Raw genomic sequence first — 57,671 nt, 5'->3', positions numbered from 1 at the left:
TCGCGCTCATGATCGTCACCGGCCTCGTGCGCACCATCTTCGGCGACGCACCGGTGGCCGAGTCGGCGGCATACGGAGTGCAGGCCGAGCAGTTGACGCAGGCCGCCGTCATCCTGCTACTTCTTCGTTCCTTCGCCAGCGGATGCAGCGCGCTCACCGGCGTCGAGGCGATCTCGAACGGGGTGCCGGCCTTCCGGCTGCCGAAGGTCAAGAACGCCCAGCGCACCCTGGTGCTGATGGGCGGCATCGCCATCGTGCTGTTCGCCGGACTCACCGCGCTGGCGCTGATCTCGCAGGTGCACTACGCCGAAGACGCCTGCCACCTGATCGGCTTCGCCGACTGCGAGACGCAACCGCAGCGCAGCCTGATCGCCCAGGTGGCCGCCGCCACCTTCGGCAACAACTCGATCCTGTTCTTCGTGATCCAGGCGGCGACAGCGCTCGTGCTGTTGCTCGCGGCCAACACCGCGTTCAACGGCTTCCCGCTTCTCGGATCCGTGCTCGCCAAGGACGGCTACGCACCGAAGTCGCTGAGCACGCGCGGCGACCGCCTGATCTACTCGAACGGCGTGCTGCTGCTCGCGCTGGCCGCCGTACTGATCCTCGCCGTGTTCCAGGCCAACCTCACCGTGTTGATCCAGCTCTACATCATCGGTGTCTTCGTCTCCTTCACGCTCGGCCAGACCGGCATGGTCGTGCACTGGCTACGCGAGCTGAAGAAGCCGGGCTCCGACCGTGGAGCCATCTGGCGGGGTCTCACCATCAACGCGATCGGCGCGGCCATGACGGCCGTCGTTCTGCTGGTCGTCACGATCACGAAGTTCACCCACGGCGCCTGGCTCGTCTTCCTGATGATGCCGATCCTGTTCCTGTTGATGCTCGGCGTGAACCGGTACTACCGCGATGTCGCGAAGGAGATCGAGGTCGATCCGGTCACGACCTTCGGTTCACAGGGCGACCACGCCATCGTGCTCGTCGGCAACATGCAGAAGCCGGTGCTCAAGGCCCTCGACTACGCCATCGCGGCCCGCCACGAATCGCTGGAAGCCGTGCACGTGTCGCTCGACGACGCGCAGACGAAGCAGCTGAAGAAGGACTGGGTGCGCATGAACATCCAGGTGCCGCTGCGTGTGCTGAGCTCGCCATACCGCGACCTCAGCCACCCGCTGATCCAGTACGTGAAGTCGCGTCGCGAGGAGCACGGCTCCGAGGTGACCACCATCTACATGCCGCAGTACATCGTCGGGCACTGGTGGGAGGGCCTGCTGCACAACCACAAGGCCCGCCGCGTGCGCCAGAAGCTGATGCTGGTCCACGGTGTGACGATCGCGCTCGTGCCCTGGCTGCTGGACTCCAGCGAGCTGATCTACGGACGCCGCTCGCGCCCCGTGCCCGGCCAGGACCGCCGCGGCGAGCCGGTGCGCCCGGTGCCGCGCAAGCCGATCGCACCCGCGACGGTGGCCGACGGGCGGCCGCAGCCGCGCGCGGGCTCGACGGCCACGGCCGTGCAACCGGGCACGGCACCGACCACCTCGCGTCCATCGGCGTCACGCCGCAAGAAGCGCAAGTAGTTTAGGCGCGAAGCGCCGAAACCACTTGCGAAAGGCGGCGGCCCCAACTTAGGCAACCTCGACAACCGTCACCGATGCCTGTGCGGTTTCGGGCAGCAAATCAGGCAGCACGGCGGGCGTTCGCAGCAATCCCTGCGGGTACGGCGACGGGAAGTGCGGCGCGGGCCGAATTGCCTGAGTTGCCAACGGGACCAGTGGTGCTTCGACCAGCTCAACGCGCGCGGCAGCTGTCTCCGCGGACACGCTCAGGGCTTCGCGTGTCAGCGCGACGCGAAGCGTCGCGAAAGGCGGCAGCCCTCACTCAGGCAACCTCGACGACCGTCACCGATGCTGGTGCGGTTTCGCGTGCGGTTTCCGCGGCAGATGCTTCCGCGCACGCGCTCAGGGCTTCGCCAAGGCAAACTCAGAAGCCGCAACCGCTGCTGGTCGGGTTCCGACAGGCTCAAACTGCGCGGGCTAGAGCAGCGCCATGATCTGGCGGGCGATCGTGCGCCCCGCCCTGCTCGCCCCGATGGTGGATGCCTGCGGCCCGTAGCCGGCGAGGAAGATGCGCGGGTCGGTCCACGACGCACCGGAGGCCACCGTGACACCGCCTGCCTGCTCGCGCAGCTTGAGCGGGGCGAGGTGGCGCAGTTCCGGACGGAAGCCCGTCGCCCAGATGATGGCATCCGCGGGAGCGAAGCTGCCGTCGGCCCAGCGGGCACCGTCGGCCTCGAGCCTGGCGAACATCGGCTTGGCCACGAGGAGCCCCCGGTTGATGCCGGCGGCGATGCGGCGGGTCTTCGGCACTCCGGTCCCGCTCACGATGCTCGGCAGCGCCTGGCCCGCTCGCGCCGCCTTGTCTTGCTGGGCGACAGCGGCGGTCGCATCCTCGACGTCGAGCTGTTCGCCGTCGAGCCAGTCGATCGGGCGGCGTGCCACCCAGGTGAGGCCGGATGCGATGCCCTCCAGCTCGAGCATGAAGCCGATCGCCGAGGTGCCACCGCCGACCACGATCACGTTCTTGTCGCGGAACTCCTCGGCGGAGACGAAGTCGGCCGTGTGCAGGTGCCGCCCGGCGAAGCCGGGCGTTCCAGGGTAGTGCGGGATGAACGGAGCGCCCCACGTGCCCGTCGCGTTCACGACGAAACGGGTCTCGATCGCGCCGCGGTCGGTCTGCACCAACAGGTCGGCGCCGCGGTTGGCGACGGAGCGCACGGTGACCGGGCGCTCGACGCCGAGCTCGAAGTGCTGCTCGTAGCGCCGGTAGTAGTCACCGACGACCTCGCGGGCAGGCACGTCCCGCTCCGCGGTGTCGAAGCTCAGACCGAGTTCGGCCATGCCGGGCAGATCGTGCACGCGATGGGCGGAGCCGAGCCGCAGACTCTGCCACCGGTGCTGCCAGGCGCCGCCGGCATCCGGGCCCCGATCGAGCACGACGAAGTCCTGTCCGGCCACGAGTTCGAAGCGCCTCAGATAGTAGGCGACCGCGAGTCCAGCCTGCCCGGCGCCGATGACGACGACCGGTACAAAACGGTCGGAATCCATCACACCTCATCTCAGATCTGGGCCTGCGAAGCAGCCACCGGCACAGCGCACCCTACATGCTAAACTGGCGGTTAGTTTTCATACTTTTTATCGGTAAATCCCGGGTGCATCATCGGCACCCGGCCTGTCATCGTAAGGGGGTCTCGCATGGGGCGCGGCCGTCAAAAAGCAAAGCACACCAAGGTTGCCCGTGAGCTGAAGTATTTCAGCCCCGACACCAACTATGGTGCACTCGAGCGCGAACTCACCCACAGCGGCGATGTTCGCGCCGGTGAGGACCGTCTCGACGAGGATCTCGCCAAGTGGCCTGAGTACGAGTCCACGCAGTACGAGGACACCTACGCCACCGAGGACGAGCAGAAGCGCGCCTAGCGTTCATTCTGATTCGGATGCCGTGAGCTCAGCGTTTCGACGCTGAGCTCACGGCTTTTCGTGCGCGACGCGAAGCGTCGCGAAAGGCGGCAGCCCATTCTCAGGCAAACTCGACAACCGCCAGCGATGCTGGCGCGGCGCGCAGCGCCGCGAAAGGCGGCAGCCCTAACTCAGGCAAACTCGAGAACCGCCAGCGATGCTGGTGCGATCTAGACAACCTCAATGAGACCCGGTTTCGCGCGACAAACCGGGTCTCGATACGGCCCTGGCGGGCCTACTCGACCGACGGATCAGGGGCGAGCGGGAGCTAGCTCGCGTAGCTGCCGACGAGGCGCACGGCGCCGCCGTCGACGCCCTTTGCACCCTGCTCGAAACCGGTGAAGTCGCGGGGGGCGGTCGAGACGCGACCGGCGACCCAGGAGTGGATACCCTCGGCCTCGAGCTTGGCGACGACGCTCGACGCGGCATCCGCTGCCACGACGGCGAACATGCCGATGCCGAGGTTCCAGGTGCCCTCCGCGCTCTCGAGGCTGGTGCCGGCGAGGTCGCTGAGCACGCGGAAGACGCTGTTAGGCGACCAGCTGGCGCGGTCGAGCTCGACCCAGGAGCCGACGGGCAGCACGCGCGCGAGGTTCGCCGCGATGCCACCGCCGGTGACGTGGCTGAGCGAGTGCACGCTGCCGCCGACCGCGGGGTCTTCGAGCAGACGCACGAGCGGGCCGGTGTAGAGGCGGGTCGGCTCGAGCAGCACCTCGCCGACGACGCCGCCGAACTCGTTGGAGTGGTCGGTGTAGCCGATGTTGTTGCTGGAGAGGATGTGACGCACCAGGGAGAAGCCGTTGGAGTGGATGCCGGAGGAGGCCATCGCCACGACAACGTCGCCGTGCTGCACGCGCTCGGCTCCGAGCACGGCGTCGCCCTCGACGACACCGACGGCCGCACCGGCCACGTCGTAGTCATCGACACCGAGCAGACCGGGGTGTTCGGCGGTCTCGCCGCCGACGAGGGCGGTGCCCGTCTCGGAGCAGGCCTTAGCGATGCCCTCGACGATGGAGGCGATGCGCGCGGGAACGACCTTGCCGCACGCGATGTAGTCGGTCATGAAGATGGGCTTTGCGCCCACGACGATGATGTCGTCGACGACCATGCCGACGAGGTCCTGGCCGATGGTGTCGTGCTTGTCGAGGGCCTGCGCGATGGCGACCTTGGTGCCGACGCCGTCGGTCGACGTCGCCAGCAGCGGGCGCTTGTAGGCCGTCAGGAAGGACACGTCGAAGAGGCCGGCGAAACCGCCGACACCCCCCAGAACGTTGGGGCCGTGCGTCTTGGAGACGGCCGCCTTCATGAGTTCGACCGCGAGGTCACCGGCTACTGTGTCGACGCCTGCAGCGGCGTAAGAATTCTCGGTCACCCTAATAGGGTACCGGGCCGCGAACGGCTGCCAGACTCCCCGGCGGCGCACGCCGCTCCGATGGCGAATATTTCTCGAAAACTCCCGGTCCGCGCTACCGGGCCGAGGGATACACTGGCGCTATGTGGGGCTCCGGCGCAGCATGGTGGTCGGTTCGCGAGGATGCGAGTCGTCAGGTGCTGCTCGCCCTCTACCTTCGTGACCGCCTCGGTATCGAGGCCCCGGTAGAGCTCCCACGACTGCTCGGCGTGAACGGCGTTCCGGATGCCGCGGCGCTCCGTGAGCTGCGGCACTCGCAGCACCACCTCATGCCGAGGCACGGAGGCCAGCACCGCCAGGGCGACGGTCAGCCTGAGCCGGTGACCGCCCCGCTGCCATTCGAGCTGATGCCGGAACCGCAGCGCAGCGCACTCGAGACGCAGTGGCTGGCGTGGTGGCGCAGCGCCGTCGAACCGGAGCGCAACACCTCGCCCGTTCCGCTCGACCTGGTGCCGGCGTTCGGCGATCTGATCGCCCTGCCCGAGAGCGGGGCCGAGCTGTTGATCGAGATGATCACACCGTTTGCCGACCCGGCGGTTGCCTGGTCGGATGCCGCCGCGCGCCGGTTCAGCGAGTACCAGCACGAGCCGCGCGGCTCGCTGAAGCTCGGCTACGCCGGCCTGATCGCCGAGAACGAACGGGAGCACGGCCGGCGGGCGCGCGTGTTCGAGCTCACCGTGCAACTGCTGCCGCTTGCGGCATCCGGCGCGTGGTGGATCGGGCACACGACGATCGCGATGACCGACACGCTGCGGAGCGACCCGGCCGGCTTCGCCGACGCGCTGCGCCCGATCATCGCCGAGCTCGCCTGATCCCTGACACCGCACCAGCATCGCTTGCGGTTATCGAGGTTTCCTTGGGCTTTGCTACCGCCTTGAATAGCGCTGGCGCGTTATTCCTGTCGCCCCGGATCGCCGATCACGACGGGCATGTTCGTCTCGAGCACGCTCTCGAACTCGGCATCCGGCCCGGGGTCGCAGCCGTTGGAGGCGGCTGGGCGCTCGAGCAGGTTCTTGCCGAGGTGCTGCGACTCCGGCAGCGGAATCGGGTACTTGCCGGTGAAGCAGGCCGTGCACAGGCGCTCGCGCGGCTGCTCGGTGGCCTCGATCATGCCGTCTTCCGAGAGGTAGCCGAGCGAGTCGGCACCGATCGACTGGCGGACCTCGTCGATCGCGAGGCCGGTGGCGACGAGCTCGGCCCGGGTGGCGAAGTCGATGCCGTAGAAGCAGGGCCACGTGATGGGCGGGCTCGAGATGCGAACGTGCACCTCGGCGGCGCCGGCCTCGCGCAGCATCGACACGAGGGCGCGCTGCGTGTTGCCGCGCACGATCGAGTCGTCGACGACGATCAGGCGCTTGCCCTTGATGACCTCTTTGAGCGGGTTCAGCTTGAGCTTGATACCGCGCTGGCGGATGGTCTGCGACGGCTGGATGAACGTACGGCCGACGTAGGAGTTCTTGACGAGGCCCTGGCCGAACGGGATGCCGCTGGCCTGGGCGTAGCCGATGGCGGCCGGGGTTCCGGACTCCGGGGTCGGGATGACGAGGTCGGCCTCGACGGCGTGCTCCGCCGCGAGACGACGGCCCATCTCGACGCGCGCCTCGTGCACACCGCGACCGGCGATCGTGGTGTCTGGACGGGCCAGGTAGACGTACTCGAAGACGCAACCGGCCGGCTTGGACTCGGCGAAGCGCTGCGTGCGCAGGCCGTCTTCGTCGATCGTGATGAGCTCACCCGGCTCGACCTCGCGGACGAAGGCGGCACCGACGATGTCGAGTGCCGCGGTCTCGGATGCCACAACCCAGCCGCGGTCGAGGCGACCGAGCACCAGCGGGCGGACGCCCTGCGGGTCACGGGCGGCGTAGAGGGTGTGCTCGTCCATGAAGACGAGGCAGTAGGCGCCGCGGAGGCGGGGCAGCACCTCGAGGGCGGTCTGCTCGAGCGTGTGCTCGCGGTCACCCGTCAGCAGCGCCGTGACGACGGCGGTGTCGGTGGTGTTGCCACGACGGAGTTCGCCGTCGGTCTCCGGGTAGCGCTCGTGCACGAGCTCGAGCAGCTCGGCCGTGTTGGTGAGGTTGCCGTTGTGCCCGAGGGCCACGGTGCCGGTGGAGGTGCGTCCGAGCGTCGGCTGCGCGTTCTGCCAGCTCGAGGCACCGGTGGTCGAGTAGCGCGTGTGGCCGACGGCGATGTGGCCGGTCAGCGTGTTGAGCGCGGTCTCGTTGAAGACCTGCGACACAAGGCCCATGTCCTTGTAGATGAGGATCTTGTCGCCGTCGCTCGTTGCGATGCCGGCAGACTCCTGGCCGCGGTGCTGCAGCGCATAGAGGCCGAAGTAGCTGAGCTTGGCGACCTCTTCGCCCGGTGCCCAGACCCCGAAGACGCCACAGGCGTCCTGCGGCCCCTTCTCGCCCTGAAGAAGATCGTGATTGAGAAGTCCGTCGCCTCTGGCCAAGCCGAGACCCCTTACTGTGAGTTGTCGCTCGAATGCGCGTCAATTCTATCCGCCACAACGGTGACGGCTCGACGCGCGGCGCGACGGTCGATGATCAGGGCGACGAGCGCGCCGAGTCCGAGGCCGATCGCGCCCAGGAACAGCAGCAGGAAGCCGAACACCTGACCGCGGTCGTAGTCCTCGTTCTCGGGGAAGATCAGGGTGAGGATCAGGGCCGCGACGATTCCGACGCCGGCGCCGAGCGCGAGGAAGCGCATGTAGCGCGGCGAACGGCGCACCGTCAGCGTCTCGTGTGCGACGACGGTCTCCACCGGCTCGCCGGGGGTGTGCGGTGCGGGGTCTGGTGCGGCGGTTTCACTCACCCCTCTATTCTCGCGCACCATCCTGAGTGCTCGACACGCAGCGTCGAGAAGGGCGGCAGCCTCAAGGCACCACGACAACCGCCATTGCTGCTCACAGCTTTCCGGCGCACAGACGAACAGGGCCCCCACCGTATTCGGTGGGGGCCCTGCGTCGTGGCATCGCCGTGTTACTCGGCCGAGGCGCCAGCCCCCGCTCGACGCCGCTTGACGAGCAGCACGACGATGACAGCTGCGGCGGCGGCGAGAGCCGCGGCCAGAATCCAGACGACCCAGTCGACGCCCTGCTCGGCGGTGTCCGCGCTGGTCGCAGTCGCCTCCGTGTCGCCGGCCCCGGTCTCGGCCGCAACGGCCTCCTCCGTCACGACGGCGCAGTCGGTGGTCGGCAGCGTGAAGCTGACCGGGTCGAGGGCGTCGCCGGCGGGGTAGGTGCCGAAGGCTGCCGCGCCGGCATCCGTCAGCTCGGCGGCGATGTCGGTGCCGGTGATGCCGTCGGCGGTCACCTGCAGGCTGCCATCGCCGAGGGCGAGGCTGCCGAAGCGCACGGCCTGGGCCGCGATCGGCTCACCCTGCTGGGTGGTGCCGGTCACATCGAGCACGAGGTAGCCCTCCGTGGCACTGACGAGCTCGATGCGCGGGTTCGCGATCGTGGTGTCGAGGGCGCCGTCGTGGCCGGTGAAGCGGATGCCGCCGGTGTAGTTCACGAGGCCGGAGCCGGTCTCGGCGTCGATGCTGCCCGAGCCGTCTGCCCAGTGGAACAGGCCGTCGGCCTCGGTGGTGCCGCCGGAGAGCTCCCAGCCGCCGCTGGCGATGCCGCTGCTGATGTAGGCGAGGAAGCTCGTCTTGAATCCCCAGTCGAGCGTTGCGCCGGAGACCGCGCACGAGCCGGCGACCGTGCGCTCGGGGATCGTGAGGACGACACCCTTGCTGATCGACCCCTGAACGGTCAGCGTGTGCTGGCCGGTGAGGGTGGCCGGAAGGGTTCCGCTCCAGCGCACGACGCCGTTGGCGTCGGCGGTGAGGTTCTGCGCCAGCACGGTCGGGGTCGAGTAGATCACGACGCGGATGCCGGTCTCGTTCGGCTCGAAGCCGTCGACCTCGAAGGAGATCTGGCCGCCGGCCTGGAGTCCGGCGAGCACGGCCGGGGCGAGCGTAATGCCCGTCGTGGCCGGCGGGGTCGCCGGGATGTCGCTCGCTGCCGCGGTGCGCACGGATGCCGTCGACACCGTTCCGGTCGAGCCGGCCGGCGCCGCAGCCGCGGCACCGATCGTGACGGTGAGCGGGTCCAGGCTCTGCCCCGCGGGGTAGTAGCCCTGGAACGCGCTCGATCCCGAAGCGGTCAGGGTGACCGGAGCGCCGCTGAACACGGTGGCGCCGTTGAGCGTCGACCGTGAGGCCGCACCCAAGTCGACCGTGGCGAAGTCGACGCGGCCGCCGTTGACGGAGAGCGAGAGGCTCGCACTGGACGGACCGGTCACCGAAAGACTCGGGTTGGCGAAGGTCAGGTCGAGGATCCCGCCGTGGCCGGTGAAGCGCACGTTCCCGGAGTAATCGGCCGTTCCCGTTCCGCTGGCCTGGTTGAAGCTGCCACCGCTCTGGCCGAACTGGAAGACACCGCTCGCCGAGGTTGCACCACCGCTGACGCTGATCGAGCCCTTGGCGATGGGCCCGGTGACGTAGTTGCGGAAGACGCTTCCGACACCCCAGCTGAGCGATCCGCCCTGCACCGTCGGTGCGACGGGCGGCACGACCGCGCTCGTCACCGCGACGGTACTGGCCGGAGAGGTGCTCGCCGCGAAGCCGGCATCCGGGACGAAGCGCGCAGTCAGCGCGGCCTTCCCCACGGTGTGCAGCACCGCCTGCGCAGATGCGGCACCGCCGGAGAGGCGCACGGGGGAACCGGCTGGTGCGCCGTTGACGGCAAAGACGATGCTGCCCTGGGCGGTTGCCGGCGTGACAGCGGCAGTGAGTGCGACGGTGCTGCCGGCGACGACGGACGTCCGGTCAAGGCTCAGCGTCGTCGTGGTGGCCACGTCGCCCGGGGTGCTGGGGAACAGCGCACTCCACTGGCCGCCCGTCGGGGTGACGGCTGCACGGGCGTAGATCGTGTCGGCGGTCGGGGCGGTGTGGCCCTTCCAAACGATGACCTCGTACTGCTTGGTGCGGTCGAGGGCGGTCGTCGGGGCGACCAGGGTCTTGTCGAATGCGCCGCCGACGATGGCGCCTGGCGTCATCCAGAAGCCGAACGCTGCGTAGCCGCCCGATGCGTCGACGTTCGCCTCCGTGCCCTTCTCGATCAGGGCGGCGTATGCGCCGGTCGTCGTGCCGAAGCTCGAACCGACGACGCGCACGGTGAGCCCGGATTCCGCCGTTGCCGAGTCAACGGATGCCGCGATCGTCGGCGTGACGGCCTTCGGGGCGAAGGTGATCGGGGTGAACGTCTCGAACTGGGCCGCCTTCGCGCCGCTGCCCGAGTAGGTGTAGATGCCGTAGTTGCCCGTGCCGGGGTTCTTCGCGAACTCCTCGGTCACCGTCAACGTCGCCTTGAACGTGCCATCGGCCTTCAGCTCGATCGCACCTGCGTTCGCACCGCCGATCGTGGCCATGTCGGCGGCCGGAACGGCCCACTTCTGATCGGCGACGACACGGGCAGTCGACGGAGCCGTCTCGGACGGCTTCCACGCATCCGCGAAACGACCGAACACGACGTAGGAGCCGCCGAACTTGCCGGCCAGGGGCGGGCGAGTACCCGAGGTGCCGTCACCGGGAACGAAACCGGTGCCCGTCACCGTGACGGTCTCGCCGGCCGGGTTCAGACCCTCCGTCTTCGACACCGACACCGTCGGGGTGACGGCCTTCGGGGCGAAGGTGATCGGGGTGAACGTCTCGAACTGGGCCGCCTTCGCGCCGCTGCCCGAGTAGGTGTAGATGCCGTAGTTGCCCGTGCCGGGGTTCTTCGCGAACTCCTCGGTCACCGTCAACGTCGCCTTGAACGTGCCATCGGCCTTCAGCTCGATCGCACCTGCGTTCGCACCGCCGATCGTGGCCATGTCGGCGGCCGGAACGGCCCACTTCTGATCGGCGACGACACGGGCAGTCGACGGAGCCGTCTCGGACGGCTTCCACGCATCCGCGAAACGACCGAACACGACGTAGGAGCCGCCGAACTTGCCGGCCAGGGGCGGGCGAGTACCCGAGGTGCCGTCACCGGGAACGAAACCGGTGCCCGTCACCGTGACGGTCTCGCCGGCCGGGTTCAGACCCTCCGTCTTCGACACCGACACCGTCGGGGCGACGGCGGGCGGGAACAGCGCGTCCCACTGCTCGGTCGTCGGCGCGACGTCGGCGCGGGCGTAGATCGTGTCGGCGTTGGGGGCCGAGTGGCCCTGCCACACGATGACCTCGTACAGCTTGGTGCGGTCGAGGGCAGTGGTCGCGGCGACGAGAGACTTGTCGAACGCGCCGTCTACGATGGCGCCCGGCGTCATCCAGTAGCCGAAGGCGGTGTAGCCGCCTGAGGCGCCGACGGCGGCCTCCGTGCCCTTCTCGATCAGCGCACCGTATGCACCTGTCGTCGCGCCGAATCCGGTTCCGACGACGCGGACGGAGAGCCCAGCCTCCTCGGATGCCGAGTCCACCGTGACCGCGAGCGCAGCGGCGCCGGCGACGAGCGGTGCTGCGGCCGGCGGTGCGGCCTCGGGGGCCGGAGCGACCGTTGCTTGTTCCGGCGCGCCCGCGGCGGGCTCCCCGGCTGCGTCATCCGCCGCCGGCTCGTCCGCTGCGTCGGCCGGGGCTGTGTCGGCGGGCGCGGCCTCGTCGACCGGCGTCCGCTCAGGCTGCTCGAGGGGCTCGACAACGGGCGGCGCCTCGCTGGCGAACGCGGGCGCGGCGGTGGCCAGCGGAGCGCCGAGCGCCAGGAGCGCGATCGTGAGAGTGGCTATCCATCTCTGTGGGCGGGCACGGTGCTGCTGCAGTGTCTTCACGACGCGGCTTCTCCAGGCAAGAAGGAGCCCACGCGGGAACGGTCATCGTTCACGTGGGCTGGATTGGGATTTGACGCCACAGCATGGTTAGCTAAGGCTTACCTAACCGTTGCAGATTCACAGCGAACTGTCAATTCTTAGCTTAGGCTATCCTTACTAATCATGATCTCTTCTGCTCCCCGCTCCCCCTTGCGCCGCGCACTGCGGGCCGGAGCTCCCCTGGCTTTGGCCGCCGCGCTGCTCGCCCTGACAGGCTGTGCCGGCACCACGGTCGCGGCGGAACCGCAGCGGGAGTGCGTGGCATCCGAGGTCCCCCTCGCTGAGCTGGACGTGCTGGATGCGCCGCGTGACTGGGTCGGCCCGTCAACGGCCTGCCTGGCCGACGCCGGCATCACGGCCATCGACGACGCGGCCGAGCCGCAGCTGCCCGTGACCGTCGTCGACGACAAGGGCACAGAGGTGACGGTGACCGACGCGTCGCGCATTCTCGCGCTCGACGTCTCGGGCTCGCTCGCCGCAACCGTCTTCGGCCTCGGCCTCGGCGAGCAGGTCGTTGGCCGCGACAGCTCCACCGGATTCGCCGAGGCGGCCGCACTGCCGGTCGTGACGATGGGCGGCCACCAGCTCTCCGCCGAGCCGATCCTCGAGCTTGCACCGACCGTGATCCTGACCGACACCACGCTCGGCCCGCCCGCCGTGCTCGCCCAGCTGCGCGATGCCGGCATCCCCGTCGTCATCACCACCTCCGAGCGCAGCATCGACACCATCGGCACCGTGATCGAACAGGTCGCGGCGGCCCTCGGCGTTCCGGATGCCGGCACCGAACTCACCGAGCGTGTGCATGCAGAGCTCACCGCCGTCACTGCCGACATCGAGGCCATCGCCCCCGCGGACACCGCCGACCGGCCGCGCATGCTCTTCCTCTACGTGCGTGGAAGCGCCGGCGTGTACTACCTCTTCGGCGAGGAGTCGGCCGCCGACGCCCTGATCACGAGCATCGGCGGCGTCGACGTCGCCGGCGAGATCGGCTGGCAGGGCATGCGCCCGGTCACCGCCGAGGCACTCGTCGAAGCCGCGCCCGACCTCGTGCTCGTGATGAGCAAGGGGCTGGAGTCGGTCAACGGCGTGGACGGCCTGCTCGAGAGCATCCCGGCCCTGGCGAGCACACCGGCCGGGGAGAACCGCCGCATCGTCGACATGAGCGACACCGAGATCCTGAGCTTCGGCCCGCGCACCCCGCAGGTGCTGGAGGCGCTGGCCCGCGCGGTCTACGCGCCGGAGCAGTCCGGCCCGCTCGCGGCGCAGGCCCAGTGATGGCGGACAGCACCACGGCGACGGCGACTCCTGACGCGGTTTCGACGAGCTCAACCGACGGGGCCCCGCCGATTGGGCCAACACCATCGCTGATTGAGCCTGTCGAAATCCGGCGGCTCCGCCGTCGGCGCACCGTGTTGTTCGGCACGCTCAGCGTCGCGCTCGTGCTGGTCTGCCTCATCTCGGCCGGCAGCGGCCAGCTGACGATCGCGCCGAGCGAGGTCGTCGGCTCCGTGCTGCGGGCGCTCGGCCTCGACGTTGGCCCGGCCGCCAATCCCACCGCCGATGTCGCGCTCTGGACGATCCGCTTCCCGCGCATCGTGCTCGCCCTGCTGATCGGTGCGGCCCTGGCGGCATCCGGAACCCTCATGCAGGCCGTGTTCTCGAACCCGCTGGCCGAGCCGAGCGTCGTCGGCGTCTCCTCCGGCGCGGCGCTCGGAGCGGCCACCGCCATCGTCTTCGGCTGGACCTTCCTCGGCGAGTGGAGCGTGGCCCTGGCCGCGTTCATCGCCGGCCTGGCGACGACCCTCTTCGTCTACTTCGCCAGCCGCACGCGCGGCAAGACCGAGGTCGTGACCCTTGTGCTCACGGGCATCGCGATCAATGCCTTCGCGGGTGCGGCGCTGGCCCTGCTCACCTTCCTCGGCGACAGCGCGTCGCGCGAGCAGATCATCTTCTGGCAGCTCGGCAGCCTGAACGGCGCGCGCTGGCAGCAGGTCGCGATCATTGCGCCGCTCGTGTTGATCGGCCTGATCGTCGCGTTCAGCCTGGCCCGCACCCTCGACCTGTTCTCGCTCGGCGAGCGTGGGGCACGCCACCTCGGGGTGAACGTCGAGCTCGTGCGCATCGTCGTGATCGTCGTCGTGGCGGTGCTGGTCTCCGCCGCCGTCGCCTTCGCCGGAATCATCGCCTTCGTCGGCCTCGTCGTTCCCCACCTCATGCGCATGGCGCTCGGCCCGGCCCACCGCCCGCTGCTGATCGCGAGCGTGCTGGGCGGCGCGCTGCTGATGGCCAGCGCCGACCTCGTCGCGCGCACCGCCGTCCCGATGGCCGATCTGCCGATCGGCATGCTCACCTCCCTCGTCGGCGGACCGTTCTTCTTCTGGCTGCTCCGCCGCACGCGCCGCCGCTCCGGAGGATGGGGATGAGCGCCACCGATTCACTGACCGGGGCGTCGGATGCCGCTGCGCCCGCCCTGCAGGGCCCCGCCGGCGCCGGTCCGAGCCTGGTCGCCGCCGGACTCACCGTCGCCATCGACGGCGCCCGGCTGCTCGACGGCGTCGACTTCGAGGCGCGCCCCGGCGAGCTGCACGCCCTGCTCGGCCCGAACGGTGCAGGCAAGTCCACGCTGCTCGGCGCCCTCGCCGGTGACGTCACGCCGACTGCCGGCACCGTGACCCTGGACGGGCGCCCGCTCGCCGCGTGGAAGCTGCGCGAGCTCGCCCGTGTGCGCGCGGTGCTGCTGCAGCAACACGAGGTGTTCTTCCCGTTCACCGTGCGCGAGGTCGTCGAGATGGGGCGAGCCCCGTGGCGCGGAACCGACGCGGAGGATGACGACGAGCGGATGATCGCCGAGGCGATGGCACTGACCGACGTCACGGCGCTCGCCTCCCGCGCGGTGCCGTCGCTCTCCGGCGGCGAGCGTGCCAGAGCCGCGCTCGCGCGCGTGCTGGCGCAGGGAGCGTCGACGCTGATGCTCGACGAGCCGACGGCCGCCCTCGACCTGAAGCACCAGGAGGACGTGATGCGCCTGGCCCGGGAGCGGGCGGCATCCGGCGACACCGTGATCGTCGTGCTGCACGACCTCAACGTGGCCGCAGCGTACGCCGACCGGGTCACGCTGCTGCAGCGTGGTCGCGTCGTCGCCAGCGGCAAGCCGCGCGCGGTGCTGACCGCCGAGCGCATCGGCACGGTCTACGGCCAGGACGTCGAGGTGCTCGAGCACCCGCGCACGGGGACACCGCTGATCCTGCCGCTCCGCTGACGCCCGTCGGCTCCGTCAGGAACTCAGGCAGCCTGCCGCATGATGCACCCGATCGGCCGGTTTCGGCGCCGGACCGCCCGTGCTGCCTGAGTTGCCAACGGTGGCTGGCGGCAGGTCCGGCAGACGGAGCCGGAGCCGGAGCCGGAGCCGGAGCCGGAGCCGGAGCAATTACAGCAGCGGGAGCTGCGCGGCGAGGTCGGCGCGCTGCCCGGAGGCGTGCACGGCGCCGGAGCCCAGCGCCTCGGCCCACGGCAGCTCGCCGGCGGCGAGCGCCAGCCAGGTGGCGGCATCTGTCTCGATCACGTTCGGCGGGGTGCCGCGGGTGTGCCGCGGCCCCTCGATGCACTGCACGGCGCCGAACGGCGGGACGCGCACCTCGAGGGTGTTGCCCGGAGCCAGCTCGGCAAGCAGCTGCAGGGTGTAGCGCACGGCCAGGGCCCGGATGTCGCGGCCGGCGCCCTCGGCATCCGCCCGCCAGGCGGCGACGGCCGCCCGCCCCTGTGCGTCATCGATGCGTGCCCGTGCCATGCCCACCACGCTACCCGCCCCGGGTTTCGACAACCTCAACCGACGGGGCAGGGTTTCGACAACCTCAACCAACGGGGCCCGGTTTCGACAAGCTCAACCGACGGAACGGGCTCAACCGACGGGGCGGGCTCAACCGACGGGGCGCGCGGGCGGGAGCACGCGGCATCCGGTAGCCTGAACCGGTGAGAATTCTGGTCCTCGGTTCCGGTGCCCGCGAGCACGCCATCATCACCGCCCTCCTTGCAGAGGAGCAGCGTGGCGGCGACGCCCACGAGATCATCTCCGCGCCCGGCAATGCCGGCATCGCGGCGGATGCCGGCGCAGAACGCGCCGGCTCGATCAGCACCGTCGCCCTCGACGCCAACGACCCCGTCGCCGTGGCCGACTACGCGATGGACAACAACGTCCAGCTCGTCGTGATCGGCCCGGAGGCCCCGCTCGTCGCCGGCGTCGCCGACGCGCTCCGCACCCGCGGCATCCCCGTGTTCGGGCCGGCCCAGGCCGCCGCCCAGCTCGAGGGCTCGAAGACCTTCGCCAAGCGCATCATGGACGAGGCCGGCGTCCCCACCGGCCGTGCCGTGCGCGCAGGCAGCCTCGCCGAGGCCACCGCCGCCATCGACGAGTTCGGTGCGCCGTACGTGGTCAAGGCCGACGGCCTCGCCGCGGGCAAGGGCGTGCTCGTGACCGAGTCGCGCGACGCCGCCATCGGCCACGCCAGCCACTGGCTGCAGCACGGCAGCGTGCTGATCGAGGAGTTCCTCGACGGCCAGGAGGTCTCCCTCTTCTTCCTCAGCGACGGCCACAACGTGCTGCCGCTCTCCCCCGCGCAGGACTACAAGCGCCTCGCCGACGGCGACGCCGGCCCCAACACCGGCGGCATGGGCGCCTACTCGCCGCTGCCGTGGCTCGACGCCGAGTTCGGCAGCGAGGCCGCCTTCGTCGACGAGGTGCAGCGAACGATCGCGCTGCCGACCGTGCGCCGGCTCGCGACAGAGCAGACGCCGTTCATCGGCCTGCTCTACTGCGGCCTGATCCTGACCAAGCGCGGCATCCGCGTGATCGAGTTCAACGCCCGCTTCGGTGACCCGGAGACGCAGGTTGTGCTCCCCCGCCTCGTCACCCCGCTCTCCGGCCTGCTCTTCGACGCCGCAACCGGTGCACTCGGCGAGCGCGCGAACCCCGAGTTCTCGGCCGACGCCTGCGTCACCGTTGTGCTCGCCAGCGAGAACTACCCGGAGACGCCGGTGACCGGTCGCCCGATCACCGGGCTGGATGCCGCGGCAGCCGTTGATGGCGTGCACATCGCCCACGCCGCGACCGCCAGCCGCGACGGCGGTCTCGTCTCGACCGGCGGCCGCGTGCTGAACGTCGTCGCGACCGCACCGGACTTCGCCGGGGCTCGCGCCCGCGCCTACGAGGCGCTCGGCAACATCCAGCTCGATGGCGCGCAGTTCCGCAGCGACATCGCCGCCCGCGTCGCGGAGTAGCCCGCCCAGCGACAGATTGATGGCCGGGTCACCGTGTGGTGACCCGGCCATCACTGTTCTCGCTGGGCGGTGCTCCCCCGAGCGATGACCGGGCTCCGCTCCCCCGAGCGAAGCCCGAGCTGCGCTCAGGCGGGGCGGGACGCCGAAGCGCCCAGCCCCGACCCGATCACACCAGCGGCTTGCAGAGCAGCGCGCTCGGCACGCCGCCGTTGTTCCAGCGGTAGGTGTATGCAACGCCGGCGATGTACTCGGTGTTGGCGCACTGCCCCTTGAACTTGCCGGGAGCCCAGTCGCTTGCGGTGGATCCACCGCCGGCCGGGCGGTTGTCGCCCTGGTCGAACCAGAGCGTGCGGCCCTGGCTCGTCGGCAACGGGGTGGTGCTCTGCGAGCAGAGCAGCTTCGACATCGCCCACTTGTTCGTGACTCCAGGGTTGACGCTGAAGCCCGTCGCGATCTGGCCGGCCGGGCACTGCAGCTTGCTGTAGCCGCCCGCCCAGTCGTGCGTCACCGTGGACTCGTTGCTGACCGCCGTGTACGCGGTGCCCGTCGCCGGCTGCGCGTTGTTCGTGCACAGCGCTCGGTTCGAGCTGCGGGAGAGACCGATCAGGCGCTCGGAGTCGGCGCAGTTGCCCTTCCACTTGCCCGAATCCCAGTCCGTGCCCTGCAAGCGCAGCGAGGAGTTGTTGTCTGGCGAGATGCTGCCGCTGCCGAGCATGTTCCAGCGCGGCTCGACGGCGACGGGTCCGCTCTTGCCCGGCGCGGTGACGAGCTTGGACCAGGCCGGGTAGCGCCAGTCATCCGCGATGCTGAACTTGGTGCCGCTCGGCGAGTAGCCGATCAGGGCGAACTTGTCGCTGAACACACCCGCTTCGGTGGCCTGGGTCACCAGCGGCCAGACGGCGAAGTCGGTGTCGTTGGCGACGAACACGTCAATGAGGTTGCCCCACCAGGCGATCTCCTTGGGGTTGTCCTGGCCTGCGCCGGTGGTGCCGAACTCGCTCACCCAGACCGGGGCCGTGTAGTGCTGACCCGCGGTCGTCACGAACAGAGACTCCGCCGTCAGCGCCGCGGCGAGCTCGGTGGCGGTCATGTCGCGGTAGCGCGGGTCGTGCGTCTCGCCGAGGCCGGTTGCGCCGGTGTGGTTCGGGCCCGTGAAGCCGTAGACGTGCGAGGAGTAGACGAGCTTGTCCGGGTAGAGGATCGTGTTCGACGTCGTCGCGACCGGCCGCAGGTTGGGCCGCTCGTGGAAGAAGCCGTCGATCGGGATGCCCTGCCAGTTGATGCCCTCCATCACGATCAGCGTGTTCGGGTTCACCTTCTGGATGGCGACCGCGGCCAGCTGGTACGCCTTGTAGAGGTCGTTGGCGTCGCCCATGCCCCAGTTGGGGTCGTCCGTGATGTCGCGACGCACCTCGTTGCGCAGGTCCATGCCGACCACGCGGGGGTTGTTGACGTAGCGCGCGGCCAGGAACGCCCAGTCGCTGACGAACTTGTCGAGGGTCTGGCTGCTGTGCGGCTTGGAGTTGCCGTCGTTCTCGCCACAGCACCAGCGCGAGGTCGTGCTGTGGTTGTTCAGGATGACGGCGAAGCCGTCGGCGGTGAGCGCGGCGACCACGTTGTCGAAGATCTGCAGCGGCGTCTTGCCCTTCAGCTGCGGGTTCGCCAGCACGGCGGCATCCGGGACCGGCGCCGTCATGCCCAGGAGCTCGTTGGAGAACGGCAGGCGGATGCTGTTGATGCCCACCTGGTGGAAGTCGGCCATGAGCGTGGCCATCGGCACGCGGTCGAGCCCCATCGGGATGTCATAGCTCACCCCGCTGTTGTAGTTGGCTGGATCGCTCTTCGGCTGCGTGCCGTTCCAGTGCCCCTGGGCGCCATCCCAGTTCGCCGACTTCAGCTTGAACCGGTTCCCGTTGGCGTCGACGACGTACCGGCCCCGCGTGCTGAGCGGGGCCGCCCAGGAGGCGGAGAGCTCGGCCCCGGTGAGAACTGGAATCGGTGGCGGCGGGGTGGGGGTGGCTGCATAAACGGGGGTGGCGATCGACACGGCCAAGGCGGCCGTCGTGATCGCGACGATGAGCCGCGTGGTGCGACGTTGCATGCTACGAACCTCTCTGTTCGTCTTTCGCGCACCACCGAGCGTCGAGAGACAACGCCGGTTCGGGTGCCTGACACCGCCATGTTAGGCGTGGATTCGCACAAATGTCAACGTAAACAGTTAGCGTAAACATTGCGGCCAGATGAACGCTGCGTGGCGGCCGGGGCCGAGTCACGGGCGCCACTGCAGCGCCGCGCGCGCGACCGTGGCGCCCGTAGACTGGTGCGGTGACTGCAGAACTCTCCGGCTGGACCCACGTGTACTCGGGCAAGGTGCGCGACCTCTACGTGCCGAGCGCGACGATGACCGACGACGACACCTGGACCGGCGACCCGCTCGCCACCAGCCCGGAGGTGCTCGTCGTGGCCAGCGACCGGGTGAGCGCGTTCGACCACGTCCTCGAGCCCGGCATCCCGGGCAAGGGCGAGCTGCTCACCACCCTCAGCCTCTGGTGGTTCGACCAGCTGCAGGTGCCCAACCACCTCATCGCCGACCACGGACTCGACGGCGCCAGCCGCATCCCGGCCGCCGTCGCCGGGCGCAGCATGCTCGTGCGCACGCTGGACATGTACCCGGTCGAGTGCGTCGTGCGCGGTTACCTCACCGGCAGCGGCTGGAAGGAATACCAGGCATCGCAGACCGTGTGCGGCATCCCGTTGCCAGCCGGCCTGCAGAACGGCGACCGCCTGCCTGAGCCGATCTACACCCCGGCGTGGAAGGCCCCGCTCGGCGAGCACGACGAGAACATCAGCTACGAGCGCACCGTCGAACTGGTCGGCGCGGATGTCGCGGCCGAGCTCCGCGCGCTCTCGCTGCAGATCTTCACCGACGCCTCCGCCATCGCCGAGGCGCACGGCCTGATCCTCGCCGACACCAAGTTCGAGTTCGGCGCCGACCGCGAGACCGGCGTCACCCGGCTCGGCGACGAGGTGCTCACGAGCGACTCCAGCCGCTACTGGGATGCCGCGGCGTACGCCGTCGGCAGCACGCCGGAGGCGCGCATGGCGAGCTTCGACAAGCAGATCGTGCGCGACTGGCTGGCCGCCAACTGGGACCAGCAGGGCACGCCGCCCGAGCTGCCCGCCGAGATCGTCGAGCAGACCGCCGCCCGCTACCGCGAGCTGCTGGGGCGCCTGACCGCGCTGTAGGCCGTCCTCTGCTCGTGGAGCAGCACGGCGACGCCGGCGTTTTCGCCACTCTCTGCACACGCGCGGTTAACCGTGCGGGCGATGCCTTGCTCGCGCGCGGCACCTGACTCCATGCAGTCATCCCCGTGGGTGCCAGGCGCCTATTCGTCGACCCCGGAGAATGTCTCTCTCTGCGCCCGACGGCGGTCTGCCGATGTGCATTAGTCATGATGTGCATTAGTCATATTGACTTGACATAGTTCATCCGACCCATTTGTATGTTCCTTGGCAGGCCTCCCGGCCTACGCAGCTCGCGAGGCACCACGGCACCGATGGACGTTCTGCCCACCGGAACGCAGCGGCGGCTCGTCCCCCTGCATGGCCCGGCTGCATCACGGAATCGCCATCGCGCTCAGGCGCGTGTCATTGAGAGGGTAGTTGTGCACAACACTGACAGAAAAGCCCCGAACGTCGTCGTGATCTATGCGGACGATCTCGGCTATGGCGACATCTCGGCATTCGGAAGCGGCGACATCCGAACACCCCATTTGGATGCGCTGGCCGCTCGCGGGCTCCGACTCACCAATTGGTACTCCAACTCCCCGGTGTGCTCCCCCAGTCGCGCGTCGCTTCTCACGGGAAAGTATCCGACCAGAGCGGGGGTCGAGGAGATTCTCGGCGGCCACCGGGGCATGGCGGGCATGCCGGCACAACAGACCATGGCCGACCACCTGCAGGCGGCCGGATACCGCACGGGGATCTTCGGGAAGTGGCATCTCGGCACCGATGTCGGCTTTCGCCCCGCCGACCGCGGGTTCACCGAGCATTACGGGTTCCTCGCGGGCTGCGTCGACTACTACTCACACATCTTCTACTGGGCCGAGGACCGGAATCCGATTCACGATCTGTGGCAAGACGGACAGCACATTTTCAACAACGGACGGTACCTGACCGAAGTGCTCGCGGAGGAGGCCAGCGCCTTCATCGAACGGTCAGCCGATGCCCCGTTCTTCTGCTACGTCCCGTTCAACGCCCCGCACTATCCCATGCATGCGCCGCGCGAGTATGTCGATCGATTCCCCGAACTACCTGAAGGACGCCGGATCATCGCGGCGATGATCTCGGCGATGGATGACGGCATCGGGCGCATTGTCGACACGCTGCGCACACAAGGAATACTCGACGACACCATCATCTTCTTCAGTTCGGACAACGGCCCGTCCGCGGAATCCAGGAACTGGCTCGACGGCGAGGAAATCTCGTACACGGGTGGCAGCACCGGCGGTCTTCGCGGCCACAAAGGCTCGGTCTTCGAAGGCGGCATTCGCGTTCCGTCACTGCTCTCCTGGCCAAACGGCCTTCCACAGGGAGCAGATTTCACGGACCCTGCGGCCATGATGGACGTCCTTCCAACACTCCTCGACGCCATCAATCCGGACGCCGCGGCGGGAACGCTCGCGGTCGACCACATCGACGGCAAGAGCCTGCTGGCCGCCCTGAGGGGCAGCGAGCAGGCGGAGGAGCCGCGCGAGCTCTTCTGGGAGTACGAAGGTCAGTCGGCGGTGCGCAGCGGCCGGTGGAAGCTGGTCCGCAATCCCAGCGAGCGGCTGGGCGAAGAAACGACACCGGGAGAGAGTCTGTACGACCTTGACACCGACCCGATCGAGTCGCAGGACCTCGGTGACCGGAATCCGGAGGTGCGTGCAGTGCTCGGTGCATCACTCGATGACTGGCTTGCCCAGATGGCGGCCACTCGAGAGCTGACTCCGGATCTCGTTTGAACTGAGCGCCGCCCAGCGCGTTCGGATGCGAGCAACACCTCATATGTCAGGACAAACGCACAAATGTCGTGTAAGGTGAGTCTCACTATCCACTGGGAAGAGAGCGATACAGCGCAGTATGACCGACCTCACCACCGCCACACCCCTCGATCTACTCACCATCGGTCGGGTCGGTGTCGACATCTATCCGCTTCAGGGCGGCGTCGGCCTCGAGGACGTCGAGACATTCGGCAAATTCCTGGGCGGCAGCGCCACCAATGTCGCGATCGCTGCGGCCAAGCATGAGCTGCGCTCCGCCGTCATCACGCGCACCGGAAACGATCCCTTTGGGCGGTTCGTGAGCAAGGAACTGCGCCGCCTCGGAGTGGACGACCGTTTCGTCAGCACCGTCGCCGGTCTGAACACGCCGGTCACCTTCTGCGAGCTGTTCCCACCGGACGACTTCCCGCTCTACTTCTATCGCGACCCCATCGCGCCGGATCTCGTGATCAACTCCGATGAGCTCGACCTCGAGGCCATTCGCTCGGCAAAGATCTTCTGGTCGACGGTCACCGGGCTCTCCCGCGAGCCGAGCCGCTCCGCGCACCACGCCGCGTGGGCCGCGCGCGGTCGCGCACCGCTCACGGTGCTCGATCTGGACTACCGGCCGATGTTCTGGGAGTCGCCGGAGCAGGCCAGCGCCGAGGTCGACAGCGCGCTGGAACTTGTGACTGTCGCCGTCGGAAACCGGGAAGAATGCGAGATCGCGGTCGGGGAAACCGATCCGCACCGCACCGCCGACGCGCTCCTGGAGCGCGGCATCGAACTCGCCATCGTGAAGCGGGGCCCGCGGGGCGTGCTGGCCAAGACCAGAGACGAGACGGTCGAAGTCGAGTCGTTCCCAGTCGAGGTCGTCAACGGGCTTGGAGCCGGCGACAGTTTCGGAGGTGCCCTCTGCCTCGGCTTGCTGAGCGGATGGTCGCTCGAGCGCACACTGCGATTCGCCAACGTCGCCGGCGCGGTCGTCGCGTCGCGCCTGGAGTGTTCGACGGCGATGCCGTCGACCGCCGAGGTCGAAGCCGCGCTGAGCGGAATCGTTGAGGCCCATGTCTGAGCCCGAGCTGAAGACGATCGCCCCACAGCTCTCGGCCGAGGACTTCACGCGCCTCCGCGAGCTGCGGGCGAACGCACCGGAGTCGATCGCCGCGGTCCTCAAATCACGAACCCGACGCCCCCTGCTGACCGGCGACAGGCGGCTCTTCATCATCGCCGCGGACCACCCCGCGCGCGGTGCCCTCGGTGTGCGGGGTGATGCCATGGCGATGAGCAGCCGATACGATCTGCTGCAGCGCCTGGCCACAGCGCTGTCCCGCCCCGGCGTGGACGGAGTCCTGGGAACACCGGACATCCTCGACGATCTGGCCGCACTCGGCTTGCTTGATGGCAAGATCGCCGTCGGTTCGATGAACCGCGGCGGGCTGAGCGGTTCCGCATTCGAGATGGATGACCGCTACACCGGATACGACGTCGACACGATTCTGCGCTCGCGCCTCGACTTCGCGAAGCTCCTCCTGCGCATCAACCTCGCAGACGAGCTCTCCGTGCGCACGATCGAGGCCACGGCTCGGGTCGTCACGCAGGCCGCCGAAGCCCGGCTCCCCGTGATGCTCGAACCGTTCATGAGTGAATGGGTCGACGGTCGCATCCGCAATGATCTGAGCACCGATGCGGTCATCAAGTCGGTCGCCATCGTCGCCGGTCTCGGTGCCAGCTCGGCCTATTCCTGGCTGAAGCTCCCCGTCGTGAACGACATGGAGCGCGTCATGGCCGCGACCACCCTGCCGACGTTGCTGCTCGGCGGCGATCCAGACGGACACCCCGACGCGGTCTACGCCGCGTGGGAGAACGCTCTCGCCCTGCCCGGCGTCCACGGCCTGGTCGTCGGTCGCACCCTGCTCTACCCGTCCGACGGCGATGTCGCCGCTGCCGTGGACACTGCGGCCAGCCTCGTTCATCCCTCCTGAGTCTCATCTCCCGCCTGAAAGAAGTCATCGCAGCCATGTCAGAGTCCGTCACCCCAATCGTTCAGCACTGGATCAACGGCGAGTCGTCGCCGAGCACAAGCGGCAGGATCGCGCCCGTTTTCGATCCGGCGCTCGGCGTGCAGACCACGAGCGTCGTCCTCGCGAACGGTGCGGAGATCGACGCCGCAGTCGCCGCGGCCCGTGCCGCCTTCCCAGCCTGGCGCGACACCTCGCTCGCGAAACGGCAGCAGGTCTTCTTCGCGTTCCGAGAACTCCTGAACGCTCGCAAGGGCGAACTGGCGGAGATCATCACGGCCGAACACGGCAAGGTCGTCTCCGATGCCCTCGGTGAGATCGCCCGCGGACTCGAGGTCGTCGACCTGGCGACCTCGCTGCCCCAGATGCTGAAGGGCGAGTTCTCCGAGAATGTGTCCACCGACGTGGACGTCTACTCCATTCGCCAGCCCCTCGGCGTCGTCGGCATCATCAGCCCGTTCAACTTCCCGGCCATGGTTCCGCTCTGGTTCTTCCCTGTCGCCATCGCGGCGGGGAACACCGTGGTGCTGAAGCCGAGCGAGAAGGACCCGTCGGCCGCCAACTGGCTTGCCGCACTGTTCGCCGAGGCCGGGCTCCCCGTCGGTGTCTTCAACGTGCTCCACGGCGACAAAGTGGCCGTCGACGGCCTGATAGAGCACCCCGATGTGAAGGCGATCTCCTTCGTCGGCTCGACGCCGATCGCCCGCTACATCTATGAGAGCTCCGCACGGGCCGGCAAGCGTGTGCAGGCACTCGGCGGTGCCAAGAACCACATGCTGGTACTGGCGGATGCCGACCTTGACGCCACGGCGGATGCCGCGATCAACGCCGGCTTCGGATCGGCCGGCGAGCGCTGCATGGCGATCAGTGTCATCGTCGCCGTCGACGCCATCGCCGACGAACTGATCGAGAAGATCGTCTCCAGGGCGGTGCCCCTCACGGTGGGCGATGGTCGTCGCTCGTGCGACATGGGGCCGCTGGTGACCCGGCAGCACCGGGACAAGGTCGCCTCGTACATCGAGATCGCCGAGAACGACGGGGCCACCGTCGTGCTCGACGGCCGCACGGTGCAGCCGGATGGCGCTGCCGAGGGCTTCTGGCTCGGCCCGACGCTGATCGACAATGTGAGCACCTCCTCAAAGGTGTACATCGACGAGATCTTCGGCCCGATCCTCGCGGTCGTGCGGGTCAAGAACTACGCAGAGGGTGTCGAACTCATCAACTCGAGCGCCTACGGGAACGGAACGGCGATCTTCACCGCCGACGGCCGTGCCGCACGCCGATTCCAGAACGAGGTCGAGGTCGGCATGGTCGGCATCAATGTGCCGATCCCCGTCCCCGTCGCCTACTACTCCTTCGGCGGCTGGAAGGACTCCCTGTTCGGCGACAGCAAGGCATACGGTCGTCACGGCTTCGACTTCTTCACGCGTGAGAAGGCTGTCACCAGCCGCTGGCCGCACGCCGGGTCCGGCGGAATCGACCTCGGCTTCCCGCAGACGACGTAGGCGGCGAGGCACTCATGCACCGCAGCAACGAATGGTTCTTCCCCCGCGGTTCCCTGGCACATGCCGGATGGGAGGGAGTGGTCGACGATCGGATCGCCGGCTGGGAGCACACCGGCATCCGAATCGGCGTACTCGAACACGGCCGCACGCTCGAGCTCGGGGCCGGCGACGTCGAACGAATCTTCATCCCGCTCTCCGGCTCGTTTCGGATCGATGCTCTGGAGCACGGTGGCGCCCAGCTTGGCATTGATCTCCGAGGTCGCGCCACGGTGTTCGACGGCCCAACGGACGTGTTCTATCTCGGTGCCGGATCCTCGGCCACCGTGCGGGGCGCCGGCCGGATCGCGGTCGCAGAAGCGCCAACCGGCATCCGACTGCCGTCGCAGCACATCGACCGCGATGCGGTCCCTGTCGAGCTGCGCGGGGCGGGACGCTCGAGCCGCCAGGTGCACAACTTCGGCACCCCGCAGGCTCTCAGCGCGGCGAAGCTCATCGTGTGCGAGGTGATCACCCCGGCCGAGAATTGGTCGTCGTATCCCGCGCACAAGCACGACGAGCACGTCGAAGGCCACGAGTCGCGCCTGGAGGAGATCTACTACTTCGAGGCGGCCGTGACCCGCGGGGCTGAGGCGCCGGAATCCGCCGACCCGTTCGGCTTGTTCAGCACGTACAGCTCGGCGGCGGGAACGATCGACACCAACGGGATCGTGCGCACAGGTGACGTCGCGCTCGTGCCGTTCGGCTACCACGGTCCCGCGGTCGCCGCCCCCGGATACGATTTGTACTACCTCAACGTGATGGCCGGCCCAGACCCCGAGCGCGTGTGGAACATCACCGATGACCCGGCACACGCGTGGATTCGCGACAGCTGGAACGGTCAGGAATTCGACCCCCGGCTCCCCTACACCCCTCTGTCGAAAGGACACCGTCGATGACGACGCGCAGAATGACTGTTGGCCAGGCCCTCGTGGAGTTCCTCGCCCACCAGTGGACCGTCGACGGAGACGTGCGTGAGCGCACGATTCCCGGCATGTTCGGAATCTTCGGGCATGGCAACGTCGCCGGTGTCGGCCAGGCCCTCAAGCAGGCATCGATCGACGATCCGCTGCTGATGCCGTACTACCAGGCGCGCAACGAGCAGGCCATGGTGCACGAGTCGGTCGGTTTCGCCCGCATGCACCGCCGCCGCGCCACATTCGCCTGTACCGCGTCGGTCGGGCCGGGCGCAACGAACATGCTCACAGGCGCGGCCTTGGCCACCACCAACCGCCTGCCCGTGCTGCTTCTGCCCTCCGACACCTTCGCCACCCGCGTGAGCGATCCCGTGTTGCAGCAGTTGGAGCTGCCGCACGACGGCAGCATGTCGGTCAACGACGCGTTCAAGCCGCTCTCGCGCTTCTTCGATCGGGTGAACCGCCCCGAGCAGCTGTACTCCGCGGCGCTCTCGGCAATGCGCGTGCTCACAGACCCCGTCGAAACCGGCGCGGTCACGCTCTCCCTCCCCGAAGACGTGCAGGCGGAAGCCATCGACGTGCCGCTCGAGTTCCTCGCCGACCGGGAGTGGCACGTTCGCCGGCCCACCCCGGAACGGGCTGTGCTCGCGCGTGCCGCCGAGGCTATCCGACGGGCCCGGCGTCCCGTCATCGTTGCGGGCGGCGGCGTCCTGTACTCGGATGCCGCAGCCGCACTGGCCCGCTTCGTCGACCAGACGGGCATCGCCGTCGGCACCTCCCAAGCCGGTGTCGGCTCCCTGACGTGGGACCACGCGCTCTCGCTCGGCGCGGTCGGCTCGACCGGGACGACGGTCGCGAACGATTTTGCGGCAGGCGCCGACCTCGTGATCGGAATCGGCACCCGCTACAGCGACTTCACCACCGCCTCGCGCAGCGCCTTCCAGAACCCCGACGTGACATTCCTCAACATCAACATCGCGTCTTTCGACGCCGTCAAGCACGGTGCAGCCATCTCGGTGGTGGCCGACGCGAGGGAAGCGCTGGACGCCTTGGCGACCGCCGTCGGTGACTACCGCACATCGGCGGACTATCGAGCCAGAGTCGCCCGCGGCAAGGACGAGTGGAACGCCATCGTCGATGAAGCCTTCCGCCCGAGCGGACGCCCTCTGCCCGCCCAGGCCGAGATCATCGGCGCCGTCAATGAGGCTTCAGACCCCCGCGACGTCGTCGTCTGCGCGGCCGGCTCCCTCCCTGGTGACCTCCACAAGCTCTGGCGCGTGCGGGATGACCTGGGCTACCACGTCGAGTACGCCTTCTCCTGCATGGGTTACGAAATCGCCGGCGGAATCGGCGTGCGCCGGGGAGCACCTGACCGCGATGTCATCGTCATGGTCGGTGACGGCTCCTATCTGATGATGCACACCGAGCTCGTGACGGCGGTGGCCGAGCAGATCAAGCTGATCGTCGTCCTCATCCAGAACCACGGCTTCGCCTCGATCGGGGCGCTGAGCGACACGGTCGGCTCGCAACGCTATGGGACGAAGTACCGCTTCCGCGACGACGAGCGCAACAGCGCAGAGCAGGGCGAACCGCTGCCCGTCGACCTCGCGCTGAATGCCGAGAGCCTCGGCGTCAACGTCATCAGGGTGGAGCCGTCGCCTGACGTCATCGCAGAGCTCACGGCGGCCGTCACCGCGGCGAAGGCCGGCGACGGCCCGACGCTCATTCACGTCAACAGCGACCCGCTGCTCTTCGCGCCGTCGGGCAATGGCTGGTGGGATGTGCCGATCGCCGAGGTGTCGACCATGGAGTCGACGCAGCGCGCCCGGGCCGCGTACGAGCAGCAGCGCGCCGGACAGCGTCCGCTGCTCGGCTAGCCCCGGAACGTCAACAGCCACGACCCTCGATCCCCCGGATCGGGGGTCGCGGCTCTCGCCGTTTAACGGTACCCAAGTGCTAATGTAAACACATATCGCGGGGACGCCTCGGTCGAGCAAATAGGAGTGGCGCAATGGGCAACAGCGAACAAACTCTTCCGCCAGAGCTTTTCATGGACATCGATCGCGCCGGGCCGATCCCGTTGTACTACCAGGTCGCGACCCGGATCGAGGACGCCATTCGAAGCGGCGTCCTTCCCGCCGGTTCGCGGCTCGAGAACGAGGTTGCCCTCGGCGAGCGCCTCGGGCTGTCCCGTCCCACGATTCGACGGGCAATCCAAGACGTGGTCGACAAAGGCCTTCTCGTGCGTCGACGGGGCATCGGCACCCAGGTGGTCCATGGCGAGGTGGCCCGCCAGGTCGAGCTGACCAGCCTGCATGAGGATCTGGCGCGCTCCGGCCACCAGCCATCGACGACGCTGCTGCTCTCCGAAGTCATCCCGGCCGACGAGACGATGGCCGAGCACCTCTCCCTCCCCGAAGGCTCGCCGCTCCTGCACCTCCGTCGCCTGCGCAGCTCTGACGACACCCCCCTCGCCGTGCTCGAGAACTATCTGCCCAGTGACTTCACCGACCTCAGCACGAGCGCGCTGACCGAGTACGGGCTGTACCAGGTGCTGCGCTCCCGCGGCACGACGATGCGGGTGGCCCGTGAGCGCATCGGAGCGCGCACGGCGACGGATGAAGAGAGCACACTCCTGGACATCGCCGCGGCTGGGCCGGTGCTCACCATGGAACGCACCGCCTACGACAACTCCGGCCGCGCCGTTGAGTACGGCCAGCATTGCTACCGCCCCGACCTTTACTCGTTCGAGGTGACGTTGGTCGATCGCTAGCCGACCCACCGGCTGGTCACACGAATGGCGGGACTCGCAGTGCGAGTCCCGCCATTTCGATACTGTCTTCGGCGGCCTAGCCCTTGACTGCGCCGGAGAGCGACGCCTTGAAGAGGTACTTCCGCACGAGCAGGTACAGCACGGTGGGCGGCACCATGTAGATCATGGCGGTTGCCGTGAGCACTCCCCAGTTGACCTGGTTGAACTCGGAGAAGGCGTAGAACAGACCGATCGACAGCGGGTACAGCTCCGGGGATTGCAACAGCACGAGCGGCGTGAGGAAGTCGCCCCAGGCACCCATGAAGGCGAACATCGCTGCAGCGCCGAGGGTCGGCCCGACCAGCGGGAAAACGATGATGCGGAAGGCGCGGAAGCGGGTGCCGCCGTCGACCCATGCGGCTTCTTCCAGCTCGATAGGGATCGAGTCGACGGCAATCTTCATCTGCCACAGCGTGAGCGGCAGCAGCGCAGCAGCCTCGACCAGGACGAGGCCGAACAGCGAGTCGTTGAGTCCGAGGTTCACCACGATCAGGTAGAGCGGAACGATCGTCGCTGTCGGCGGCACCACCCTGATCAGCAGGATGAAGAACATGAACGAACGGCGGAACGGGAAGCGGAAGCGCGAGAGCGCGTAGCCGCCAAGCGTGCCGAGCAGAATCGTGAGGGCCGTGGCCCCCACGGCGATGATGAGACTGTTGCCGAGCAGCTGAAGCGTCTGCGCCTCTGTGAAGAGTTCAACGTAGTGCTGCAGTGTGAACTCCGGCCAGGCGAGGGTGCTCGATGCGTTCTCGTCGACCGAGGCGAACACGAGCCAGGCGAAGGGGATGAGGCAGAACAACCCCATGATGACGACGAGCACGTAGATCAGCACCCGGTTGATGCGCGCGGCTGGTGTCAGCGGGCGCTTGGAGAGGCGAACGGGGTGATTCGGCGCTACGAGCGCCCTGGTGGCTGTGTCGGACATCGCTCAAACCTCAATCTTGGCGAAACGAACGTAGGTGAGACCGAAGATCAGCACGAGGATGAGCAGGATCACGGACGCTGCACTTCCCAGGCCGATCTGCGAGAACTGGAAGGCCCGGTCGTAGATGTACAGGGCGACGAGCTGCGTGTCATCGCCGGGTCCTCCCTGAGTCAGGAAGTAGACCAAGCCGAAGATTCCTGCGGTGGTGATCGTCGTCAAGAGCAGGAATAGGAAGATCGGCTGGCGCACGAGCGGCAGCGTCACGTGTCGGAAGACCTGCCACGCGGAGGCGCCGTCGATGTGGGCGGCCTCGATGAGCTCCTGCGGAACGTCTTCGATCGCGGCCTGGAACATGATCATCGCAAAGGCGATGCCACGCCAGATGTTCACAAGGATGATGCTGAACAGCGCCATCGTCTGCAGCCAGTCGACCGCGCCGATCCCGAACACACCGATGATCTGGTTCACGGTGCCGCGCGGCCCCGAGTAGAGCATGCTCGCCCAGGCGAGCGACGCCACGACCTCCGGCACGACCATGGGCAGGAGCACGGCGGCGCCGAACAGCCCTTTGCCGCGCAGCCACGTCTTGTGCAGCCAGAGCGCAGCGAGCATGCCCAAGACCGTCTGCCCGATGATCGCGGAGAGCAGGATGAAGATTCCTGTTCGTCCCAGCGAAGAGAGGAACTCGTCGTTGGTCAGCAGATAGGTGAAGTTGTCGAGGCCGACGAACTTGGGGTTGCGCGCGTCAAAACCCAAGAGTGTGGTGTTCGTGAAGCTCAGGTAGAAGGCGTAGACGACCGGCGCGAGGACGAACATCCCGATGAGGAGCACCGAGGGGCTCAGCATCGAGACCAACGCGAGCCGCTCGTTGCGCACGCGACGCGACATCCGCCGACGGGGAGCTGGAGCTGGAGCTGCGCTCAGCTCCGTCTTAGTAAGGATCAGGTTCGTCATCGCATCTACTTCATTCCTTCGACATGGCAGCTAAAGCCGAGAGGAGCGCGGCCTCGGGCATGCCGGGACCGCGCTCCGATCTGGTTACTTCGTGGCGACCTTGTCTTTCCCAAGAAGGTCGGTCGCCTGCTTGGCGAACTCGGCCGCCGCCTGAGCGCCATCGAGCTTCCCGGTGAGGATTCCCTCGGTCGCGATCTGCGCGGCCTGGGAGAGCTTCTCGACGCCATCGGCCGTTGGCACGGGCGTGGCGTTCTCGATCTCTGCCTCCGCAGCACGCAGCTGCTCGTTCTCTGCGTACGGCGAGATGTCCTCAATGCCCGTGCGCGGCGCTCCTGCGCCAACGGCGACGAGCTGCTGCGCCATCGCTTCACCGGAGCTCATCCACTTGGCGAACTCGACAGCCACGTCGGGGTACTTCGTGTCGGCATTCACCACGTAGGTGTTGCCGACCGCGAGGGTCGAGTACGGGTCGCCGCCCGCGCTGAACGCGGGGTACTGCCAGGTGGCGACTTTTTCGGTCACGTTCTCGATGGGCGCGGAGCCTTCGGGGCCCCAGTCGTACTTCCAGCCCCAGGTTCCCTGCGCGGCGACGGGAATCGTGCCCTCGGGGAAAGCAACGTACTTCGTCGGCTCCCACGGGTTGGGGTTGAGCAGGTCCTTCACCGGAAGCAGCCCCTCGTCGACGAGCTGGTCATAGAGTTCGAACGTTTGCGTCCAACCGTCGCTCGCGACGGTCCACGTCTTCGTCTTCTCGTCGTAGATGGGGCCATCGCCCATGATGACGTTGCGCACGGATTCCGCCCAGGTACCGCCACCCCATGCCTTGCCGGCTGGCAGCGTCAAAGAGGGCCCTCCCGTTTTCGCGGTGATCTCCTTCAAACGCGCGACCATGTCGTCCCACGTTTCCGGCTGGCTGGTGTCGATGCCCAGCTCTTTCAGCACGTCTGCACGGTAGAAGAAGCTCTGCACCGATGCCTCGTGGGGCAGGGCGTAGGTCTGACCGTCAACAGCGGTCACGGCCTCCTTCACGACGGGGTAGTAGTCGTCCCACTCGCTCCAGTCGGCGAGGTAGTCGTCGAGGGGCAGAAGATAGCCGGCACCGGCGAAGCCGTTGACGTAAGGATTGTTGACATCGATGATGTCCGGGGCGGTTCCGGCATTGAACTGCTGCGTCGCCTTGGTGACGAACTGCGTGTCGTCGAGATTCTCGCGCACGAGTTCGATGTCGACTTCGGTGCCCTTCGCCGCCATCGCGGCCTCGAACTCGGGGATCAACTTCTCCGCGGCATCCGCACGCAATTGCTGGTAGACAAGGAACTTCAGTTGCACAGGCCCATCCGAGGCCGCTTCCGAGCTGCAGCCCGTGAGGACGCCAGCCAGCATTGCTCCGCTCGCGACAAGTGCTCCCGCTGCGGCCCACCGTTTCTTGTTGATCACGTTGCCCCATCTCTCCTTCACTCGGCCACATTGCCGTTGTCATGAAGAATCACATTGAGACTATGACACAACATACTGACAATAGCCAATACTCGATCGCCCTCGCCGCACACCCGGTGGCCGAGCTGCGAACACTGGCCCGCGAAATGGCCGCCAATGGTCACTTTGTCTTGACATACCATCAAATCGGCAGCACACTCGTTCTCAGCATCCATCAGCAGACTTCTACTCAGGGACACTCCATGACACACACCACTCCGATTCGCGCCGTCGTCTGGGGCGAGAACCGCCACGAACAGGTCCACGCCATCGTGCGTGAGAATTACCCCGACGGCATGCACGAAACCATCGCCGGTGGCCTGCGTGAGCTCCTCGGCGAGGACGTCGACGTCTCAACGCACACCCTGGATGAGCCGGAGCACGGTCTCAGCGAGGACGTGCTGCAGAACACAGACGTTCTGCTGTGGTGGGGCCACATGGCTCACGAGGAGGTCAGCGACGAGGTCGTCGATCGCATCGCGCGCCATGTCAACGAGGGCATGGGCATCATCGTGCTGCACTCCGGGCACCACTCGAAGATCTTCCGTCGGCTCATGGGCACCACGTGCAGTCTGCGCTGGCGCAATGCCTCTGAGCGCGAACTGGTGTGGACGGTGAACCCGCGTCACCCCATCTCCGAGGGCGTCCCCCAGCCCATCGTGATCCCCGAAGACGAGATGTACGGCGAGTATTTCGACATTCCGGAGCCCGACGAACTCGTGTTCATCAGCAGCTTCGCCGGCGGCGAGGTCTTCCGCAGCGGCGTCACCTACCGTCGTGGGTTCGGTCGCGTCTTCTACTTCAGCCCCGGTGACCAGGATTACCCCGTCTACCACCACCCCGACGTACAGCGGGTCATCGCCAATGCCACGCGCTGGGCGCGCCCCGACAAGCCGCGTGAGCCGTACACGGTGACGCTCATGTACCGCCCCGGTGAGTTCGACGGCGGTTGGCTCTGGACGCCGGATGGACTCGTTCACCCCGTCACAGGCGAACCGGCCCCTGCCCTCGCCAGTGCCGTCGAAGCGGCGCAGGAGAACTGACGGGCATGAGCATCAGCACCGAGAGCCAGGAGTTCGCAGTGGAAAGCAACGAACGGATGCCAGTGGTCGTGGTGGGCGCTGGCGCGATGGGGCGATCCTGGATCCGCATGCTCGCCTCCTCGCCACACGCGCGGCTCGTCGGGCTCGTCGACCTCGACCTGCCGCTCGCGGAGCGCGCAGTACTGGAGGAAGCGGCATCCGGCGTCATCGTCGGCACCTCGCTCGAGGAGGTGGTGGCGAACTCGGGCGCCGAGGCAGTAATCAATGTCACCGTTCCGCAAGCGCATCGAATCGTCAATGAAACAGCGTTGCTGATCGGCCTCCCCGTGCTCTGCGAGAAGCCGATCGCTGAAACGCTTCCCGCGGCGATCCAGCAGGTTGCCCTGGCCGACGTGACGGGCGGACTCATCATGGTGAGCCAGTCCCGCCGCTACTTCAATCACCTCAGCGCACTCCGACAGGCCGTCAGCAAGCTCGGGGCGCTGGGAACCGTCACGACGGACTTCTTCCACGCCGATCACGAGCCCGGCTTTCGCGAACAGATGCTCCACCCGCTGCTCGTTGACATGTCGATCCATCATTTCGATGCGCTTCGTCACATCACCGGACACGAACCGCTCTCGGTGCAGTGCAGCGCGTGGAATCCTTCGTGGAGCTGGTACGCGAGCAACGCGTCCGCGACGGCCGTGTTCGAGCTGACCGACGGCGTCCGCTATGTGTACGCCGGCAGCCGCTGCTCGCCGGGGCTTCAGACCTCCTGGAACGGATCGTGGCACGTGTACGGCGAACACGGCGCCGCCCACTGGGACGGCGATCACCACGTCGAGGTTGATGCCGAGGCCGACATCACCGTCGACGTGCCGAGCGACTACGAGAACATCGCCGGGTCACTGGCTGCATTCGTCGAAAGCGTTCGCAACAACACAACGCCGGAGAACGAGATTCGCGACAACATCGCAAGTCTCGCCATGGTCGAAGCCGCCGCACTGAGTGCTGCCAGCGGCGAGCGTGTCGTCATCGCCGATCTGCTCGCCGCCTCCTACGCCGAGGCCATCGCCACTGAGCGACGCGACGACGTGAGGGAGCGGCTCGCCGCGTGGGGGTCGGTCGAAGCCGGACTGAGTTCTGGGCACTGGGGTACTGCGGCCCTGGCTCGCGCCTGAGCCGAGCGGATGCCGCGGCGTGGAATACGCGCGCCGCGGCATCCGTTGCATTCAGCATGACCGAGCAGCCACTGTCCACCCGCAGCGCCAGCGAACTCCTGGCCCCAGACACCGGAATGGGCGCGGTGACCCTGCGCGTCGGCAACCTCGACGCGATGATCGCCTACTACCGCGACGCCGTCACGCTGCGGCTGCTGAGCCACGAGGGCGGGACGGCCGTGCTCGGCCGCGGCACCGTCCCGATCGTCATCCTGCAGCACGCCCCGGAGCTCGTCAGCCCGGAGCCGCGCGCCGCCGGGCTGTTCCACACGGCCATCCTGTTCGAGACCCAGGCCGCCCTCGCCGCCGCCGTCTACTCCGTGGCCAGGCAGCACCCGGGCACCTTCACGGGCAGCGCCGACCACATCGTGAGCGAGGCGTTCTACTTCACCGACCCTGAGGGCAACGGCATCGAGCTCTACTGGGACCGCACCCGCACCGAGTGGAGCTGGACCCACGGCACGATCGACATGGCGACGCTCGCGCTCGACCCCAATGAGTACCTGCAGAACCACCTCACCGAGGGCGGCATCGCAGACCCCGTCATCGGTGGCGCGGTCGTCGGCCACGTGCACCTCTCCGTCGGCGATGTCGCGAGCGCCCGCGACTTCTACGTCGACAAGCTCGGCTTCGAGACCACGGCGGAGATGGGCGGCAGCGCGCTCTTCGTCTCGGCAGGCGGCTACCACCACCACATGGCCATGAACACCTGGAACAGCCGCGGGGCCGGCAAGCGCCGCCTCGCCCTCGGGCTCGGCCAGGTCGACATCCTCGTTCCGGATGCCGACGCGCTCGGCTCCCTGCAGGAGCGGATGACGCACTACGGCGTCGGCGTGCGCGACGACGGCCAGACGCTGCGCTTCGACGACCCGTGGGCGAACCTCATCCAGGTGCGCACGGCCTAGCCGGCAACGGATGCCGCGCCGGCGCCTCAGTTCTTGTGCACCGCGTGGTGGAATCCGTCGGCGTCGAGCGGCGTTCCCGGCAGTTCGGTCCGCACATTCTCGGCGCGCAGCCCGTCGAGCACGATCCCGAGCTGGCGGCGCCAGTCGATCGTGGCCGGCTTTCCTGGACGGTTGTAGCTGGAGAGCACGCCGAGCATCGTGACGAGGATCGACACGTCGACCCCGTTGACATCCGGGCGGAGTTCGCCGTCGGCCTGGGCGCGCGCGATGAGGGCGGCGAGCGGCGCCTCGATGGCCGCACCCGGCCGGTAGCCGGCATCCGCCGTGCCCATGTAGACGATGATCGACGGCAGGCCCGGGTCATCGATCAGCCATTCCGCGACCCGTTCGACGTAACGCGCGACACCCTCCCACGCGCTCGGCGCGGCGAAGATGTCCGACGAGGAGGCCATGAGCCCGGCCAGGGACTGCTCGTAGAGCGCCCTGATCAGCTCGGTGCGGTTCGGGAAGTGCCGGTAGAGCGTGGCGATGCCCACCTCGGCGCGCCGTGCGATCTCCTCCAGCGACGCGTCACTGCCCCGTTCGGCCACGACCGTGCGCGCCTCGCTGAGCAGCCGATCGTAGTTGCGTTGGGCGTCCTTTCGACGCCTGATCGGCTCGGCGCCGGAGCCGCCGTTGACAGCCGAATCGCCCGTTGAACTCATGCATCCATTGTACGCCTCGCGCGTGAATTATACCGAGGTATACCTCCGCTTGATGCGGGTGCTGGGCGCGACTCCCCGCGGCCGGCGGTGCGCCACACGCGTGCGGGCAGGACCCGATCGCTGAATGCCTCCTGGACGCGCCGAGCCGCGTTGCGCTCGGCCCCCGCTGGCAGCGATGATGCTTGGAGCAACCATGGAGTTGCGCATGGCATCAAGCAAGGAGCACCAGTGTCGGTCGAGAAGAACACCCGCGAGTTCGACCCGGACATTGTGACGGATTTCACTGACCGGATGAGCTACGGCGGCTACCTGCAGCTCGACACGCTGCTCTCGGCCCAGCTGCCGGTGAGCGTGCCGGAGCACCACGACGAACTGCTCTTCATCGTGCAGCACCAGACGACCGAGCTCTGGCTCAAGCTCGTGCTGCACGAGCTGGCAAGCGCGCGCGATCTGCTGCGCGCCGACCAGCTCCCGCCCGCGCTCAAGCGCATCGCCAGGGTCAAACACATCCAGCGCACGCTGACGGAGCAGTGGTCGGTTCTCGCCACGCTCACCCCCACCGAGTACGCCGAGTTCCGTGGCTTCCTCGGCAACTCCAGCGGTTTCCAGTCCTGGCAGTACCGTGCCGTCGAGTTCGTGCTCGGCAACAAGAACCGCCGCATGCTGAGTGTCTTCGAGTCGGATGCCGCGGCATCCGCCCTTCTCGGCGAACTGCTCGAGGCCCCGAGCATCTACGACGAGTTCCTGCGCTACCTGCACCGGGCAGGCTACGCGGTTCCGCAGTCGGTGCTGGAGCGCGACGTGACCGAGGCGTGGGTGCTCGACCCGGAGCTGGTGCCCGTGTTCCGGCACATCTACGAGAACGCGAGCGAGAACTGGTCTGCCTACGAGGCCTGTGAGGAGTTCGTCGACCTGGAGGAGAACTTCCAGCTCTGGCGCTTCCGGCACCTGAAGACGGTGCAGCGCACCATCGGCATGAAGACGGGGACCGGCGGTTCGACCGGCGCGGCCTTCCTGCAGAAGGCCCTCGAGCTCACCTTCTTCCCCGAGCTGTACGCGGTGCGCACCGAAATCGGCCGCACGCCATGAGAATGCCATGATCACCGAGGGCACGCGGATCAGCGTGCGCAACTGGTGGGCTGGAGAGTGGCGGGGGCCGACGGTCTTCACCTACCACGCCGGCCACCTGCACCCGGATCCGGAGCCGTCGCTCGCCGACACCGCCACGCAGCGAGCGGCACGCGCCCGCCCGGCGGAACTGGAGATCCCAGGCACCCTCTTTCCTGTGCTGTTCGACCGGCACGTGCACATGGGGCTGATCGATCGCGAGGCGCTGCTGCCCGGCGGCATCACCCACGCGCTCGACCTCGGCTGGATTCCCGAGGAGATCGCGCTCTGGTCGATCGACTCGGCGCAGATGGGCTCCGAGCTACCGGAAACCTACTTCGTCGGCGCCTTCCTCACCTCGCCGGGCGGCTACCCCGGCCAGAGCGGCTGGGCCCCACCCGGCTCGATCATCGAACTGAACACCTTTGAGGAGGCGCAGGCGGCCGTCGACGCCCAGGTGGAGCTCGGCGCCAGGGCGATCAAGCTGATGCTGAACAGCGACGCAGGCCCGCTGCCTGAGCTGCACGCGCAGATCGGCGTCTACGAGCGGGCCAGGCGCAAGAAGATTCCGCTCATCGCCCACGCCGAGGGCATCGGCAGCGCCCAACTGGCCGTCGACGTCGGCGCCGACCTCCTCGCCCATGCCCCGTTCAGCGAGGCCCTGAGCGATGGGCTGCTCGATGAGATGACGCTCATGGGCATGCAGTGGATCTCGACGATCGACATCCACGGCTGGGGCGAGAACACGCCGGCCCGCGCCATCGCGATCGACAACGTGCGCCGCTTCGTCCAGCGCGGCGGCCGCGTGCTCTACGGAACCGACCTCGGCAACGGCCCGCTGCCGGTCGGCGTGAACGAACGCGAGCTCCTCGCCCTCGCCGAGGCCGGGCTGAGCGCGAACGGGCTCGTCACGGCGATCGCCGGGGACGGGTCGAATCTGCGTATCGGACCGCGCGTCGCCTGGGTCCCCGGCGATCCGCCGAGCGAGATCGCCTTCGCCGCCGGCGAGGAGACGGACACAACCGACATCGCCGTACAGACCGCCCGCTGGCTCGCCGGAGCCCGCGGAACAACGCTTGACTACCTCGAGGAGACGCTGCCATGAGCGATGACCGCACCACGATCTCGGATGCCGCGGCATCCGTCGGCCACGCAGAGCCGCTGCTGACCGAGGCGCGGCGGCTCGATGCGGCAGACCCGCTCGCCTATTTCCGCGAGCGCTTTGCCGGCGCTGAGAGCGAGCTCGTCTACTTCGACGGCAACTCACTCGGGCGCCCACCGCTGTCGGCGATCGAGCGGGTCGAGAACTTCCTCCGCGAGGAGTGGGCCGGTCGGCTGATCCGCGGCTGGGACGAGACCTGGTTGCGGCTGCCCTACGTGATCGGCGACCGCATCGGCGCGTCGGTGATTGGTGCGGCCGCGGGCCAGACGGTGATCGGCGACTCGACGACGGTGCTGCTCTACAAGCTGGCGCGCGCCGCCGTCGATGCCCAGATCGCCCGCGACCCCGCACGCGTCGAGATCGTCGTCGACACCGACAACTTCCCGACCGACCGCTACATCCTCGATGGCATCGCGAAGGAGCGCGGCCTCAGCCTGCGCTGGATCGAGGTCGACACGAGCGCCGGCGTCACGCCGGAGCAGCTGGCGTCCGTCGTCGGGCCGCAGACGGCGCTCGTCGTCATCTCGCACGTCGCCTATCGTTCTGCCCACCTCGCCGATGCGCCTGAGCTGACCCGCATCGCCCACGAGGCCGGGGCATTGATCCTCTGGGACCTCTGCCACTCCGCCGGCGCCGTGCCCGTCGAGGCCGACGCCTGGGGCTTCGACCTGGCCGTCGGCTGCACCTACAAGTATCTGAACGGCGGTCCGGGCTCCCCGGCATTCGCCTATGTGCGCGAGGGGCTGCAGGCGGAGCTCGCCCAGCCGATCCAGGGCTGGTGGGGAACGAGCGACATGTTCGCCATGGGCCCCAACTATGAGCCGGCGCCCGGGATGCAGCGATTCGTCAGCGGAACGGCCGCCATCGTCGGCATGCTCGCCATGCAGGACACGCTCGAGATGATCGAGGAGGCGGGCATGGGCGCAATCCGGGAGAAGTCCCGCGCACTGACCGCGTTCGCCATCCGGCTGTTCGAGGAGTGGCTCGCGCCGCTCGGCGTGACGCTCGCGACACCCGCCGACCCGGAGGAGCGCGGCGGGCACGTGACCGTGCACCACCCGGCGATGCGCGAGGTGAACGCCCGGCTCTGGGAGCAGGACGTCATCCCCGACTACCGCGACCCTGGCGGGCTGCGGATCGGGCTCGCCCCGCTCTCGACGAGCTTCGACGAGGTCTACCGCGGCATGGCCGCCGCCCGCGACACCCTCTCGGCGGTGCTGGCCGACGCCGCTGGCTGAGCCTGTCGACACCGCCGCGCCAGCCCCGGTACGCCGTCGCAAATACAGGCCGCAGCGGTCCGCTGTACGCGAATACAGGCAGGGCCGGCGCAAGTGCACCGGCCCTGCCTGTTTTCGCTACGGGCCGCGGCCGATCAGTCGGCGGCGACCGGCGTCGGGCCGGTCTCGGCCGCCGCGGTATCCGGTGCCTGCGGCGCGGTCCAGCCGTGCACCTTCTTGGGTGCGGCGAAGAACGCGACGGCGAGCGCGCCGAGCACGGCAACGGCAGCGGGCAGCAGCAGCGACTGCCCCATCGCGGTGCTGAAGCCGGCCTGCAGCGCGTCCGGCAGCACGGTGTTGCCGGACCCGGCTCCCTCGCCGGCCCCGCCGCCCTCTGTGAACCCGGGCAGCTCCGCCGCGAGGCGTGACTGCATGAGCGCCGCGATGCCGGCGCTTCCAAGCACCGCGCCCATCTGGCGCGTCGTGTTGTAGACGCCGGAGCCGGCGCCGGCCAGGCGAGGCGGCAGGTTGCGGGTGGCGGAGGTCGCCAGCGGCGCCCAGATGCCGGCGTTGGCGAGGCCGAGCAACGCGATCGGGAACAGCAGCTGCCAGAGCGGCACATCCGCGGAGAGGATGCTGCCGAGCCAGGCGAGCGCGCCCGCCAGGCAGAGCAGGCCGAAGCCGGCGATGTACTTGGGGTTCACCCGGTCGACGAGCTTGCCGACGACCGGCGCGAGGCCGCCGGAGATCACGGCCATCGGGATGAGCAGCAGCGCCGACTGCGTCGGCGTCAGGCCGCGCACCGTCTGCGTGTAGAACATCAGCGGCAGCGCCATCGCGGTGATCGCGAAGCCGACGGTGGTGATGGCGACGTTGGAGAGCGCGAAGTTGCGGTCGCGGAAGAGGCCGAGCGGCAGCAGCGGCTCCCCCTTGTTGATCGCCTGCCAGCCGATGAACGCGGCGAAGATCACGATGCCGGTGATGATGAGGCCCCACACGGTGATCGGGCCCCAGATCACGCCCCAGTCGTAGCTCTCGCCCTCCTGGATGCCGAACACGATCAGGAACAGGCCGAGCGCGCTGAGGATGACGCCGGGGATGTCGAAGCGGTGCTTGTGCGTCGCCAGCGTCGGCACGAGCCTCCACGCCAGCACGAATGCGACGATGCCCACCGGCACGTTGACGAAGAAGATCCACTCCCAGCCTGCGGCATCCACGAGCACGCCGCCGAGGATCGGGCCGACGAGCGTCGCAACACCGGCGACGGCACCCCACAGGCCCATGGCCTGGCCGCGCCGGTCCGGCGGGAAGATGCGGGTGATCACGGCCATCGTCTGCGGCGTCATCATGGCGGCGCCGAAGCCCTGGAAGACGCGGGCCATGATCAGCGAGTTGATGTCGCCGGAGAGGCCGCACCATGCGGATGCCGCAGTGAACACAGCCAGACCGATGAGGTAGAGCCGCTTCGGGCCGAAGCGGTCGCCGAGGCGACCGGTGATCAGCAGCGGCACGGCGTAGGCGAGCAGGTAGGCACTCGTCACCCAGATCACGCTGTTGATGTTGGCGTCGAGCCCCGTCATGATCGACGGGTTCGCGACCGAGACGATCGTGGAGTCGACCAGGATCATGAAGAATCCGAGCACGAGTGCCCAGAGGGCCGGCCAGGGCCGGGTGACGATTTCCATGGACGTTGTCCTTCAGTTCGGGGAGTGCGTGGAGGTGGTGGCGCCGGAAACGGCGTCGAGCCACGGCAGTGCGCCGCTCGCGATGTCGGCGACGGTCGCGGTGAGCCAGGCGATTTCGGCGCGCAGCAGGGTCGCTCGGTAGTCGGCGTCGATCCAGTACAGGCGCGGGACGCCCTTGGCGGTCGCGCCGGCCGTGAGCTGCTCGATCTCGGCGAGCTCGGCGTGCAGGAGCGCGATGCGGGCGCCGAGCAGCTCGGTCACCTCGTGCCGCGGGAGGTTGTGTGATTCGCCGAGCGCCAGCGGGAAGCTCGGGTACTCGTTGACGGGCGTGGCGAGGAGCTCGGCGATCGTGGTGGACAGGCGCTCGCGCCCGGCATCCGTGATCTCGTAGCTCGTGCGCTCCGGCCGGTTGCCGGCTCGTTCGGTGGCGCGGACGACCGCGAGGCCCTGCTCGAGCAGCCGGTCGACCGCGTGGTAGAGCGAGCCGCGCCGCACCTTGACCACCCGATCCTCACGGCGCTGGATCAGCAGTTGGTACATCTCGTAGGGGTGCATGGGTCGCTCGGCGAGCAGCGCGAGCGCCGCGATGCCGAGGGGTGTGAGCGCGACCACAATATTCCGTTCCGATTATTCCAACCGGACTATTAGACCTCGGACACCGCTCCCCGTCAAGAGCAACGTCCATCTGGACGGCTAGTCGGCCGGGTGGATGCGGCGGCCGGTGCGGTCGCGATCGGGGTGTGGGGTCGGCACGGCGTGCGGGATCGCGCTCGGAGCCAGGCCGATGCGGGCGGCGACGGGCGCCACGACGGTCGGCCGGTCTGCGTCGGACTCGGACGCGGGCGGGCGGAACAGCGCTAGCGCCCGATCGGAGGCTGGGGCGTCGACGACGGAGCCGGAGGGGCTGCCGGCCGCAGCGCGGGGCGATCCGGTGGCAGCCGGGGCGGGTGTCGGGCCGCCGAGCGCGCGCGCCGCGTCGAAGGCGGCATCGATCTGCTCGAGCGGGAAGACCTCGCCGAGCAGCTGCTCGAACGGGCGCCGCCGCCACGCCGTCGCCAGGTAGTCCGCCGCCCGCTGCAGCTGAGCCGGCGTGTAGTTGTGCACACCGCGCACGGTCAGCAGCTGGCGCACGACGCGCTCCGGGTCGAGCTGCACCGGCGCACTCGGTGAGACGCTGCCGACGAGCACGAGCACGCCGCCGGTGTCGAGGGAGGCGATGGCGGATGTCACGGCCGGCACGGCCCCGGAGAGCTCCAGCGCGACATCGCACAGCCCGCGCCCTCTGGTCTGCGCGGCGAGCACCCGCTTGAGGCTGCCGGCGGAACCGCTCGGCCGCGTCGGATCGGCAACGGCGGCGGCACCGAAGCGCAGCGCGGCCGCACGCCGCTCGGCGCTCGGGTCGCTGACGATCACGCGCGCCCCGGCATCCGTGGCCATTGCCGTGGCCGTGAGCCCGAGCATGCCTGCACCCGTGACGAGCACGGTGCGGCCGGACAGCGGCGTGATCTGCTCGGCGGCCTCGATCGCGGCGACGACGGTTGCGGTGGCGCACGATGCCGGCGCGAGCACGCCGGCTGGGGTCTCGTCGTCGACGATCACGATGCCGGTTCCGCGCTTCAGGTGCACGGCCGAGGCGAAGCCACCGCTCAGCTCCCACTCGTGGTGCACGGCCTCGTGCCCGTACTTCGTCGCCGAGCTGCACTTGTTCGAGAGACCGCGGCGGCACCGCGCGCAACGCCCGCACGACACGACGACCGACCAGATCACCCGCATGCCCGGTTCGAGGCGTCGGCCGTCGACCGCGCGCACCGGCCCCGCTGTCGCGAGCACCCTGCCCACCTGTTCGTGCCCGAGCACCGACGGCACCGGCCCTGGCCGGTGCCCGGTCGCTGTGTGCACATCGGATCCGCAGACGGTCGCCAGCTCCACCGACACCAGGGCGTCACCGTGGGCCAGACGGATGCCGGGGACGGCGAGGGCCTCGTGGGCACGGCCGACTCCCGGCCACACCATCGCGAGGGCGGCCGGTGTGAGATCGAGGTCGAGCGAGTCGGTTCGCGGCGATGCGAGCGCTGTGCCGGGCATGGACCGACCTACGCCTGAACGTCGGGGGCGGGAACGGCGCTGCCTGCGTCGGCGTCAGCGTCAGGCTCGTCGTCGCCATCGGCGTCGTCGAGCTCAGCGTCGTCCTCGTCGTCGTCCGCGTCCTCGTCGTCGAACAGGCCGAGCAGCTCCGGCAGCTCGGCGACGGAGCTGATCACGTCATCGGCGCCGGCGGCCAGCAGCTGCTCCTCGCCGTGGGCACCGCTCAGCACGCCGATCACGAGTCCGGCCCCCGCGCGGGTCCCGCTCTGCATGTCCGAGACGGTGTCGCCCACGACGATCATCGCCTCGACCGCGCTCGTCTCGGTGCGCAGCAGCGCGGTGAGGGGCATGTCCGGGTGCGGGCGGCCGCGGCCGGCATCCGCCGGGGTCAGCACGATGTCGGCGAGCTCCTGCCAGTCGAGGGCGTCGAGGATCGCGTTGACGGTGGGCCGGGCGAATCCGGTGGTCAGCGCGACCGTGATTCCGGCCTCCTGCAGCTGCTCGATTGCGAGGCGGGCGCCGGGGATCTCGGTCACGCCCTCCTCCGCGACGATCTCGGCGTAGGCCGCCTCGAATGCGGCATTCGCGGCCTGGGCGCGTTCCTCGTCGCCGGTGATCGCGCGGAACACCTCGATCTTGGACTGCCCCATCGTGACGCGGACGTACTCGAGCGCGGCTTCCCGCTCCTCGGGGGTCGCGCCGATGTTCTGGCGCTCGGCGACGCGGCCGAATGCACGCTCGACGGTGCCGTCGTCGGCGACGGTCGTTCCGGCCATGTCGAGCACGACCAGCTCGATCGCCACCTCATACTCCTCGAGTTCGAACTCCTCGAGCTCGAACTCGTCGAGCTCCTCGTCGTCGTAGAAGGAGTCGAGCGCGTCGTCGAGTTCGATCTCGACGTCGGTGGTGTCGGTGATGTCGGCGGTGGCGGGGGTGGTGTCGGTCATGATCTGCCTGTCTTTCTGGTGTGCCGGTGGACGGTGAGCGGTGTCGCGACGCCGCTAGGCGCGGGCGGGTTCGAAGAGTTCGGCGATCACGCTGTCGGCGAGGCCGAGGCCGCACGTCATGCCGATGCCGGTTGTCGCGGCCACGATGTGCACGCCGGGCAGCGGCGACTCGACGAGGAACTCGTCTGGCCCGGAGGCGTAGACGCCCTGCCAGCGCTCGAGCACCTGCAGCCGCGCCCCGCCGAAGAGCTCGCTCGTGATCGCGGCGAGGGCGTCGAACGCCCCCTCCTGCTGGAACGGCGTCACCGACTGCCCGCGGTAGTGGGTGTCGCCGACGATCAGGCTGCCGTCTGGCAGCTGCGTGTACATCTGGTTGAGGTCGAGCGCCATGAGGTGCGGATGCTGCCGCTCCAGCCGCTCGCGCAGGGCGGCGGTCGCCGGCGACGCGGCAAAGGCGGAGTAGCGCAGCATCGACCACCCGGTGAGCAGCGGGCCGGGCAGGGCGAATGGCTGCGCGGCCGGCAGCTCCACCCGCACCCGCATCATGTCGAGGCCACAGCGACGGATGCCGACGGCCTGCGCGACCTCGCCGAAGAGCTGGTCGATGTCGTGGTTGACGGCGACGATGATCGTGTCTGCCGCGATGTGGCCGCGGCTGGTGGAGAGCACGCCGGACTTCACCGAGCGGACGGCGCTCTGCCAGCGGAACTGCACGCCGCGCGTGGCCAGCCAGCGGGCGAGGCCAGGAACGGCCTCGCGCGGGTTCAGCTGCAGGTCGTCACGCATCCAGGCCCCGCCGACGACGTCGGCCCCGAGCGCGGGAACGGCCGCACGCATCTGCGCCGCGCTCAGCAGTTCGACGGCGGTGGGCGCCTCGGGCGCCGCCTGCGCTGCTGCCTGCGCGACGGCTTCTGCGTTGTTCTGCGCGGCGGCGAAGTCGGCCAGCACGGCCGCCTCGTCATCCGCCCGTGCGACCAGCCAGGCCCCGCTCGTGCGGAGCCAGATACCGGTCTCGGTGGCGATCCGCAGCCAGAGTTCACGGCTGCGCTCCGCGTAGGCGCGGGCCTGCCCGCTCTGCGCGCTCACGCAGGCGTGGCCGAAGTTGCGGATCGATGCGCCGCTGATGTCGGCGGCCCGGTCGACCACGACGACGGAGAGGCCGCGGTCGATGGCGGCGAGCGCATGCCCGAGGCCGACGACCCCTGCTCCGACGATGGCGACGTCGAACTCTTCGAATGTGCCGGTCTGTCGAACGGCGGAGTGGGCTGCGGGGTGTGCGACCATCAGTGCAGTGCCTTTCTGATCCAGCTGGCGAGCCCCTCGACGACGAGCACCGTTGCGGTCATCATGAGCACGATCGCCATGACCTCGTCGTAGGCCGAGATGCGTCCTGCGTTGTTGAGGTAGAAGCCGATGCCGCCACCGCCGACGATGCCGAGGATCGTCGCGGCCCGCAGATTGGTGTCGAGCATGTAGAAGCTGTGGCCGATGATGGCCTTGCTCGACGGCGGCACCGTCGCGGCGGCGTAGACCTGCATGCGGCTCGCCCCCGCCGCACGCAGCGCGCGCTCCGGTCCAGGCGACACCTCTTCGAAGCTGTCGGCGAAGAGCTTGCCGAGCAGGCCGATGCCGCAGAAGCCGAGGGCGATCACGCCGGCCTGCGGGCCGAATCCGGTGATCACGATGAGCACGATCGCGAGGATCAGCTCCGGGATGCCGCGCACGACGACGAGTGAGAGGCGCGCTCCGACCCTGGTGGCCCGGTTCGGGGCGATGTTGCGGGCGGCGAGGGACCCGACGACGAGCGAGAGCAGCAGGCTGAGCAGCGTGGCGGCGAGCGCGATCTGGATCGTCTCGGCCATCGCCCCGAACATCTGCTCCGCCGAATAGTTGCCGAAGCTCGGCGGCCAGAGCTTCGCGAGCATCGCGGGCACGTACTTCCAGAAGGTGAGCAGGTCGCCCCACTGGATGTCGCAGACCCAGAGTGCGCCGACGACGATCGCGGCGGCGACCGCCGACCACACGGCGTTCTTGCGGCGGCTTGCCGTCCACGGGCGGCGCATGGCCGCGTCGACGTCGGCGAAGCCGGCAACGCCGTGGGGCGCGAGCAGCGTCTGCTCGGTGCGGGCGGCGAAGCGCCCCCGCACACCGCGGCCGGCCCTGGCCGCTGCGCGCACGGTGCGGTCGCCGAGCCCGCACCCACTCGGGGCGATGCCGAGCAGCGAGGTGCGCACGGCGGAGGAGACGATCTCCATGACGACGCAGAGCAGGAAGATCACGAGGGCCAGGCCCATCGCCAGCGGGTAGTCGAGCGATTGCAGCGCGAAGGCGAGGTCGTGGCCGAGGCCGACGACGCCGACGTAGCCGAGGATCACCGAGCCGCGCAGGTTGATGTCGTTGCGGTGCAGGATCGTGGCGACGAACGACGGCGCGACCTGGGGCATCACCCCACTGAAGAACTGTTGCGCCGTGCTGCCGCCCGCCGCGCGGATCGCCCTGCGGGGGCCCTCGTCGATCTGCTCGATCGCGTCGGCGAAGAGCTTCGAGATCATGCCGATCGAGTGGATGCCGATGGCGATGATGCCGGGCAGCGCGCCGAGCGTGAACATGCCGGCGAGGATCATCGCGATCACGACGTCGGGGATCGCCCGCGTCACGACGCCGATGGAGCGGCCGGCGACGCGCCAGCCGCGCCCCGGCGTTGTGTTGCCTGCGGCCAGGTAGGCGATCGGCAGCGAGAGCAGCGCGGCCAGCAGCGTTCCGACGATGACGATGCCGAGCGTGAGCGCCGTCGACCAGAGCAGCTCGCCGAGCGGCGGGAACTCGAGCGGCAGGGCGCGCGCGAGGAAGTTCTCGGCGTTGCCCCAGCTCGCGATGATGTCTGGCAGCGAGATGCCGACGTTGGCGAACGACCACGCGGCGGCGGCGAGCACCAGCAGGATGGCGACGATCGCGGCGATGCGCTCCGGCGAGGCGCGCGGCCGATCGGGGGCGACGACGCCAGGTGGTCGGGTGAGCGTTGCGGTGCTCATCAGGCGTTCGCCTGGCCGGCGGGTGCCGCCTCGCTGCCGGCATCCGCCTGCGCAGTCGGGGACGGAGCCGCCGACGACGGTGCGGCGAACTGCAGCTCGAGCTCGCTGATGGCGCGGAACTCGCTCGTCGTCGTTGCGACGCGTCCGTAGATCTCCATCACCTCGGCCTTGCTGAGGCCGGCGGTGGGGGTGTCGAGCACGACCTCGCCGTGGCGGAGGCCGACGATGCGGTCGCCCCAGCCGAGGGCGAGGTCGACCTGGTGCAGGCTGCACAGCACCGTGAGCCCGTTGTCGACGGCGATCTCGCGGATGAGGTTCATGACCTGTTCGCTGGACTCGGGATCGAGCGAGGCGACGGGCTCGTCGGCGAGCAGCACCTCGGGATTCTGCATGAGCGCCCTGGCGATGGCGACGCGCTGCTGCTGACCGCCGGAGAGGGTGTCGGCCCGCTGGTACGCGGCGGAGAGCAGGCCGACGCGGTCGAGGTGGCCGAGGGCGGCGCGCTTGAGCTCGCGGGGGTAGCTGATGAGCCCGAGGCGCGGGCCGCGGAGTGCGGCGAGCGCGCCGGTGAGCACGTTCTCGAGCACGCTGAGCGAGCCGACGAGTTCGAACTGCTGGAAGACGAAGCCGATGCGGCTGCGCAGCTGGCGCAGCTCCCGCCCGGTGAGCTGCGAGAGATCCCGCCCAAGCACGCTGATCTCGCCGCTGCTCGGCTGCTCGAGGCCGTCGACGTGGCGCAGCAGCGTCGACTTGCCGGAGCCGGACAGCCCGAGCAGCACGACGACCTCGCCGCGCCTGACCTCGAGGTTCACATCGCTGAGCGCGGCCAGATCGCCGAAGCGCTTGCCGAGGCCGCTCATGCGCACAACCGTCTCGGTGCCGGAGGCGATGGTCGCGGCGGCGGGCTGTGCGGATTCGGGCTGTGCAGATTCGGGCTGTGCAGTCATCGGCGCGGGCACGAGCTCGGTCATGGCTGGGTTCCTTCTGTGCTGGTGAGGTGTGCTGGTGAGTGGTGCGCTGCGGCTGTGCGAGCGGGTTCCGGATGCCGCGGTTGCGGCATCCGGAACCCGCTCAGGCCTTACTCGGTGCGGGTGGTGCTGACTACTGGCACTGCTTGGCGTTGGTCGTCTCGCAGATGTCGCGGATGACGTCGTAGTACTCGTCGTCGACCGGGGCGAGCGCGTAGAAGGTGTTGATGAAGCCTTCCGAGTCGGCGTTCTTGATGCCGGCGTCCTGGATGTCGGTGATCGTGATGTTGCTCAGGCCGTCGATGATCGTGGTCTTGAGCTCGGTCGGCAGGCTGTTGGAGACGACCATCGGGGCGCCGGGGACCTTGGTCTTGGCGATGATCTTCACGCCGGCCTGGTTCTCGGCGACGGAGTCCTCGGCGAAGCCGGCCTCACACTCGACACCCTCGGAGGTCTTGAGGGCCGAGACATCGTGCTTGCCGGCGAAGACCGGGGTGACGTCCTTCTGCGGGTCGACGCCGGCCTCGAGCAGGTTGTAGCTCGGGAACAGGTAGCCGGAGGTCGAGCTCGGGTCGACGAAGCAGACCTTCTTGCCCTTGAAGCCGTCGATCGAGGTGATGCTGCTGCCCTCGGGGACGATGGCCTCGGAGTAGTAGCCGGGCTCTTCGCCCTCTTCCGTGATGATCGAGGCGAACGGGGTGATCTCTGCGCCGTTGTTGGTGGCGGTGACGTAGGTGAAGCCGGAGAAGCTGGCGACGTCGATCTTGCCCGCGACCGCGGCCTCGATGAGTGCGGCGTAGTCGGTCGACTCGTGGTACTCGACCTCCTTGCCGGTGATCTCGGCGATGTAGTCCATCAGCGGCTGGTAGTTGGTCTGGGTGTCGACGGTGTCTGGAACGACGCCGAAGACGAGCGTCGCGTCATCCTTGGCGAAGCTGACGGTCTCGGCGTTGGCGTCGGCGGCGCCCGCTCCGTCGTCGGAGGTTCCTGCCGCCGGGGCGCAGGCCGCCAGACCGACGGTGAGTGCGAGTGCCGCGCCGACGGCGAGCAGACGCGGAAGGGTGAACGAGCCGTTGGTCGGCTTGGAAAGCAATGACACGGATGTGACCTTTCAGAATTCCGGCAGGTGCGAATGCTGTGTAAGTGCCGGCGGACATCGATCACGGTAGGCAGGCACGGCAAACCGACAGTCGCTCATCGGTTACGCGCCGGTGAACGCGCGCTGCACAATCCGATGCGAAGCATCGAATTGTGCAGCGAAAGGCGGCAGCCCACAATCAGGCAATCTCGGGAACCGCGACCGATGCTGGTGCGGTTTCAGCGGCCCCAGCTGGTGAGCTCGGCCGGCCCCGAGTCTGCCGAAGGGTCGAAACCGCTCAGCGGCTGCTGATGCGCACGAACTTGCGGATGCAGAGCGGAACGAAGATCACCAGCATCACGGCGATGCCGATCAGCGTGGTCGCGATCGGGTTCTGCTGGGTCCAGGCGTCACCGACCGGCGTGCCTGGCGGCACATTGCCGAAGAGCTCGCGCGCCGACTGCACGAGGGCCGACACCGGGTTGTACTCGGCGATCGTCTGCAGGACGGGCGGCAGCGTCTCGGCCGGCACGAAGGCGTTCGAGATGAAGGTGAGCGGGAACAGGATGAGGAAGGAGACGTTGTTGACCACCTCCGGGCTCCGGACGCTCATGCCGACGAACGCCATCACCCACGAGAAGGCGTAGGCGAACAGCAGCAGCAGCGCGACCCCGGCGACGCCCTCCCAGAAGCTCGAGTTGATGCGCCAGCCGACGATCAAACCCGTGAGCATCATGACGACCATCGAGAGGCCGTTGATCGACAGGTCACCGTTTGTGCGCCCGACCAGCACGGCGGATGGGCTCATCGGCAGCGTACGGAAACGGTCGATGATGCCGTCTTTCAAATCCTGCGCCATCGCAGACCCCGAGTACGTCGAGCCGAACACCACGGTCTGGGCGAAGATGCCGGCCATGATGAACTCGGTGTAGCTGCTGCCGGGGATCGTGATCACGCCGGAGTAGATGTAGGTGAAGAGCAGCACGAACATGATCGGCTGCAGCGTCGTGAAGACGAGGATGTCCGGCACGCGCTTGATCTTGATGAGGTTGCGCCGGGTCGTGATCCAGCCGTCGCTGAACCAGGTTCCGATCGATGAGGGAACGGCCGCGGCATCCGGCAGGATCGTGGGCTCCCGCACGGCGGTCACGGCACGCCCGCCTTCTGCGTCTTCTCTTTTTGGGTCTTCTCCTTCTGGGCCTTGTCCTGCCTGGACTTCTTCGACTTCCCGCCATCGACCTCGTCGCCGTCGGCCTCCTCGCTGGCCATGTGGCCGGTGAGTTTCAGGAAGACGTCGTCGAGGGTCGGTCTGCGCATGCCGGCATCGTGCAGGCGGATGCCGACGGAGTTCAGTTCGCGCAGCACGAGCTCGAGCGCGAGCGGCCCCTCGCGCACGGCCACGGAGAGGCTGCGACCGTCGCTGTCCTCGCGCACATCGGAGGCCCCGTGGTGCTGCAGCACTTGGGCGGCGACATCGCGGTCATCGGCATCGACAAGGGTCAGCTCGATCTGCTGTCCGCCGATGCGAGCCTTCAGCTCGTCGGCTGTGCCCTCCGCGATGAGTTTGCCGCCGTCGATCACCGAGATGTCGTCGGCCAGCCGGTCGGCCTCTTCCAGGTACTGCGTGGTCAGGAACACGGTCGTCCCCTCGCCGACGAGGCCGGTGATGACGTCCCACATGCCGAGCCGGCTGCGCGGGTCGAGGCCCGTGGTCGGCTCGTCGAGGAACAGGACCCGCGGCCGGGAGAAGATGGCGCCGGCGAGGTCGATGCGTCTCCGCATGCCGCCGGAGAAGCCTTTGACGGGGCGGTTCTGCGCCTCGGTCAGCTCGAAGGACTCGATCAGCTCGGCTGCACGGCGCCTGGTCGCCTTCGGACCCAGGTGGTAGAGCCGTCCGACCATGTCGAGGTTTTCCAGCCCGGTGAGGTTCTCGTCGACGGCGGCGTACTGGCCGGAGACGCCGATGATCGGGCGGATGCGGTGGGCGTCGCGGACGACGTCGATGCCGTCGATCGTCGCCTGGCCGGCATCCGGTTTGATCAGCGTGGTGAGCACCTTGACCATCGTCGTCTTGCCTGCGCCGTTCGGGCCCAGCAGCGCGCGCACCGTGCCCTGCCGCACTGAGAGGTCGACGCCATCGAGTGCGTGCACGGGGGCTGAGCCCTTGGGCGTGTAAATCTTCACAAGCCCATCAGCTTGAATAAAACTCACCTTGTGTACGGTAGTCGCGCTCCGCGATGCGATCAAGGGGTGCTCCGGATGCCGTCGAGCATCGGTCGCCGTTGAGTAGCGTGCCTTGGCTGGGGCTGCCGCCTTTCGCGACGCTTCGCGTCGCGCCAGCAGTGGGTAGAATTGGCCTGACCCCACCCCTCTCGACTCCGGATGGAGAATCACGGTGCCCACGATCGTCGTCGAAGTAATGCCGAAGGCCGAACTGCTGGACCCGCAGGGCAAGGCCGTAGCCGGCGCCCTCGCCCGAATCGGCAAGGACGGATTCAGCTCGGTGCGCATCGGCAAGCGCTTCGAGATCACCGTCGACGGCCCCGTCACCGACGCCGTGCGCGCGGAGGTCGAGGCGATCGCCAACGACATCCTCTCGAACTCGGTGATCGAAGACGTCGTCGGCATCCACTACGAGACGCCGGCCGGAGAGACGCACTGATGAAGATCGGTGTCGTCACCTTCCCGGGCTCGCTCGATGACCGCGACGCCCAGCGCGCCGTGCGTCTCGCCGGCGCGGAGCCCGTCGCGCTCTGGCACGGTTCGCACAGCCTCGAGGGCGTTGACGCCCTCGTGCTGCCCGGTGGCTTCAGCTACGGCGACTACCTGCGCTGCGGCGCGATCGCCAGCCTCTCGCCGATCATGACCGAGGTCATCGACGCCGCGAACAAGGGCATGCCCGTTCTCGGCATCTGCAACGGCTTCCAGATGCTCGCCGAGGCACACCTCGTCGACGGCGGCCTGATCCGCAACGACCACGGCAACTTCGTCTGCCGCGACCAGAAGCTGCGCGTCGAGAACACCGACTCCGCCTGGACCAGCGACTTCGCCGTCGGCCAGGAGATCACCATCCCGCTGAAGAACGGCGAGGGCGGATTCATCGCCGATGCCGAGACGCTCGCGCGCCTCGAGGGCGAGGGCCAGGTCATGTTCCGCTACGTCGACGTGAACCCGAACGGCTCGCTCAACGACATCGCCGGCGTGCGCAACGTCCGCGGCAACGTCGTCGGCCTGATGCCGCACCCCGAGCACGCTGTCGAGGCCGGCTTCGGTCCTGACACCGACGCGGCCATGCGCTCCGGCGTCGACGGCCTCGGCTTCTTCACCTCGGTGATCAAGCAGGCACTCGTCAACGCCTAGGCGTTCGCACACCAGCATTCACGCAGCGCCCGGCCCCTCTGGGGTCGGGCGCTGCTGCGTTCCGGCCCGCTCCGGCATCCGCCGGCCCGCGCATGCATCGAGTCGCCACAGATGGCTCAGGATTGCCTCGGTCCTGAGCCATCTCTGGCGAGTGGATGACGGCGAGTCGGCGCAGAGGGCCGGCGCCTGTGGATAACTTCCGCGGGTCAGGGGCGAGCCGCGCCATCATGGGGCATGCCCCAGAGGGAACCGCTGCCGTCCGCGCTGTCTGGGCACCCGTTCACGGTGTCAACGGCAAGGGCCGCCGGCGTGGCCAGGGGCCGCCTGCGGGCCGCGGACCTCGCGCGCCCGTTCTACGGCGTGCGCACGCCCGTCTCGGCGGAGGACTCGGCACTGCAGCGCTGCCGGGCGTTCATGCCGCGGATGCAGCCGGGGCAGTTCTTCAGCCACCTGAGCGCGGCACGGCTCTGGGGCGCTCCGCTGCCGGACCGCTTCGGGGCCGCTGAGGCGCTGCACGTGTCGAGCTTCGCCCCGCAGCGCCCGCCTCGCACGCGCGGTGTGGTCGGGCACGAGCTTCGGCCGGGATCCGCCACGCTGACGATGCGCTACGGCGTGCCCGTCACCGACCCGGCCACAACGTGGGTGCAGCTCTCGACCCTACTCCCGCCGCACGAACTCGTGGCGGTCGGCGACCACCTCGTGCTCGACCCCGTCGTGCTTGACCCTCTCGACCCACGCCCGTTCACAAGCGTCGCAGCGTTGACAGAGCAGCTGGCCGGCCACATCGGGCGCGGCAAGCGGGCGGCCACCGGGGCACTCCCCCGTGTGCGGGCGGGCGCCGAGTCGCGTCCGGAGACGCTGCTCCGGCTCCTGCTCGTGGATGCCGGCCTTCCCGAGCCGCGGGTCAATGTGACCCTCCACACGGCGGACGGGCGCTTCCTCGCCCGCGTCGACCTCGTGTACCCGGCGTGGCATGTCGGCGTCGAGTACGACGGCGACCACCACCGCGAGAACGCCAGACAGTACGAGGCCGACATGTACCGCCGCGAGCGGGTTGCGCTGGCGCGCTGGGACGTCGTGTACGTGCGCTCCCGCGGCCTGTTCGTGACACCGGCCGACACGGTTGAGCGGGTGCGAGCCGCCCTGAACCGGGCGGGTTGGCGCGGCTGACGGCCGCGGCATCCACTCGCCACAGATGGTTCAGGATCGGCCCGATTCTGAGCCTTCTGTGGCGATTCGATCGCGGATGCCGAGGCGAGCCGTTACTCGGAACCCTGCGGCATGCGGAGCGCGCGGACATCGCGCGTGCGCGCGTCTTCGACACCCATGCCGGCCAGGGCCGAGGCGAGGCCGCGGTGGCCGGCGCTCCGGAACGCGCCGATGATGCTCGCGATCACGAAGGCGGCGAAGAGCAGCGCGCCGCCGTCGACCGCCGCGAGCACGCCGTAGCCACCGATCCCGGCGGCGAAGCGGATCGCACGACCGAGCGGTGCCGGCAGGCGGCCGTCGACACCGCGCAGCAGCACGGTCGACTCGCCAATGGTGCTGCCGGTGCCGAGAACGACGCCGAGTTGGATGAGCAGGGGCAGCCAGAGCGCGAGCAGGTGCTCGACCGTGAGATTGAGATCGTCGAACGGGACGCCGAGCGCATACAGCTGCAGCGCGCGCCAGGCGATCGCGGCCGCGCTGCCGAGCACGACCACGAACAGCCAGTCGCAGAGCATGCCGAGCAGGCGCCGCCACGGAGTGATCGCGCTCGGAGCAGCGGGCGTGCCTGCTGTACCCCGCCGCACGACGGCGATCGCGACGAGCGAGCCGAGCAGCGCCCCGAGCGTGTTCGCAATGAGGTCATCGACGTCGAAGAAGCGGTATGCGCAGGAGTAGAGACCCCAGATTCCGCTGAGCTGGGTGAGTTCGACCAGGAGCGAGACGGAGAACCCGACGACGGTGGCGACGACGGCGCCGCGGGCAAAGAGCGTGCGCAGCAGGAAGCCGAGCGGCATGAACAGCAGCACGTTGAAGACGAGCTGCAACACGGCCGGGTTGGTGAGCAACGCGCGTGGTCCGTCGGTGTCGAACGAGCGGATGTCGACGAGCGCCTGCAGCGGGTCGAGCTGAGCGCCGACGCAGCTGATGTCCGATGCGTCAGGGAACGGGAGCAGCGTGTAGCTCCAGATCGCCAGCGAATAGACGAGCAGAGCGGCCCAGCCCACGATGCGCCAGGGGCTCAGTCCGCCACGGCGGCGATAGCTCAGAGCCACGAAGGGGACGAACAGGAGAACGGCGAGCACCGACCCCCCGATGATGGCAACGAGCGCGGGCGCGATGGGGTCAGACACCGCCCAACGCTAACAGCCCCCGGGTGCGCAGAACGCCCCGGCCAACGGGGGCCGGGGCGTTCGGTGAGCGGGCTGCGCCCGGTGGAGCTGTTAGAGGGCGAGGACCGCGGCGACGGTCACGCGGAGCGTGGCGCCGAGCTCGGCGTCGACGTTCGTCCAGTACTGGAAGAAGCGCTCGCGGATGTCCTCGACCGTGATGGAGCTGCCCTGGCCCGTGAGGGTGTCGACGAAGCGCGCCTTGGCGGCGTCGTCGAACACCTCGCGGTAGAGCGTTCCCGCCTGGCCGAAGTCGTCGTCCTCTGAGTGCAGGGTCGCGGCGGCGCGCACGAGCTCGCCGTCGCTCTCCCAGCTGCCCATGCCTGCCGCCTCGGCGGAGGCCGCCGGGCCACCGACCGAGTTCGGCGCGTACACCGGAACGGTCGGCGCGTTGAAGCCGTGGCGCTGCGCGCCGTCCTGCGAGTAGTTCCTAACGGGAGCAACGGGGGAGTTCACCGGGATCTGGTTGTAGTTGGTGCCGACGCGGTAGCGCTGGGCGTCCGGGTAGCTGAACACGCGGGCCATCAGCATCTTGTCGGGGCTGATGTCGATGCCGGGAACCGTGTTCGCCGGCGAGAAGGCGGCCTGCTCGATCTCGGCGAAGAAGTTCTGCGGGTTGCGGTTGAGCGTGTGCGTGCCGACCTTGATCAGCGGGTAGTCGGCGTGCGGCCAGACCTTGGTGAGGTCGAAGGGGTTGAAGCGGTAGTTCTTCGCGTCGTCGTAGGGCATGACCTGCACGTGCAGGTCCCACGACGGGAAGTTGCCGGCCTCGATGGCCTCGTAGAGGTCGCGGCGGTAGTAGTCGGCATCCGCACCGGCGATGAGCTCGGCCTCTGCCGCGTCGATCTCGACGTTGCCCTGGTTCGAGGTGAAGTGGTACTTCACCCAGAAACGCTCGCCGGCCGCGTTGATCCACTGGTAGGTGTGCGAGCCGAAGCCGGGCATCTCGCGCCAGGAACGCGGCAGACCGCGGTCGCCCATGAGGTAGGTGACCTGGTGGGCGGACTCGGGCGAGAGGCCCCAGAAGTCCCACTGCATGTCGGAGTTGCGGAGGCCGGAGCCGGGCATGCGCTTCTGCGAGTGGATGAAGTCGGGGAACTTAATGCCGTCGCGGATGAAGAAGACGGGGGTGTTGTTGCCGACGATGTCGTAGTTGCCCTCGGTCGTGTAGAACTTCACCGAGAAGCCGCGCACGTCGCGCCAGGTGTCCGGCGAACCCTGCTCGCCGGCGACGCTGGAGAAGCGGTGCAGCGTCTCAGACTCCGCGCCCTTCTGGAAGACGGCGGCACGGGTGTAGGCCGAGACGTCCTCCGTGGCCACGAAGGTGCCGAACGCGCCGCCACCCTTGGCGTGGACGACACGCTCCGGGGTGCGCTCACGGTTGAACTGGGCGAGCTTCTCGACGAGGTAGCGGTCGTGCAGCGCGGTCGCGCCGTTCGGGCCGGCGGTGAGCGAGTGCTCGTCGCTGGCGACAGGGGTTCCGGTTTGCGTGGTCGTGATCTCCGACATGGCGTCCTTCTCTGTGTTTTCGGTTCTGTGTGGTGTTCGGTAGGGCGGATACGTTCGTGGGGGCGCGATGGCGCGCCGAGTACTGCCTCCGTGACGGGGCGGTGTTGAGGGTGCGGATGCCGCGCTAGCGCGCCTCGGCTCCTGCTTCCGTTTCTGCTTCGATGTCCGCTGAGGCGCGGGCGGCCTGGCAGTCGGCGCAGAGGCCCCAGAAGGTGACCTCGGCCGTCTGGATCTCGAAGCCGTGCGTGCTGTGCGGCGTGAGGCATGGCGCCTCGCCGATGACGCAGTCGACGTCCTGCACCGCCTGGCAGCTGGTGCAGACGAGGTGGTGGTGGTTGTCGCCGATGCGGTTCTCGTAGAGCGCGGGCGAGCCGGCCGGTTCGATCTTGCGCAGGAGGCCGGCACCCTCGAGTGCGGCGAGCACGCCGTAGACGGCCTGCATCGAGCTGTTCGGCAGCGTGCTGCCGATGGCACCGAAGATGTCCTCCGCGCTGCGGTGGCCTGGACGCTGGACGACGTCGAGCACCGCGAGGCGGGGGGCCGTGACCTTGAGCCCGGCGGAGCGCAGGCGCTCCTCTGGGCTCGTGGTTGCGGC

General features: G+C 68.6%; 49 protein-coding genes (2 of these 49 running past the window's edge). 24 read left to right on the top strand and 25 right to left on the bottom strand.

The window, feature by feature from the left end:
* Nucleotides 1-1,571, top strand: the 3' portion of a protein-coding gene (locus EV379_RS00965) for an APC family permease (protein ID WP_130504506.1). Its footprint begins 571 nt before the window's first position; 1,571 of the gene's 2,142 nt are visible here — the last part of the coding sequence; its start codon lies beyond the left edge, outside the window; its stop codon occupies nucleotides 1,569-1,571.
* 456 nt (nucleotides 1,572-2,027) lie between these two features.
* On the opposite strand, the gene EV379_RS00960 is transcribed toward EV379_RS00965, so the two are convergent.
* The gene (locus EV379_RS00960; RefSeq protein WP_130504505.1) at nucleotides 2,028-3,098 is read right to left on the bottom strand and encodes an NAD(P)-binding domain-containing protein; all 1,071 of its coding nucleotides are present in this window, start codon (nucleotides 3,096-3,098) and stop codon (nucleotides 2,028-2,030) included.
* Between the two features lie 147 nt (nucleotides 3,099-3,245).
* Between EV379_RS00960 and EV379_RS00955 the strand changes: the two genes are divergently transcribed.
* Nucleotides 3,246-3,470 carry a DUF3073 domain-containing protein gene (locus tag EV379_RS00955; protein ID WP_130504504.1) on the top strand — a complete coding sequence of 75 codons (225 nt, stop codon included), beginning with the start codon at nucleotides 3,246-3,248 and terminating at the stop codon, nucleotides 3,468-3,470.
* Nucleotides 3,471-3,777: 307 nt separating this feature from the next.
* Here the strand turns inward: EV379_RS00955 and purM are convergent, their stop codons facing one another.
* Nucleotides 3,778-4,881 (bottom strand): phosphoribosylformylglycinamidine cyclo-ligase, encoded by a 1,104-nt coding sequence (gene purM, locus EV379_RS00950; protein ID WP_130504503.1) that lies wholly within the window; start codon nucleotides 4,879-4,881, stop codon nucleotides 3,778-3,780.
* A 122-nt stretch (nucleotides 4,882-5,003) separates the two neighbouring features.
* On the opposite strand from purM, the gene EV379_RS00945 reads away from it, so the two are divergent.
* Nucleotides 5,004-5,732: a zinc-binding alcohol dehydrogenase gene (locus tag EV379_RS00945; protein WP_130504502.1), complete on the top strand. Its 729-nt coding sequence runs from the start codon at nucleotides 5,004-5,006 to the stop codon at nucleotides 5,730-5,732.
* An 80-nt stretch (nucleotides 5,733-5,812) separates the two neighbouring features.
* Here EV379_RS00945 and purF read toward each other — a convergent pair whose 3' ends face one another.
* From purF to EV379_RS00930, 3 genes are all read right to left on the bottom strand, one after another.
* Complete coding sequence (purF, locus tag EV379_RS00940; protein WP_130504501.1) at nucleotides 5,813-7,372, bottom strand: amidophosphoribosyltransferase; 1,560 nt, start codon at nucleotides 7,370-7,372, stop codon at nucleotides 5,813-5,815.
* 11 nt (nucleotides 7,373-7,383) lie between these two features.
* On the bottom strand, nucleotides 7,384-7,734 hold the full coding sequence (locus tag EV379_RS00935; RefSeq protein WP_242616178.1) for a hypothetical protein: 351 nt from the start codon (nucleotides 7,732-7,734) through the stop codon (nucleotides 7,384-7,386).
* 167 nt (nucleotides 7,735-7,901) lie between these two features.
* Nucleotides 7,902-11,714 (bottom strand): HtaA domain-containing protein, encoded by a 3,813-nt coding sequence (locus tag EV379_RS00930; RefSeq protein WP_130504500.1) that lies wholly within the window; start codon nucleotides 11,712-11,714, stop codon nucleotides 7,902-7,904.
* Between the two features lie 162 nt (nucleotides 11,715-11,876).
* On the opposite strand from EV379_RS00930, the gene EV379_RS00925 reads away from it, so the two are divergent.
* Genes EV379_RS00925 through EV379_RS00915 form a run of 3 tightly spaced genes read left to right on the top strand, consistent with a single transcriptional unit; the run spans nucleotide 11,877 to nucleotide 15,012 of the window.
* On the top strand, nucleotides 11,877-13,028 hold the full coding sequence (locus tag EV379_RS00925; protein WP_130504499.1) for a heme/hemin ABC transporter substrate-binding protein: 1,152 nt from the start codon (nucleotides 11,877-11,879) through the stop codon (nucleotides 13,026-13,028).
* Complete coding sequence (locus EV379_RS00920) at nucleotides 13,028-14,176, top strand: FecCD family ABC transporter permease (RefSeq protein WP_130504498.1); 1,149 nt, start codon at nucleotides 13,028-13,030, stop codon at nucleotides 14,174-14,176. Before EV379_RS00925 ends, EV379_RS00920 begins: the two co-directional genes overlap by 1 nt.
* Nucleotides 14,173-15,012 carry a heme ABC transporter ATP-binding protein gene (locus EV379_RS00915; protein WP_130504497.1) on the top strand — a complete coding sequence of 280 codons (840 nt, stop codon included), beginning with the start codon at nucleotides 14,173-14,175 and terminating at the stop codon, nucleotides 15,010-15,012. The genes EV379_RS00920 and EV379_RS00915 overlap by 4 nt, the downstream gene beginning before the upstream one ends.
* Nucleotides 15,013-15,180: 168 nt before the next feature.
* Here EV379_RS00915 and EV379_RS00910 read toward each other — a convergent pair whose 3' ends face one another.
* Nucleotides 15,181-15,540: a sterol carrier family protein gene (locus EV379_RS00910; protein WP_130504496.1), complete on the bottom strand. Its 360-nt coding sequence runs from the start codon at nucleotides 15,538-15,540 to the stop codon at nucleotides 15,181-15,183.
* A 182-nt stretch (nucleotides 15,541-15,722) separates the two neighbouring features.
* Between EV379_RS00910 and purD the strand changes: the two genes are divergently transcribed.
* Complete coding sequence (gene purD / locus EV379_RS00905) at nucleotides 15,723-17,027, top strand: phosphoribosylamine--glycine ligase (protein ID WP_130504495.1); 1,305 nt, start codon at nucleotides 15,723-15,725, stop codon at nucleotides 17,025-17,027.
* 166 nt (nucleotides 17,028-17,193) lie between these two features.
* Here purD and EV379_RS00900 read toward each other — a convergent pair whose 3' ends face one another.
* The gene (locus tag EV379_RS00900) at nucleotides 17,194-19,128 is read right to left on the bottom strand and encodes a glycoside hydrolase family 5 protein (protein WP_130504494.1); all 1,935 of its coding nucleotides are present in this window, start codon (nucleotides 19,126-19,128) and stop codon (nucleotides 17,194-17,196) included.
* Between the two features lie 224 nt (nucleotides 19,129-19,352).
* Here EV379_RS00900 and EV379_RS00895 point away from each other — a divergent pair, with 224 nt between their 5' ends.
* The 8 genes from EV379_RS00895 (at nucleotide 19,353) to EV379_RS00860 (ending at nucleotide 29,303) form a co-directional block, all read left to right on the top strand.
* Nucleotides 19,353-20,273, top strand: coding sequence for a phosphoribosylaminoimidazolesuccinocarboxamide synthase (locus EV379_RS00895; RefSeq protein ID WP_130504493.1), 921 nt, complete (start codon nucleotides 19,353-19,355; stop codon nucleotides 20,271-20,273).
* 419 nt (nucleotides 20,274-20,692) lie between these two features.
* On the top strand, nucleotides 20,693-22,033 hold the full coding sequence (locus tag EV379_RS00890) for a sulfatase-like hydrolase/transferase (RefSeq protein WP_207226171.1): 1,341 nt from the start codon (nucleotides 20,693-20,695) through the stop codon (nucleotides 22,031-22,033).
* A gap of 118 nt (nucleotides 22,034-22,151) precedes the next feature.
* Nucleotides 22,152-23,126, top strand: coding sequence for a 5-dehydro-2-deoxygluconokinase (gene iolC, locus EV379_RS00885; RefSeq protein ID WP_130504491.1), 975 nt, complete (start codon nucleotides 22,152-22,154; stop codon nucleotides 23,124-23,126).
* Complete coding sequence (locus EV379_RS00880; RefSeq protein WP_207226170.1) at nucleotides 23,119-24,036, top strand: class I fructose-bisphosphate aldolase; 918 nt, start codon at nucleotides 23,119-23,121, stop codon at nucleotides 24,034-24,036. The genes iolC and EV379_RS00880 overlap by 8 nt, the downstream gene beginning before the upstream one ends.
* 35 nt (nucleotides 24,037-24,071) lie before the next feature.
* Nucleotides 24,072-25,577, top strand: coding sequence for a CoA-acylating methylmalonate-semialdehyde dehydrogenase (locus EV379_RS00875; RefSeq protein WP_130504490.1), 1,506 nt, complete (start codon nucleotides 24,072-24,074; stop codon nucleotides 25,575-25,577).
* 14 nt (nucleotides 25,578-25,591) lie between these two features.
* Entirely contained in the window at nucleotides 25,592-26,512 is a 921-nt protein-coding gene (gene iolB / locus EV379_RS00870) for a 5-deoxy-glucuronate isomerase (protein ID WP_130504489.1), read from the top strand.
* Complete coding sequence (gene iolD / locus EV379_RS00865; RefSeq protein WP_130504488.1) at nucleotides 26,509-28,407, top strand: 3D-(3,5/4)-trihydroxycyclohexane-1,2-dione acylhydrolase (decyclizing); 1,899 nt, start codon at nucleotides 26,509-26,511, stop codon at nucleotides 28,405-28,407. Before iolB ends, iolD begins: the two co-directional genes overlap by 4 nt.
* A 134-nt stretch (nucleotides 28,408-28,541) precedes the next feature.
* A complete protein-coding gene (locus EV379_RS00860; RefSeq protein WP_130504487.1) occupies nucleotides 28,542-29,303 on the top strand; it encodes a GntR family transcriptional regulator in 762 nt (253 codons plus the stop codon).
* A 76-nt stretch (nucleotides 29,304-29,379) separates the two neighbouring features.
* Here EV379_RS00860 and EV379_RS00855 read toward each other — a convergent pair whose 3' ends face one another.
* The 4 genes from EV379_RS00855 to EV379_RS00840 all read right to left on the bottom strand — a co-directional run bounded on the left by EV379_RS00855 (nucleotide 29,380) and on the right by EV379_RS00840 (nucleotide 32,873).
* Entirely contained in the window at nucleotides 29,380-30,267 is an 888-nt protein-coding gene (locus tag EV379_RS00855; RefSeq protein ID WP_130504486.1) for a carbohydrate ABC transporter permease, read from the bottom strand.
* A 3-nt stretch (nucleotides 30,268-30,270) separates the two neighbouring features.
* Nucleotides 30,271-31,221 (bottom strand): carbohydrate ABC transporter permease, encoded by a 951-nt coding sequence (locus EV379_RS00850; RefSeq protein WP_207226169.1) that lies wholly within the window; start codon nucleotides 31,219-31,221, stop codon nucleotides 30,271-30,273.
* Nucleotides 31,222-31,305: 84 nt separating this feature from the next.
* Complete coding sequence (locus EV379_RS00845) at nucleotides 31,306-32,550, bottom strand: ABC transporter substrate-binding protein (protein WP_207226168.1); 1,245 nt, start codon at nucleotides 32,548-32,550, stop codon at nucleotides 31,306-31,308.
* A gap of 125 nt (nucleotides 32,551-32,675) precedes the next feature.
* On the bottom strand, nucleotides 32,676-32,873 hold the full coding sequence (locus EV379_RS00840) for a hypothetical protein (protein WP_130504485.1): 198 nt from the start codon (nucleotides 32,871-32,873) through the stop codon (nucleotides 32,676-32,678).
* A 27-nt stretch (nucleotides 32,874-32,900) separates the two neighbouring features.
* On the opposite strand from EV379_RS00840, the gene EV379_RS00835 reads away from it, so the two are divergent.
* Genes EV379_RS00835 through EV379_RS00825 form a run of 3 tightly spaced genes read left to right on the top strand, consistent with a single transcriptional unit; the run spans nucleotide 32,901 to nucleotide 35,847 of the window.
* Nucleotides 32,901-33,740 (top strand): ThuA domain-containing protein, encoded by an 840-nt coding sequence (locus EV379_RS00835; RefSeq protein ID WP_130504484.1) that lies wholly within the window; start codon nucleotides 32,901-32,903, stop codon nucleotides 33,738-33,740.
* 5 nt (nucleotides 33,741-33,745) lie between these two features.
* Complete coding sequence (locus EV379_RS00830) at nucleotides 33,746-34,903, top strand: Gfo/Idh/MocA family protein (protein ID WP_242616177.1); 1,158 nt, start codon at nucleotides 33,746-33,748, stop codon at nucleotides 34,901-34,903.
* A gap of 56 nt (nucleotides 34,904-34,959) precedes the next feature.
* Nucleotides 34,960-35,847 carry a VOC family protein gene (locus EV379_RS00825; protein WP_242616176.1) on the top strand — a complete coding sequence of 296 codons (888 nt, stop codon included), beginning with the start codon at nucleotides 34,960-34,962 and terminating at the stop codon, nucleotides 35,845-35,847.
* 26 nt (nucleotides 35,848-35,873) lie between these two features.
* Here the strand turns inward: EV379_RS00825 and EV379_RS00820 are convergent, their stop codons facing one another.
* Nucleotides 35,874-36,551, bottom strand: coding sequence for a TetR/AcrR family transcriptional regulator (locus EV379_RS00820; RefSeq protein ID WP_130504483.1), 678 nt, complete (start codon nucleotides 36,549-36,551; stop codon nucleotides 35,874-35,876).
* Nucleotides 36,552-36,779: 228 nt separating this feature from the next.
* On the opposite strand from EV379_RS00820, the gene kynA reads away from it, so the two are divergent.
* The 3 genes from kynA to EV379_RS00805 are packed head-to-tail and all read left to right on the top strand — an operon-like array spanning nucleotide 36,780 to nucleotide 40,058.
* Nucleotides 36,780-37,640 (top strand): tryptophan 2,3-dioxygenase, encoded by an 861-nt coding sequence (kynA, locus tag EV379_RS00815; RefSeq protein ID WP_130504482.1) that lies wholly within the window; start codon nucleotides 36,780-36,782, stop codon nucleotides 37,638-37,640.
* A gap of 7 nt (nucleotides 37,641-37,647) precedes the next feature.
* The gene (locus tag EV379_RS00810; protein ID WP_130504481.1) at nucleotides 37,648-38,763 is read left to right on the top strand and encodes an amidohydrolase family protein; all 1,116 of its coding nucleotides are present in this window, start codon (nucleotides 37,648-37,650) and stop codon (nucleotides 38,761-38,763) included.
* A complete protein-coding gene (locus EV379_RS00805) occupies nucleotides 38,760-40,058 on the top strand; it encodes a kynureninase (protein ID WP_130504480.1) in 1,299 nt (432 codons plus the stop codon). Before EV379_RS00810 ends, EV379_RS00805 begins: the two co-directional genes overlap by 4 nt.
* Before the next feature lie 134 nt (nucleotides 40,059-40,192).
* Here EV379_RS00805 and EV379_RS00800 read toward each other — a convergent pair whose 3' ends face one another.
* From EV379_RS00800 to EV379_RS00755, 10 genes are all read right to left on the bottom strand, one after another.
* Nucleotides 40,193-41,722 (bottom strand): DHA2 family efflux MFS transporter permease subunit, encoded by a 1,530-nt coding sequence (locus EV379_RS00800; RefSeq protein WP_130504479.1) that lies wholly within the window; start codon nucleotides 41,720-41,722, stop codon nucleotides 40,193-40,195.
* 12 nt (nucleotides 41,723-41,734) lie between these two features.
* A complete protein-coding gene (locus EV379_RS00795) occupies nucleotides 41,735-42,334 on the bottom strand; it encodes a PadR family transcriptional regulator (protein WP_242616175.1) in 600 nt (199 codons plus the stop codon).
* 81 nt (nucleotides 42,335-42,415) lie between these two features.
* Complete coding sequence (locus EV379_RS00790) at nucleotides 42,416-43,807, bottom strand: zinc-binding dehydrogenase (RefSeq protein ID WP_130504478.1); 1,392 nt, start codon at nucleotides 43,805-43,807, stop codon at nucleotides 42,416-42,418.
* Nucleotides 43,808-43,815: 8 nt separating this feature from the next.
* On the bottom strand, nucleotides 43,816-44,754 hold the full coding sequence (locus tag EV379_RS00785) for a phosphonatase-like hydrolase (protein WP_130504477.1): 939 nt from the start codon (nucleotides 44,752-44,754) through the stop codon (nucleotides 43,816-43,818).
* Nucleotides 44,755-44,808: 54 nt separating this feature from the next.
* Nucleotides 44,809-46,038: a TIGR03364 family FAD-dependent oxidoreductase gene (locus EV379_RS00780; RefSeq protein ID WP_130504476.1), complete on the bottom strand. Its 1,230-nt coding sequence runs from the start codon at nucleotides 46,036-46,038 to the stop codon at nucleotides 44,809-44,811.
* The gene (phnE, locus tag EV379_RS00775) at nucleotides 46,038-47,786 is read right to left on the bottom strand and encodes a phosphonate ABC transporter, permease protein PhnE (protein ID WP_130504475.1); all 1,749 of its coding nucleotides are present in this window, start codon (nucleotides 47,784-47,786) and stop codon (nucleotides 46,038-46,040) included. Before phnE ends, EV379_RS00780 begins: the two co-directional genes overlap by 1 nt.
* Nucleotides 47,786-48,646: a phosphonate ABC transporter ATP-binding protein gene (gene phnC, locus EV379_RS00770; RefSeq protein WP_242616438.1), complete on the bottom strand. Its 861-nt coding sequence runs from the start codon at nucleotides 48,644-48,646 to the stop codon at nucleotides 47,786-47,788. Before phnC ends, phnE begins: the two co-directional genes overlap by 1 nt.
* Before the next feature lie 241 nt (nucleotides 48,647-48,887).
* Nucleotides 48,888-49,853, bottom strand: coding sequence for a phosphate/phosphite/phosphonate ABC transporter substrate-binding protein (locus tag EV379_RS00765; protein ID WP_242616174.1), 966 nt, complete (start codon nucleotides 49,851-49,853; stop codon nucleotides 48,888-48,890).
* A gap of 277 nt (nucleotides 49,854-50,130) precedes the next feature.
* Nucleotides 50,131-50,973, bottom strand: coding sequence for an ABC transporter permease (locus EV379_RS00760; RefSeq protein ID WP_130507207.1), 843 nt, complete (start codon nucleotides 50,971-50,973; stop codon nucleotides 50,131-50,133).
* Nucleotides 50,974-50,978: 5 nt separating this feature from the next.
* Nucleotides 50,979-52,043 (bottom strand): ATP-binding cassette domain-containing protein, encoded by a 1,065-nt coding sequence (locus EV379_RS00755; protein WP_207226167.1) that lies wholly within the window; start codon nucleotides 52,041-52,043, stop codon nucleotides 50,979-50,981.
* A 184-nt stretch (nucleotides 52,044-52,227) separates the two neighbouring features.
* Between EV379_RS00755 and purS the strand changes: the two genes are divergently transcribed.
* The 3 genes from purS (at nucleotide 52,228) to EV379_RS00740 (ending at nucleotide 54,362) form a co-directional block, all read left to right on the top strand.
* Nucleotides 52,228-52,494, top strand: a complete 267-nt coding sequence (gene purS / locus EV379_RS00750; RefSeq protein WP_055835640.1) for a phosphoribosylformylglycinamidine synthase subunit PurS — start codon at nucleotides 52,228-52,230, stop codon at nucleotides 52,492-52,494.
* The gene (purQ, locus tag EV379_RS00745) at nucleotides 52,494-53,192 is read left to right on the top strand and encodes a phosphoribosylformylglycinamidine synthase subunit PurQ (RefSeq protein ID WP_130504473.1); all 699 of its coding nucleotides are present in this window, start codon (nucleotides 52,494-52,496) and stop codon (nucleotides 53,190-53,192) included. The genes purS and purQ overlap by 1 nt, the downstream gene beginning before the upstream one ends.
* Nucleotides 53,193-53,426: 234 nt before the next feature.
* Entirely contained in the window at nucleotides 53,427-54,362 is a 936-nt protein-coding gene (locus EV379_RS00740) for a hypothetical protein (protein WP_130504472.1), read from the top strand.
* Between the two features lie 92 nt (nucleotides 54,363-54,454).
* On the opposite strand, the gene EV379_RS00735 is transcribed toward EV379_RS00740, so the two are convergent.
* From EV379_RS00735 to EV379_RS00725, 3 genes are all read right to left on the bottom strand, one after another.
* Nucleotides 54,455-55,531: a VanZ family protein gene (locus tag EV379_RS00735; RefSeq protein WP_130504471.1), complete on the bottom strand. Its 1,077-nt coding sequence runs from the start codon at nucleotides 55,529-55,531 to the stop codon at nucleotides 54,455-54,457.
* A 90-nt stretch (nucleotides 55,532-55,621) separates the two neighbouring features.
* Nucleotides 55,622-57,076, bottom strand: a complete 1,455-nt coding sequence (locus tag EV379_RS00730) for a catalase (protein ID WP_130504470.1) — start codon at nucleotides 57,074-57,076, stop codon at nucleotides 55,622-55,624.
* A 124-nt stretch (nucleotides 57,077-57,200) separates the two neighbouring features.
* A protein-coding gene (locus tag EV379_RS00725; RefSeq protein ID WP_130504469.1) for a Fur family transcriptional regulator crosses the window boundary here: on the bottom strand, nucleotides 57,201-57,671 show its 3' portion. Its footprint extends 12 nt past the window's final position; 471 of the gene's 483 nt are visible here — the last part of the coding sequence; its start codon lies off the right edge, out of view — the gene reads right to left on this strand; its stop codon occupies nucleotides 57,201-57,203.

Source organism: Microterricola gilva, from assembly GCF_004217495.1.
In the GTDB taxonomy this organism is placed as follows: domain Bacteria; phylum Actinomycetota; class Actinomycetes; order Actinomycetales; family Microbacteriaceae; genus Microterricola; species Microterricola gilva.
Note: the sequence above shows the minus strand (reverse complement) of the source record. Positions and strands in the feature narration are given on the sequence as shown.

Coding starts and splice junctions, on each gene's coding strand:
- EV379_RS00960 (WP_130504505.1), bottom strand. CDS start 3,098: ATGGATTCCGACCGTTTTGTACCGGTCGTCGTCATCGGCGCCGGGCAG.
- EV379_RS00955 (WP_130504504.1), top strand. CDS start 3,246: ATGGGGCGCGGCCGTCAAAAAGCAAAGCACACCAAGGTTGCCCGTGAG.
- EV379_RS00945 (WP_130504502.1), top strand. CDS start 5,004: ATGTGGGGCTCCGGCGCAGCATGGTGGTCGGTTCGCGAGGATGCGAGT.
- EV379_RS00925 (WP_130504499.1), top strand. CDS start 11,877: ATGATCTCTTCTGCTCCCCGCTCCCCCTTGCGCCGCGCACTGCGGGCC.
- EV379_RS00920 (WP_130504498.1), top strand. CDS start 13,028: ATGGCGGACAGCACCACGGCGACGGCGACTCCTGACGCGGTTTCGACG.
- EV379_RS00915 (WP_130504497.1), top strand. CDS start 14,173: ATGAGCGCCACCGATTCACTGACCGGGGCGTCGGATGCCGCTGCGCCC.
- EV379_RS00910 (WP_130504496.1), bottom strand. CDS start 15,540: ATGGCACGGGCACGCATCGATGACGCACAGGGGCGGGCGGCCGTCGCC.
- EV379_RS00900 (WP_130504494.1), bottom strand. CDS start 19,128: ATGCAACGTCGCACCACGCGGCTCATCGTCGCGATCACGACGGCCGCC.
- iolC (WP_130504491.1), top strand. CDS start 22,152: ATGACCGACCTCACCACCGCCACACCCCTCGATCTACTCACCATCGGT.
- EV379_RS00880 (WP_207226170.1), top strand. CDS start 23,119: ATGTCTGAGCCCGAGCTGAAGACGATCGCCCCACAGCTCTCGGCCGAG.
- EV379_RS00875 (WP_130504490.1), top strand. CDS start 24,072: ATGTCAGAGTCCGTCACCCCAATCGTTCAGCACTGGATCAACGGCGAG.
- iolB (WP_130504489.1), top strand. CDS start 25,592: ATGCACCGCAGCAACGAATGGTTCTTCCCCCGCGGTTCCCTGGCACAT.
- iolD (WP_130504488.1), top strand. CDS start 26,509: ATGACGACGCGCAGAATGACTGTTGGCCAGGCCCTCGTGGAGTTCCTC.
- EV379_RS00860 (WP_130504487.1), top strand. CDS start 28,542: ATGGGCAACAGCGAACAAACTCTTCCGCCAGAGCTTTTCATGGACATC.
- EV379_RS00855 (WP_130504486.1), bottom strand. CDS start 30,267: ATGTCCGACACAGCCACCAGGGCGCTCGTAGCGCCGAATCACCCCGTT.
- EV379_RS00850 (WP_207226169.1), bottom strand. CDS start 31,221: ATGACGAACCTGATCCTTACTAAGACGGAGCTGAGCGCAGCTCCAGCT.
- EV379_RS00840 (WP_130504485.1), bottom strand. CDS start 32,873: ATGGATGCTGAGAACGAGTGTGCTGCCGATTTGATGGTATGTCAAGAC.
- EV379_RS00835 (WP_130504484.1), top strand. CDS start 32,901: ATGACACACACCACTCCGATTCGCGCCGTCGTCTGGGGCGAGAACCGC.
- EV379_RS00830 (WP_242616177.1), top strand. CDS start 33,746: ATGAGCATCAGCACCGAGAGCCAGGAGTTCGCAGTGGAAAGCAACGAA.
- EV379_RS00825 (WP_242616176.1), top strand. CDS start 34,960: ATGACCGAGCAGCCACTGTCCACCCGCAGCGCCAGCGAACTCCTGGCC.
- EV379_RS00820 (WP_130504483.1), bottom strand. CDS start 36,551: ATGAGTTCAACGGGCGATTCGGCTGTCAACGGCGGCTCCGGCGCCGAG.
- EV379_RS00810 (WP_130504481.1), top strand. CDS start 37,648: ATGATCACCGAGGGCACGCGGATCAGCGTGCGCAACTGGTGGGCTGGA.
- EV379_RS00805 (WP_130504480.1), top strand. CDS start 38,760: ATGAGCGATGACCGCACCACGATCTCGGATGCCGCGGCATCCGTCGGC.
- EV379_RS00800 (WP_130504479.1), bottom strand. CDS start 41,722: ATGGAAATCGTCACCCGGCCCTGGCCGGCCCTCTGGGCACTCGTGCTC.
- EV379_RS00790 (WP_130504478.1), bottom strand. CDS start 43,807: ATGCCCGGCACAGCGCTCGCATCGCCGCGAACCGACTCGCTCGACCTC.
- EV379_RS00785 (WP_130504477.1), bottom strand. CDS start 44,754: ATGACCGACACCACCCCCGCCACCGCCGACATCACCGACACCACCGAC.
- EV379_RS00780 (WP_130504476.1), bottom strand. CDS start 46,038: ATGGTCGCACACCCCGCAGCCCACTCCGCCGTTCGACAGACCGGCACA.
- phnE (WP_130504475.1), bottom strand. CDS start 47,786: ATGAGCACCGCAACGCTCACCCGACCACCTGGCGTCGTCGCCCCCGAT.
- phnC (WP_242616438.1), bottom strand. CDS start 48,646: ATGAGCGGCCTCGGCAAGCGCTTCGGCGATCTGGCCGCGCTCAGCGAT.
- purQ (WP_130504473.1), top strand. CDS start 52,494: ATGAAGATCGGTGTCGTCACCTTCCCGGGCTCGCTCGATGACCGCGAC.
- EV379_RS00740 (WP_130504472.1), top strand. CDS start 53,427: ATGCCCCAGAGGGAACCGCTGCCGTCCGCGCTGTCTGGGCACCCGTTC.
- EV379_RS00730 (WP_130504470.1), bottom strand. CDS start 57,076: ATGTCGGAGATCACGACCACGCAAACCGGAACCCCTGTCGCCAGCGAC.